At 41.1% G+C, this 57,138-nt stretch carries 54 protein-coding genes, 1 tRNA gene and 1 pseudogene; 32 read left to right on the forward strand and 24 right to left on the reverse strand.

What is annotated here, in order from left to right:
- Positions 1-445, forward strand: a pseudogene (locus Q0X72_RS01680) (phenylalanine 4-monooxygenase); the annotation flags it as partial.
- On the opposite strand, the gene Q0X72_RS01685 reads toward Q0X72_RS01680, so the two are convergent.
- Complete coding sequence (locus Q0X72_RS01685; RefSeq protein ID WP_297761117.1) at positions 442-1,395, reverse strand: GSCFA domain-containing protein; 954 nt, start codon at positions 1,393-1,395, stop codon at positions 442-444. The pseudogene Q0X72_RS01680 and the gene Q0X72_RS01685 sit on opposite strands and share 4 nt — an antisense overlap.
- A 4-nt stretch (positions 1,396-1,399) precedes the next feature.
- Positions 1,400-4,015 carry an alanine--tRNA ligase gene (gene alaS / locus Q0X72_RS01690; RefSeq protein ID WP_297761120.1) on the reverse strand — a complete coding sequence of 872 codons (2,616 nt, stop codon included), beginning with the start codon at positions 4,013-4,015 and terminating at the stop codon, positions 1,400-1,402.
- A gap of 104 nt (positions 4,016-4,119) precedes the next feature.
- Here alaS and Q0X72_RS01695 point away from each other — a divergent pair, with 104 nt between their 5' ends.
- Genes Q0X72_RS01695 through Q0X72_RS01715 form a run of 5 tightly spaced genes read left to right on the forward strand, consistent with a single transcriptional unit; the run spans position 4,120 to position 7,291 of the window.
- Positions 4,120-5,097, forward strand: coding sequence for a M23 family metallopeptidase (locus tag Q0X72_RS01695; protein WP_297761123.1), 978 nt, complete (start codon positions 4,120-4,122; stop codon positions 5,095-5,097).
- Entirely contained in the window at positions 5,097-5,426 is a 330-nt protein-coding gene (locus Q0X72_RS01700; RefSeq protein WP_297761126.1) for a MerR family transcriptional regulator, read from the forward strand. The genes Q0X72_RS01695 and Q0X72_RS01700 overlap by 1 nt, the downstream gene beginning before the upstream one ends.
- A 24-nt stretch (positions 5,427-5,450) precedes the next feature.
- Positions 5,451-6,050 (forward strand): LemA family protein, encoded by a 600-nt coding sequence (locus tag Q0X72_RS01705; RefSeq protein WP_297761129.1) that lies wholly within the window; start codon positions 5,451-5,453, stop codon positions 6,048-6,050.
- 4 nt (positions 6,051-6,054) lie between these two features.
- A complete protein-coding gene (locus Q0X72_RS01710; RefSeq protein ID WP_297761132.1) occupies positions 6,055-6,498 on the forward strand; it encodes a TPM domain-containing protein in 444 nt (147 codons plus the stop codon).
- Positions 6,479-7,291, forward strand: a complete 813-nt coding sequence (locus tag Q0X72_RS01715) for a YgcG family protein (protein ID WP_297761134.1) — start codon at positions 6,479-6,481, stop codon at positions 7,289-7,291. Before Q0X72_RS01710 ends, Q0X72_RS01715 begins: the two co-directional genes overlap by 20 nt.
- 3 nt (positions 7,292-7,294) lie before the next feature.
- Here the strand turns inward: Q0X72_RS01715 and der are convergent, their stop codons facing one another.
- On the reverse strand, positions 7,295-8,596 hold the full coding sequence (der, locus tag Q0X72_RS01720; RefSeq protein WP_297761137.1) for a ribosome biogenesis GTPase Der: 1,302 nt from the start codon (positions 8,594-8,596) through the stop codon (positions 7,295-7,297).
- A gap of 140 nt (positions 8,597-8,736) precedes the next feature.
- On the opposite strand from der, the gene Q0X72_RS01725 reads away from it, so the two are divergent.
- A complete protein-coding gene (locus Q0X72_RS01725) occupies positions 8,737-9,231 on the forward strand; it encodes a GTP-binding protein (protein ID WP_297761140.1) in 495 nt (164 codons plus the stop codon).
- A 3-nt stretch (positions 9,232-9,234) separates the two neighbouring features.
- On the opposite strand, the gene era is transcribed toward Q0X72_RS01725, so the two are convergent.
- Entirely contained in the window at positions 9,235-10,119 is an 885-nt protein-coding gene (gene era, locus Q0X72_RS01730) for a GTPase Era (protein WP_297761143.1), read from the reverse strand.
- Positions 10,106-11,470, reverse strand: a complete 1,365-nt coding sequence (locus Q0X72_RS01735) for a sodium:alanine symporter family protein (RefSeq protein WP_297761146.1) — start codon at positions 11,468-11,470, stop codon at positions 10,106-10,108. Before Q0X72_RS01735 ends, era begins: the two co-directional genes overlap by 14 nt.
- Positions 11,471-11,590: 120 nt before the next feature.
- On the opposite strand from Q0X72_RS01735, the gene Q0X72_RS01740 reads away from it, so the two are divergent.
- The 6 genes from Q0X72_RS01740 to Q0X72_RS01765 all read left to right on the forward strand — a co-directional run bounded on the left by Q0X72_RS01740 (position 11,591) and on the right by Q0X72_RS01765 (position 15,354).
- Positions 11,591-11,663, forward strand: a tRNA-Met gene (locus Q0X72_RS01740).
- Positions 11,664-11,675: 12 nt separating this feature from the next.
- Positions 11,676-11,819 (forward strand): hypothetical protein, encoded by a 144-nt coding sequence (locus tag Q0X72_RS01745; RefSeq protein ID WP_297761149.1) that lies wholly within the window; start codon positions 11,676-11,678, stop codon positions 11,817-11,819.
- A 144-nt stretch (positions 11,820-11,963) separates the two neighbouring features.
- Positions 11,964-13,118: a glycoside hydrolase family 16 protein gene (locus Q0X72_RS01750; protein WP_297761152.1), complete on the forward strand. Its 1,155-nt coding sequence runs from the start codon at positions 11,964-11,966 to the stop codon at positions 13,116-13,118.
- A 103-nt stretch (positions 13,119-13,221) separates the two neighbouring features.
- Positions 13,222-13,776 (forward strand): nuclear transport factor 2 family protein, encoded by a 555-nt coding sequence (locus Q0X72_RS01755; RefSeq protein WP_297761155.1) that lies wholly within the window; start codon positions 13,222-13,224, stop codon positions 13,774-13,776.
- A gap of 132 nt (positions 13,777-13,908) precedes the next feature.
- The gene (locus tag Q0X72_RS01760; protein ID WP_297761158.1) at positions 13,909-14,814 is read left to right on the forward strand and encodes a class I SAM-dependent methyltransferase; all 906 of its coding nucleotides are present in this window, start codon (positions 13,909-13,911) and stop codon (positions 14,812-14,814) included.
- Positions 14,815-14,856: 42 nt separating this feature from the next.
- Positions 14,857-15,354: a ClbS/DfsB family four-helix bundle protein gene (locus Q0X72_RS01765; RefSeq protein ID WP_297761161.1), complete on the forward strand. Its 498-nt coding sequence runs from the start codon at positions 14,857-14,859 to the stop codon at positions 15,352-15,354.
- Between the two features lie 224 nt (positions 15,355-15,578).
- On the opposite strand, the gene katG is transcribed toward Q0X72_RS01765, so the two are convergent.
- On the reverse strand, positions 15,579-17,810 hold the full coding sequence (gene katG, locus Q0X72_RS01770) for a catalase/peroxidase HPI (RefSeq protein WP_297761164.1): 2,232 nt from the start codon (positions 17,808-17,810) through the stop codon (positions 15,579-15,581).
- Between the two features lie 206 nt (positions 17,811-18,016).
- Here katG and Q0X72_RS01775 point away from each other — a divergent pair, with 206 nt between their 5' ends.
- From Q0X72_RS01775 to Q0X72_RS01845, 15 genes are all read left to right on the forward strand, one after another.
- A complete protein-coding gene (locus Q0X72_RS01775) occupies positions 18,017-18,385 on the forward strand; it encodes a glyoxalase/bleomycin resistance/extradiol dioxygenase family protein (RefSeq protein WP_297761166.1) in 369 nt (122 codons plus the stop codon).
- The gene (locus Q0X72_RS01780) at positions 18,382-18,945 is read left to right on the forward strand and encodes a DUF1697 domain-containing protein (RefSeq protein ID WP_297761169.1); all 564 of its coding nucleotides are present in this window, start codon (positions 18,382-18,384) and stop codon (positions 18,943-18,945) included. The genes Q0X72_RS01775 and Q0X72_RS01780 overlap by 4 nt, the downstream gene beginning before the upstream one ends.
- Positions 18,946-19,045: 100 nt before the next feature.
- Positions 19,046-19,699 (forward strand): ankyrin repeat domain-containing protein, encoded by a 654-nt coding sequence (locus Q0X72_RS01785; RefSeq protein WP_297761172.1) that lies wholly within the window; start codon positions 19,046-19,048, stop codon positions 19,697-19,699.
- 7 nt (positions 19,700-19,706) lie between these two features.
- The gene (locus Q0X72_RS01790) at positions 19,707-20,243 is read left to right on the forward strand and encodes a hypothetical protein (protein WP_297761175.1); all 537 of its coding nucleotides are present in this window, start codon (positions 19,707-19,709) and stop codon (positions 20,241-20,243) included.
- A gap of 85 nt (positions 20,244-20,328) precedes the next feature.
- Entirely contained in the window at positions 20,329-20,883 is a 555-nt protein-coding gene (locus tag Q0X72_RS01795) for a VanZ family protein (protein ID WP_297761178.1), read from the forward strand.
- Positions 20,884-20,918: 35 nt separating this feature from the next.
- A complete protein-coding gene (locus tag Q0X72_RS01800) occupies positions 20,919-21,704 on the forward strand; it encodes a class I SAM-dependent methyltransferase (RefSeq protein ID WP_297761181.1) in 786 nt (261 codons plus the stop codon).
- A 77-nt stretch (positions 21,705-21,781) separates the two neighbouring features.
- Positions 21,782-22,432 carry a cation transporter gene (locus Q0X72_RS01805; protein WP_297761183.1) on the forward strand — a complete coding sequence of 217 codons (651 nt, stop codon included), beginning with the start codon at positions 21,782-21,784 and terminating at the stop codon, positions 22,430-22,432.
- A gap of 128 nt (positions 22,433-22,560) precedes the next feature.
- On the forward strand, positions 22,561-22,998 hold the full coding sequence (locus Q0X72_RS01810; protein WP_297761186.1) for a hypothetical protein: 438 nt from the start codon (positions 22,561-22,563) through the stop codon (positions 22,996-22,998).
- 3 nt (positions 22,999-23,001) lie between these two features.
- Positions 23,002-23,487: a DinB family protein gene (locus Q0X72_RS01815; protein WP_297761189.1), complete on the forward strand. Its 486-nt coding sequence runs from the start codon at positions 23,002-23,004 to the stop codon at positions 23,485-23,487.
- A gap of 139 nt (positions 23,488-23,626) precedes the next feature.
- Positions 23,627-24,037, forward strand: coding sequence for a hypothetical protein (locus tag Q0X72_RS01820; protein WP_297761192.1), 411 nt, complete (start codon positions 23,627-23,629; stop codon positions 24,035-24,037).
- 23 nt (positions 24,038-24,060) lie between these two features.
- Entirely contained in the window at positions 24,061-24,630 is a 570-nt protein-coding gene (locus tag Q0X72_RS01825; protein ID WP_297761195.1) for a GNAT family N-acetyltransferase, read from the forward strand.
- Positions 24,631-24,735: 105 nt separating this feature from the next.
- On the forward strand, positions 24,736-24,909 hold the full coding sequence (locus tag Q0X72_RS01830) for a hypothetical protein (RefSeq protein ID WP_297761198.1): 174 nt from the start codon (positions 24,736-24,738) through the stop codon (positions 24,907-24,909).
- A 13-nt stretch (positions 24,910-24,922) separates the two neighbouring features.
- The gene (locus Q0X72_RS01835; protein ID WP_297761200.1) at positions 24,923-26,542 is read left to right on the forward strand and encodes a M81 family metallopeptidase; all 1,620 of its coding nucleotides are present in this window, start codon (positions 24,923-24,925) and stop codon (positions 26,540-26,542) included.
- Positions 26,543-26,563: 21 nt separating this feature from the next.
- Positions 26,564-28,390 (forward strand): glycoside hydrolase family 2 protein, encoded by a 1,827-nt coding sequence (locus Q0X72_RS01840; RefSeq protein WP_297761203.1) that lies wholly within the window; start codon positions 26,564-26,566, stop codon positions 28,388-28,390.
- A gap of 8 nt (positions 28,391-28,398) precedes the next feature.
- On the forward strand, positions 28,399-28,782 hold the full coding sequence (locus Q0X72_RS01845; RefSeq protein WP_297761206.1) for a hypothetical protein: 384 nt from the start codon (positions 28,399-28,401) through the stop codon (positions 28,780-28,782).
- 1 nt (position 28,783) lies between these two features.
- Here the strand turns inward: Q0X72_RS01845 and acs are convergent, their stop codons facing one another.
- From acs to Q0X72_RS01895, 10 genes are all read right to left on the reverse strand, one after another.
- Complete coding sequence (gene acs, locus Q0X72_RS01850) at positions 28,784-30,691, reverse strand: acetate--CoA ligase (protein WP_297761209.1); 1,908 nt, start codon at positions 30,689-30,691, stop codon at positions 28,784-28,786.
- Positions 30,692-30,701: 10 nt separating this feature from the next.
- Positions 30,702-32,393: a sodium:solute symporter family protein gene (locus tag Q0X72_RS01855; protein ID WP_297761212.1), complete on the reverse strand. Its 1,692-nt coding sequence runs from the start codon at positions 32,391-32,393 to the stop codon at positions 30,702-30,704.
- 28 nt (positions 32,394-32,421) lie between these two features.
- Positions 32,422-32,682 (reverse strand): DUF4212 domain-containing protein, encoded by a 261-nt coding sequence (locus Q0X72_RS01860; protein ID WP_297761215.1) that lies wholly within the window; start codon positions 32,680-32,682, stop codon positions 32,422-32,424.
- A 93-nt stretch (positions 32,683-32,775) separates the two neighbouring features.
- The gene (locus Q0X72_RS01865) at positions 32,776-32,958 is read right to left on the reverse strand and encodes a CPXCG motif-containing cysteine-rich protein (protein WP_297761217.1); all 183 of its coding nucleotides are present in this window, start codon (positions 32,956-32,958) and stop codon (positions 32,776-32,778) included.
- 9 nt (positions 32,959-32,967) lie between these two features.
- Entirely contained in the window at positions 32,968-34,317 is a 1,350-nt protein-coding gene (locus tag Q0X72_RS01870; RefSeq protein ID WP_297761220.1) for a TolC family protein, read from the reverse strand.
- Complete coding sequence (locus Q0X72_RS01875) at positions 34,317-37,616, reverse strand: efflux RND transporter permease subunit (protein WP_297761223.1); 3,300 nt, start codon at positions 37,614-37,616, stop codon at positions 34,317-34,319. Before Q0X72_RS01875 ends, Q0X72_RS01870 begins: the two co-directional genes overlap by 1 nt.
- Positions 37,613-38,746, reverse strand: a complete 1,134-nt coding sequence (locus Q0X72_RS01880) for an HlyD family efflux transporter periplasmic adaptor subunit (RefSeq protein WP_297761226.1) — start codon at positions 38,744-38,746, stop codon at positions 37,613-37,615. The genes Q0X72_RS01875 and Q0X72_RS01880 overlap by 4 nt, the downstream gene beginning before the upstream one ends.
- An 11-nt stretch (positions 38,747-38,757) precedes the next feature.
- Positions 38,758-39,222, reverse strand: a complete 465-nt coding sequence (locus Q0X72_RS01885) for a MarR family transcriptional regulator (RefSeq protein ID WP_297761228.1) — start codon at positions 39,220-39,222, stop codon at positions 38,758-38,760.
- A gap of 150 nt (positions 39,223-39,372) precedes the next feature.
- Positions 39,373-40,254 (reverse strand): hypothetical protein, encoded by an 882-nt coding sequence (locus tag Q0X72_RS01890; RefSeq protein ID WP_297761231.1) that lies wholly within the window; start codon positions 40,252-40,254, stop codon positions 39,373-39,375.
- 191 nt (positions 40,255-40,445) lie between these two features.
- Positions 40,446-42,353 carry an ABC-F family ATP-binding cassette domain-containing protein gene (locus Q0X72_RS01895; RefSeq protein WP_297761234.1) on the reverse strand — a complete coding sequence of 636 codons (1,908 nt, stop codon included), beginning with the start codon at positions 42,351-42,353 and terminating at the stop codon, positions 40,446-40,448.
- A 64-nt stretch (positions 42,354-42,417) separates the two neighbouring features.
- Between Q0X72_RS01895 and Q0X72_RS01900 the strand changes: the two genes are divergently transcribed.
- Positions 42,418-42,801, forward strand: a complete 384-nt coding sequence (locus tag Q0X72_RS01900) for a DUF983 domain-containing protein (protein ID WP_297761237.1) — start codon at positions 42,418-42,420, stop codon at positions 42,799-42,801.
- Here Q0X72_RS01900 and Q0X72_RS01905 read toward each other — a convergent pair.
- From Q0X72_RS01905 to Q0X72_RS01940, 8 genes are all read right to left on the reverse strand, one after another.
- Positions 42,798-43,853 carry an FAD-binding oxidoreductase gene (locus Q0X72_RS01905; RefSeq protein ID WP_297761240.1) on the reverse strand — a complete coding sequence of 352 codons (1,056 nt, stop codon included), beginning with the start codon at positions 43,851-43,853 and terminating at the stop codon, positions 42,798-42,800. The genes Q0X72_RS01900 and Q0X72_RS01905 overlap by 4 nt on opposite strands.
- A complete protein-coding gene (gldN, locus tag Q0X72_RS01910) occupies positions 43,850-44,749 on the reverse strand; it encodes a gliding motility protein GldN (RefSeq protein ID WP_297761243.1) in 900 nt (299 codons plus the stop codon). The genes Q0X72_RS01905 and gldN overlap by 4 nt, the downstream gene beginning before the upstream one ends.
- A gap of 24 nt (positions 44,750-44,773) precedes the next feature.
- Positions 44,774-46,342, reverse strand: a complete 1,569-nt coding sequence (gene gldM / locus Q0X72_RS01915) for a gliding motility protein GldM (RefSeq protein ID WP_297761245.1) — start codon at positions 46,340-46,342, stop codon at positions 44,774-44,776.
- Between the two features lie 56 nt (positions 46,343-46,398).
- Complete coding sequence (gene gldL / locus Q0X72_RS01920) at positions 46,399-47,043, reverse strand: gliding motility protein GldL (protein WP_297761248.1); 645 nt, start codon at positions 47,041-47,043, stop codon at positions 46,399-46,401.
- A 67-nt stretch (positions 47,044-47,110) separates the two neighbouring features.
- Positions 47,111-48,466, reverse strand: coding sequence for a gliding motility lipoprotein GldK (gene gldK / locus Q0X72_RS01925; protein WP_297761251.1), 1,356 nt, complete (start codon positions 48,464-48,466; stop codon positions 47,111-47,113).
- 115 nt (positions 48,467-48,581) lie between these two features.
- A complete protein-coding gene (locus tag Q0X72_RS01930) occupies positions 48,582-49,739 on the reverse strand; it encodes a formimidoylglutamase (RefSeq protein ID WP_297761254.1) in 1,158 nt (385 codons plus the stop codon).
- A gap of 20 nt (positions 49,740-49,759) precedes the next feature.
- Positions 49,760-52,228 carry a type I DNA topoisomerase gene (topA, locus tag Q0X72_RS01935; protein WP_297761257.1) on the reverse strand — a complete coding sequence of 823 codons (2,469 nt, stop codon included), beginning with the start codon at positions 52,226-52,228 and terminating at the stop codon, positions 49,760-49,762.
- A 119-nt stretch (positions 52,229-52,347) separates the two neighbouring features.
- On the reverse strand, positions 52,348-53,580 hold the full coding sequence (locus Q0X72_RS01940) for a hypothetical protein (RefSeq protein WP_297761259.1): 1,233 nt from the start codon (positions 53,578-53,580) through the stop codon (positions 52,348-52,350).
- A gap of 157 nt (positions 53,581-53,737) precedes the next feature.
- Between Q0X72_RS01940 and miaB the strand changes: the two genes are divergently transcribed.
- The 3 genes from miaB to lptE are packed head-to-tail and all read left to right on the forward strand — an operon-like array spanning position 53,738 to position 56,972.
- On the forward strand, positions 53,738-55,186 hold the full coding sequence (gene miaB, locus Q0X72_RS01945) for a tRNA (N6-isopentenyl adenosine(37)-C2)-methylthiotransferase MiaB (protein WP_297761262.1): 1,449 nt from the start codon (positions 53,738-53,740) through the stop codon (positions 55,184-55,186).
- Entirely contained in the window at positions 55,186-56,451 is a 1,266-nt protein-coding gene (locus tag Q0X72_RS01950; RefSeq protein ID WP_297761265.1) for a sigma-54-dependent Fis family transcriptional regulator, read from the forward strand. The genes miaB and Q0X72_RS01950 overlap by 1 nt, the downstream gene beginning before the upstream one ends.
- Positions 56,448-56,972, forward strand: a complete 525-nt coding sequence (gene lptE, locus Q0X72_RS01955) for an LptE family protein (RefSeq protein WP_297761268.1) — start codon at positions 56,448-56,450, stop codon at positions 56,970-56,972. The genes Q0X72_RS01950 and lptE overlap by 4 nt, the downstream gene beginning before the upstream one ends.
- Positions 56,973-57,138: the final 166 nt, after the last annotated feature.

The raw sequence follows: 57,138 nt of genomic DNA on the forward strand, positions 1-57,138 counted from the left end.
CAAAAAGGTATTATTTGAACCTTCCAATGGACTTTATAATATGGCCGTAGGTGAAAAGATCGTCGCTGCGTTTAACGGCCCGGCAGACCTATCCAGTTTTGATCTTGTTACCCACAAAATATCGTCAACTACTATTAAACCTATTATATCTCCCGCGCGTAAAAAGTTGCAGTTACTCTACCACCAAATAAGGGAATTCAGGGAAGGAACAAATACTACAATATCCAGAAACAAGGTGTTCAAAGAGGTAAAAGAACACTATCCGAAAGATTGGCTACTCTCGATAGAACTGTATGAGTTGGCAAAAAATAACAACGACACCAGCTTTGCCGAAGATATTCTGGAACACTTAGAAGAAGTGAAACAGCAACATCCTGATCTTGGTCATCTTATTGATGATGGTATTGATCTGGTAGATGCAGTAGGAGCCATACCTAATGGCTAAAAACTGATATGAGGATAGGTTGTTGTTAGGTCGTCTATTTTCTTTTGCAAGGCCTTCTTAAATGCAATATGTTGTTTTGAGGATGGATTAAAGGCCTTATGGGCAAGTCCTTTTTGAATCTCGGCAACACTTTCCATTGTCTTTAGATCGGCTTTTGAAATACAGTTAGATCTAAATTTATCCCAGATATAATCGATCGCCAGAGCATTAGGATGCACCATATCTGCCTCAAAAAAACGGTAGTCTCTTAATTCATCCATCATCAATTCATAGGCAGGAAAATAATAGAGTTTATTATGTGGAGGGGACTTAAGCAGTTGATGTGTTGCCGTTATCAAATGGGCTTTACTGCGTTGATTTTCTGTAAATCCATCCTTTAGATGTCTAACAGGCGATATGGTAAGGTATACAGCTATTTTTGAGTTAACCTGCCGTATATTTTTTATTGCTTCGGTGAGACTTTTTATAATTTCCTCAGGAGGAGTCAAGACCTTGCTAAATTCTTTTTGAGGTACTTTGTGACAGTTGGCAACCCATTTCCCGGTGTCCTTATGTTCATATCCCCAGGCAGTTCCCAGGGTAAGAATAAGGTGAGAAGCAGTAGATAACTTTTCTCTGGTGAGACCCAATTGTTTATTCAGGCTAAGGAGAAGTTCTTCCTTAGAGTTTTTGCTTATATCCGAATGTGCCTCAAAGGAATGCCATTGTTCCTGATGTGAAAAAAGCTCTTCTTCCCTGTAGTCATCTTCATTCAGTGCTCTTACTACAAGATTAGACAAGGCTTTGGGATGGAACAAAATCCCAAAAGGATTCAAGGTTGTACTAAATTTGTGATATCTTAATTTACTGCCTATATGGTTTGCAAAACACGATCCCAATAAAACGATCTCACTGGTATACGAAATAGGGTATGGCGAGGTGTTAATAGGTACTTGTGTTTGAAGTTTCATAGGGTCACAAAATAAAAGAGCGTGCTTTTTCCAGGGCCTCAGCAATACCTGCCGGATTCTTTCCTCCTGCCGTGGCAAAGAAAGGTTGACCACCGCCACCCCCCTGGATATATTGACCCAATTCGCGAACTACTTGTCCGGCGTTCAACCCTTTTTTCTCAACAAGACCTTTGGATATATAGCAGCTTAGAAAGGCTTTCCCATGTTGATTGGAAGCAAAAAGTAAGAAAAGATCATCATGCTCCTGCCCCATCTCAAACGCCAGATCTTTCATAGCAGCAGCATCAAGATCCACTTCTTTAGCCAGGAATTTAACTCCGTTTACTTGCTCTAAAGATTCTTTGAACTCGCTTTTAATAGTGCGGGCTTTTTCTTTCAATAAGGATTCGATCTCCTTTTTCATTTGAATATTCTCTTCCTGCAGACCTTCAATGGCTTTTACAGGATCTCCACTACTTTTTAAGCGCGATTTGATCTGTTCTAATAGTTGATTCTTCTCTTCGTAAAACTCTTTAACGGCATCAGAAGTAATTGCTTCTATCCTGCGAACACCTGCTGCAATGGCCCCTTCTGAAACAATCTTAAAATGCCAGATATCTGCGGTATTCTTTACATGGGTACCCCCACAAAGTTCTATGGATTGTCCAAATCTAATAGTGCGCACCTTGTCCCCATACTTCTCGCCAAAAAGTGCTATGGCCCCTTCCTCCAGGGCCTTTTTTACCGGGATACTTCGTTCTTCCTGTAGCGGCAACTGCTCATCAATCCTTGCATTTACATAGTGTTCTACCTTGCTTAATTCGTCCTCTGTGAGTTTGGCAAAGTGTGAAAAATCGAATCGGAGATGATCAGAATGCACCGCAGATCCTTTTTGCTCTACATGGGTCCCCAGCACCTGCCTCAACGCCTGATGTAACAAATGAGTTGCGGTGTGGTTTCGTTCGGTTCTGGCTCGTTGTGTTGCATCTACCACGGCCATAAGCGATTCATTTAAGTGTTTGGGTAGATTCTTAGCGTAATGAACTATTTCGTTGTTCTCCTTTTTTGTATCAAGGATGTAAACCACATCGCCATTGGGGACTTCCAAATAGCCCTTATCTCCTACCTGACCACCACCTTCCGGATAAAAAGGTGTTTGATTAAAAACCAGCTGAAATTGAGTTCCTTCTTTCTTGGTGGTCACCTTCCTGTATTTAACCAGATCTACCTCAGCCTTTAACTCCTCATACCCAATAAATGCTTTTTGTCCATTTTCCTGGAGCACAACCCAATCATCCTTGGCCACTTCTGAAGCCGATCTTGATCTGGTTTTTTGCTGCTCCATTGCCTTTTCAAACTCCTTCTCATCTAAAGAATAACCCCTCTCGCTCAGAATAAGACTTGTAAGATCAATAGGGAATCCAAAGGTGTCATACAATTCAAAGGCCTTCTTTCCATCTATCTCCTTTCCCTTGGTTTGGGCAATCATATCATCTAGCAAAACCAAGCCCTGATCCAGTGTTTTGAGAAAGGAATTTTCCTCCTCTCGGATTACGTTCTCAATAAGGTTTTGTTGCTTTTTTAACTCAGGAAATGCAGGGCCCATGATATTCACAAGCACATTTACCAATTTATAAAGAAAAGGTTCCTGTGTATTTAGAAAAGTAAACCCATACCGCACAGCCCTTCTTAGGATTCGTCTTATGACATACCCGGCTCCATTATTACTGGGCAACTGACCGTCAGCGATAGAAAAAGCCACCGCGCGGATATGATCCGCAACTACCCTTATGGCTATGTCATTCGCCTTGTCTTTTCCATATGTATGACTTGTAATGACCTCGATCTCTTTGATCAGAGGAGTAAAGATATCAGTATCATAATTAGATTGTACGCCTTGTAATACCATACACAAACGCTCGAAACCCATCCCTGTATCTACATGCTTCTCTGGAAGAGGTTCCAGGGAACCATTGGCCTTGCGATTATACTGCATAAATACGAGGTTCCATATCTCAATGACAAGGGGATGGTCCTTATTCACAAGACTTGCTCCTGGAACCTTTGCCTTCTCTTCTTTGGAACGAATATCTACATGGATCTCAGAACATGGTCCGCATGGTCCCTGGTCACCCATTTCCCAAAAATTGTCATTTTTATTTCCAAAAATGATACGTTCTTCCGGAACAATCGCCTTCCACAATTCAAATGCCTCAGTATCCATCTCCAGGGCATCAGCGTCCTTACTGCCTTCAAATACTGATACATAGAGACTCTCTTTATCAATTTTGTATACTTTGGTAAGTAACTCCCAGGCCCATTGAATGGCCTCCTTTTTAAAATAATCTCCAAAACTCCAGTTACCAAGCATCTCAAACATAGTGTGGTGGTAGGTGTCTTTTCCAACCTCTTCCAGATCATTGTGTTTGCCACTTACACGTAAGCATTTTTGTGTATCCGCAACACGCGGACTTTTGGAGATGCTATTTCCAAGAAAAAACTCTTTGAACTGATTCATCCCTGCATTGGTGAACATCAAAGTTGGATCGTCCTTGATAACCATTGGGGCAGAGGAAACAATGCTGTGGTTTTTGCTCTTGAAAAAAGCCAGGAAGTGTTCGCGTATTTCGCTGGAAGTCATATAAAAAGGTAAGGTTTTACTAATTTTATCGCTTTCTACAAAACAATTTTTATATTTGTTTGTTTAGTTGCATTGGCAGCACAAAAATAGGATAATTTACATTCATGTCTAAAGTTAAGTACTATTACGATCCAGACACGCTCTCCTATCGAAAAATAGAGCTAAAGAAATCTCGACGTTATAGAAATCTCTTTCTATTTTTTCTTGGTTCTGCTCTTTTTGGTTTTCTTGGGTTAATATTACTTCTCAATACAAATATTTTAAATACTCCCAGGGAATTATCCCTAGCCAGAGAAGCGAAGAACTACGAGCTACGTTTTGAATTGCTCAACAAAAAAATGCAGCAAATAGAAGAGGTGCTGGCAAATATAGAAGACCGGGATAACAACATTTACAGATTGTATTTTGAGGCCAATCCTATTCCTGAGGAACAACGCAGGGCCGGTTTTGGAGGGATAAACCGCTATAAGTCGTTGGAAGGATTTAATAATTCCGAGATGATTTCGGCTACCACAAAAAGGCTTGATGTCATTCAAAAACAAATGGTCATTCAATCGCGCTCGCTCGATGAGATCACGAAACTGGCCGAAGACAAGGAAAAATTACTGGCTGCAATTCCAGCAATACAACCGGTGAACAATGAAGATCTAACTAGGATGGCTTCCGGTTTCGGCTGGCGATCCGATCCTTTTACCAAGGCGCGAAAGATGCACTGGGGTATGGATTTCACAGCTGCCAAAGGAGTCCCTATCTATGCAACGGGAGATGGTACCGTAACTAGAGCAGATAACAATGCTTCTGGGTATGGAAAACACATCAGAATAGATCATGGATATGGGTATATGTCTCTTTATGCACACCTGAGTAATTTTAATGTAAAGCGCCGCCAAAAAGTAAAACGAGGAGATCTTATAGGGTTTATTGGGAGTACCGGCAGGTCTGAAGCGCCTCATTTGCATTACGAAGTATGGAAAGATGACCAGCGTATCAACCCAATTAATTTCTATTACGGCAGTTTAACTGCTGAGGAATTTGAAAATATGCTGAAATTTGCAAATCAGGAAAACCAATCATTAGATTAATGCACGTAGAACTTCCGGAAAAAAGATATTACGGTATTGGCGAAGTAGCCAGGGCCTTTGAGGTGAATACCTCTCTCATCCGATTTTGGGAAAAGGAATTTGACGAGTTGCAACCCAAGAAGAATGCCAAAGGTAACCGCAAATTCACTCCGGAGGATATCAAGAATTTGCAGCTCATATATCATTTGGTAAAAGAACGTGGCTTTACCCTGGACGGAGCTAAAACCCATCTCAAAGAGGAACGCCAGAAAACGCTTTCCAATTTCGAGATCATTCAGAAACTGGAACGGGTAAAAGCAGAACTTATCAAGATTAAACAACAATTATAACTACAACTTAAATACTCAATCAAAATGAAAAAATGGTTAATTCCCGTAATTATCCTGGCGGTCGTTGTCTTTGGAATCTACCAATGGGCCGTAGGCTTTAATAACACTGCTGTTGAATTCGAGGCGAATGCGAAAACTGCCTGGGCCGATGTAGAAAGTACATACCAAAGGCGAAACGATCTTATTGGCAATCTTGTGAAGACAGTACAAGGTGCGGCCGACTTTGAACGTGGTACGCTAACGGATGTTATTGAAGCAAGGGCCAAGGCTACTTCCACCAATATCGATATAAACGATCTGACCCCAGAAAAAATGGCAGCCTTTCAGGAGGCACAATCGGGCTTATCATCTGCCCTATCGCGCTTGCTGGTTACCGTGGAACGTTATCCGGATCTAAAGGCGAATCAGAATTTCCTGGACCTGCAATCACAATTAGAAGGCACTGAAAACAGGATCAATGTTGCCAGAGACCGGTATAACGAAGCCGTAAATACTTACGACATACATACCACCAAGTTTCCCAATAAATTACTGGCCGGTTGGTTTGGTTTTGAGGAAATGACACGTTACCAGGCCAGTCCTGGTTCTGAGAATGCTCCTGATGTGAATTTCGAATTTGATTGATCTTATGTCAGAATCCAAGGTAGAAGCTTTTTTATCGCCAGAGGAAGAACAAGAGGTGATCAACGCCATCATCGAAGCAGAAAAAAATACTTCTGGTGAGATCAGGGTTCATATTGAACCTGGCACAACCCTAAATCCATACGAAAGGGCTCAGGAAGTGTTTCTCAGTCTGAAGATGGAAAACACCAAAGATTCTAATGGAGTACTTATTTATATTGCCGTCAATGATCGCACTTTTGTAATTTACGGAGATAAAGGCATTAATGACGTGGTCTCCAAAACATTTTGGAACGACACCAAGGAAGTTATCCAATCCCATTTTAAAAAGGGCCAATTTAAACAAGGTATTGCAGAAGGTATTTTAAAGGCAGGGGAAGAATTGAAGGCGCATTTTCCTTATAAATCTGATGACACCAATGAATTGAGGAATGAAGTATCCAAAGGCTAGCATCTTATTACTTTTCCTGTGTAGCATTTCCATTGCCTGGGGCCAATTCACCATTCCGGAGAAACCACAACTTCAAACTAGTGTTTACGATTATGTATCTCTTTTATCAAAGAACGATAAGGAGGCACTTGAGCAAAAATTAATACGTTATTCAGACAGTACTTCTACACAGATCGTAGTCGTCATTTTTGCCTCTACGGAAGGAGAGAACATCAACTATTTAGGGGCTCAATGGGGCGAAAAATGGGGAATTGGTCAGGCCAGGGAAGACAATGGGGTCCTGATCCTGGTAGCCAATGACGACCGCAAGATCGCCATCAATACTGGTTATGGAGTAGAAGGTTCACTCACGGATGCCATTTGCAAACGCATCATTGAAATGATCATCGTTCCCGAATTCAGAGAAGGCAACTATGCTTCCGGACTTAATAAGGGCGCCGATGCTATCTTTCTAGTACTTAACGGAGAGTTTGAAAATGCTTTGGAAGGCAATGGTACATCTACGAATTATACCGGAAAGGCGGCCTTCGTTTTGATCTTTGTTGGCTTTGTCATTTTCATCATCATCCTAATTATTATTATTGCCAATCGCAAGAACAAAGGTGGAGGCAAAGGTGGCGGCCGGAGCAAAGGACTAGATATTTGGGATGTTATCATCCTCAGCAATATGGGTCGAGGCAGTTATAAAGGCGGTTCGGGCAGCTTTGGCGGAGGCGGCTTTGGCGGCGGCGGTTTCGGTGGCGGTTTCGGAGGAGGCGGCTTTGGAGGCGGAGGTGCTTCAGGCGGCTGGTAAGCCTTATTTCTTCCTCATATAGACAGTGACCGGCACTCCGGTGAAATCAAAATTTTCCCGTAATTTATTTTCTAAAAATCGTTTATAAGGTTCCCGTACATATTGAGGCAAGTTGCAGAAAAAAGCAAACTGCGGATAGGGTGTTGGCAGCTGGGTAATGAACTTGATCTTTACATACTTTCCTTTGTAAGCAGGAGGTGGTGTATGTTCAATAATTGGGAGCATAACGTCATTCACTTTACGAGTAGGGATACGTTTACTTCGATTCTTATAGACTTCAACTGCAGTTTCTATTGCCTTATAGATCCGTTGCTTGGTAAGAGCCGAAATAAAAAGTATAGGCACATCTGTAAAGGGTTCTGTAGCCTCTTTTATTTTCCGTGTATATTCTTTTACAGCATGGGTATCTTTTTCTAACAGATCCCATTTATTGACAAGGATCACTATCCCCTTGTTGTTACGATGCGCCAACCAAAAGATATTCTCTACCTGCCCGTCAAAACCTCTGGTAGCATCCAGAAGAAGTAAACATACATCACAATGTTCTATGGCCCTTACAGAGCGCATCACAGAATAGAATTCGAGATCTTCGCGTACTTTGGCTTTACGTCTGATACCGGCAGTGTCCACTAAATTAAACTCAAAGCCAAAACGATTGTATTTGGTATCGATGCTATCTCTGGTAGTACCTGCGATATCTGTAACTATATAACGTTCTTCTCCAATAAGGGCATTTATAAAAGATGATTTTCCCGCATTGGGTCTTCCAACTACAGCAAACCTGGGCAGGTCACTTTCAGTTTCAGGTTTCTCGGGCAATGCTTTCACAAGTTCATCCAATAACTCCCCACTACCACTTCCATTCATGCTGGAGATAGGAAAGTACTCGCCAAGCCCTAGAGAATAGAATTCTACGGCATCCTGGGCCCGTTTGGCATTGTCTACCTTGTTCACTACCAAAAAAACCGGCTTATCTACACGACGTAGTAATTTGGCCACATCCTCATCCATCCCGGTTACACCAGTTTCTACGTCTACCATAAACATGATGGCATCTGCCTCCCCAATAGCCAGTTCTACCTGCTTATCTATTTCTTTTTCAAAGACATCATCACTCCCCAGCACATAGCCGCCAGTATCTATCACTGTAAACTCTTTACCGTTCCAGTCGCTCTTACCATAATGACGATCTCGTGTTACCCCACTAATAGCATCTACAATGGCCTCTCTGCGCTGAATTAGTCGGTTAAAAAAAGTAGACTTCCCAACGTTGGGCCTCCCAACAATAGCAACAATAGCGCTCATAGCTTAAAACTTGGGCACAAAGGTAGTACTAATCACCCAACATACAAGCGATTACCATTGCTACTTATTGGTTGTAAAACCGTAAAAAAACAAAATATTTAGGCCATTAAATTGTACCTTTTGGTTCGTAAAACCGGTTTATGAAACCCATACCAAACGAAATTGTACTAAGGCCTCGCTTTCAATTAGAGCAGGCAGCGGATAAGGAACAACTACTTAGCAAGTTTGAACAAACAAAACGTCCGCCATACATCATAAAGCGCATGGATGATCATGTCTTTATCAAGTTTAACAAACAAGAAGTACACTTTTGGTCGCCCCAACTTCAGCTAGAGATAATTGAAAAGGAAGAAGGGGGCAGCAGATTGTATGGGTTATTTGGGCCTAACCCAACCCTCTGGACATTCTTTATGTTTCTTCATTTTGGAGTTGGTACTTTCTTTATCATTTTCGGGATATGGGCCTATAGCAGTGCGGCACTTAACAAACCCTACGGATGGTTACTGGGCATTATGGGCTTTATGGTTGTACTCTGGTTTGTACTATATGCCTTTGGACGGGCAGGGAAGAAGAAAGGTAAACCACAGATGGAAGCTCTTTATTCCTTTATGGAAGAGATGCTCGCAAAAGGCTAGAGATCAGGATTGGTAGCCAAAACGTCGTAATTGATTACTATTGCTTCGCCAGTTCTTATTCACTTTTACATAGAGTTCTATGTGCACTTGTTTATCAAAGAATTGTTCAAGATCGCGACGAGCTTCAATCCCCACTCTTTTCAACGCACTTCCTTTATGGCCTATCAGGATGCCCTTTTGGGAATTGCGTTCTACCATGATGACCGCACCTATGCGAATGATCTTCTCATCTTCATGAAAAGCCTCAGTTTCAATCTCTACTGCGTAGGGAATCTCTTTTTTGTAGTGCTTTAATATCTTTTCCCGGATGGTCTCGTTCACAAAGAAGCGTTCCGGGCGATCTGTGAGCTGATCCTTGGGATAATATGGAGGTGCCTCCGGCAAGAGCGAAACAATGCGTTCAAACACTTCTTTGATATTGAAGTTCTGAAGTGCCGAAATAGGATGGATCTCTGCCTTTGGTAATTGTTCCTGCCAGTACTGTACTTGTTCTTCCAGCAGTTCCTGATCTGCCGTATCTATTTTGTTTAAGAGCAATAACACCGGAATCTTACTATTCTTTATCTTCTCAAAAAAGCGTTCATCCTTTAAAGCTTGTTCTCCTATCTCTACCATATATAGCAGAATGTCTGCATCTTCAAAAGCCGACTTCACAAAATCCATCATGGCACTTTGTAATTCGTAAGCCGGTTTTATGATGCCTGGGGTATCGGACAAGATCATTTGAAAATCATCTCCATTTACTATTCCCAGGATACGATGCCTGGTAGTTTGGGCCTTGGAGGTAATAATAGAAAGCTTCTCCCCTACAAAAGCGTTCATAAGGGTTGACTTCCCAACATTGGGATTTCCTATAATATTTACAAAACCGGCTTTATGTTTTTCCATGGGCTAATTGTGCAAGATACTTTTTTGCGGCTACATTTACTTTCGGTGCCAGATAAAGAACAGCGATCATGTTAGGGATCACCATAAGGGCATAAGACAAATCGATCAGATTTTTTACCAAATCCAGAGATGCCACGGCGGCAAAAACTATCATGATCACAAAGTACACATTATACCACTTCCCTATACGGGCATTTGATAAAAAAGATAAGCTTTTAACTCCGTAATATGAATATGTAAATAGTGTTGATAAGGCAAACGCTGTCACAATGATCATCAACAATTCATCTCCGTAACCAAATAAGGTACGCCTAAAAGCAGTTAGGGTCATCACAATGCCACTGCCCTCTTCCAGATAGGCCCCGCTAAGGATGATGACCACCGCGGTAAAGGTACATACCATTATTGTATCTATAAAAGGCCCCAAACTAGCCACCAGCCCTTCTCTAATAGGTTCATCATTTTTGGACTGTCCGTGATACATGGGAGCACTACCTAAACCGGCTTCATTAGAAAACATGGCTCTGCGGATCCCTATGATCACCAAGCCCCAAAAACCTCCGGTAACTATGGTTTTAAAATTCCAGGCTTCTGTCAGTATCATTTTTAAAGCTGGCCAAACCTGATCCGAATTCATGATCATCACAACTATCACAGCTGCGAGATAGACCAGCACCATAAAAGGTACAATGGCCGAGGCAACCTTGGCAATTTTGGACAAACCCCCAAAGATGACTAAGGATGTAATGACGGCCAAAACAATACCAATGGTCAGTTTCCAATTGAATTCACTGGTCTGCCAAAGGGTTTCAGTTGGATTTACAACACTCATAAAGGTCTCCGTAAACTGATTTGCTGTAAAGACCCCTAAAAAGCCGAATAATCCACAAATGCAAAAAAATACAGCCAGCGGTTTGGCCTTTGGACCCATCCCTTGGGTAATATAGAACATTGGACCTCCCTGAAGTTTACCGTCCGAGTCTGTTCCGCGGAACATAATAGACAGGCTACAGGAATAAAACTTAATGCACATCCCGATGAGGGCGGTTACCCAGATCCAGAAAACCACTCCGGGTCCTCCGTCATGAATGGCAATAGCTACCCCTGAAATATTTCCCAAGCCTACGGTTGCAGCCACGGCGGCTGAAAGTGCCTGAAAAGAACTTACATCTCCTTTTGCATTCTTATCATCGTATTTCCCGGAGGTAATGGCAACTGCATGACCAAAATATCGATACGGTAAAAACCGTGAATAAAACACCAAAAAAAGCCCCCCGCCTATCAGTAAAATAAACATGGGCCATTCGGTATAGGGGATCAATCCGGAAAGAAAATCATTAAGTACCTCCATAGTAAACCTGATGCGCCGAAGGTAGGTATTTTTAGTTTTTTAGTAGTTCCAACGGCCCAAATAATTCTCCTTTGAAATCTTGATAATGCTAAAAAACCGTTGTATCTTTGCCGTCCATATCGCGGGGTAGAGCAGCAGGTAGCTCGTCGGGCTCATAACCCGAAGGTCGCTGGTTCGAGTCCAGTCCCCGCTACAAAGAAGCTCCTTGAAAAATCAAGGGGCTTTTCTTTTGGAAGCAATTGAAGTAAACTTCGAATTTGCGAACAAAAGGAAAGATCTTATTGCGCAGCAATATGAGCTTCTTTGTAAAGCCACCATTAAGGCCGCTTCCGATCCACTGAAGTTTTAACGAAGGGGAGAGGAAGCAATCCAGTTCCTGGGTAAATTTCATTCCGATCCCAATTGCTATCGGGACCGTTTCCGAGCCTGTATGTTCTCTTATCACTTCATTCAAAAAATAATCAGTATTATTGGGGTTTCAAATACCCCCTAAATGAGATCACCAAAACACCTAGTTTATAAGAACATTAAAAAATCGAACTTGCTTTACTTTAGCATACTCGCCTCAATTTTTGTGCTCTCGTGCAGTTCTACTGAAGCTGAAACAGACACCATTCCCACTAATTTAACTGTAATCATTACTATTGTTGGCACTTCAGATACTCAGCCCGCCGGGGACGGTTCTGGAGAGGTCAGAGTAAGTGCATATGCTGAGGACGCAGTGAGGTATGCCTACCGTTTTGATAATGGAGAATTACAAGAAACAGCCTCCAGGACTATGAACCATACTTTTAGCCGGGAAGGCACTAATTCCTATTCCATTGAAGTATACGCATATTCCGCCTCCGGAGAATCTATTTCAAAAACCCAAACCATCAATGTTTTCAAATCTTCCGCTGAAGAAACTGCATCCCTGGTCTTTGCCGATGAATTTGAATACAACGGCAGCCCAGATTCCTCAAAATGGCACCACCAGGTGATTGGACCCAACAATGGGAGCTGGTACAACGGGGAAGCACAGCACTATACCGCCAGCCTCGAAAATTCATATGTGAGCAACGGTACTCTTAAAATTAAAGCTATCAAGGAAGAACATACTTCCGGGGGAACAACTAAATCCTATACTTCAGCCCGATTGAATTCAAAATATGCCTTTACCTATGGACGTGTTGAAGTACGTGCCAAACTTCCGGCCCAAGCTGGTACCTGGCCTGCCATCTGGACCCTGGGGGCCAATATCAATGAAACAGGCAATTACTTTGGCCAGCAGTACGGCAGTGTGGGATGGCCGGCATGTGGGGAAATTGACATCATGGAGCAAACGGGATGGGACAAGAACAGTACTATTGCCTACTTCCACTGGGGCAACACCAATACAGGGGTCTACAGTAGCGAGGGCGGGGAAACAGCAGTTCCCACAGCCACCAATGAATTCCATATCTATAGCCTCGAATGGGACGCCAATACCCTTATAATAAAGGTAGATGATACCCTGGTTTACCAACTGGCAAACACCCAGGACAAACCTTATGATAATCCTCATTACCTGCTCTTAAACATTGCCATGGGCGGTAATCTGGGAGGCGAAATCCCAACTAATTTTGCGGATGCTACCCTGGAGATCGACTATGTGAGGGTATATCAATAAGCCTCCGAAATAAACGTATTCATTTGTAATTAGGATGTTAAGCCCTTTTTCATAGTTTTTTTTACGTACCTTAAGTACTAAATAACCAATTAAAAACTAACGAATGAAAAATCTAGTAATTTGCCTTGGAGCAGTAGCTTTGCTCGCTTTCACTTCATGCAAACAAGAGGCTCCCATGGAGCAAACCGAGACACCAGACTACGCTTCCTTCAATGAGAAAGTAGCAGTGATCAAATCATTTTATCAGGCCCATCACGATGAGAACATCGATGCCATCTCAGGACTCCTGGCTGATACCTTAAAGTGGAGTCCACCACAGTACACCGGCAACCAATGGATGGGTAAAGAAGACCTGATAGGGGCGTTAAAGGACTACCATGCTGCTTTTGACAATATCTCCTTTGCCGAAGGAATCGTAATGCCAGATTCAACTGTCAACGGATACTGGTCCGGATCTGTTTTCCCTGAAGGAACAGCCAGTAGTTCCCCAAATAACATTAGGGTCTATGGCACCTGGACTGCCATTCATACAGAAACCGGTAAATCTACAGGCGTAAAATTTTACAGTATTGTAATGGTCAATGCAGATGGCAAGATCGCTCAGGCCTCAGATTATTTTGATGTAAACGGACTAGCAGTGCAAATTGCTGCAGAATAGAAATAAAATAATTATAATACCAAAATAAATTATGGCCCCTTTATGGGGCCATTCTATATATAAATCAACTAGCTTTAAAGAGAAAGAATTCCAGACCTAAATTAAATGGCATTCTAAAACAAATTCAATGAAATGGCAGAACAAAAAGACTTAGACTTTACATACACCACTATTGATGAGATCTTCCGCTTAAGCATGGGCGAAACAGGAGATTACAGTGGTGCAAAATACGATGGGGATTTTTCCATGACATTGGAAGAAGCGCAAAAAGCAAAACACAAATTCATTGCAGATAGCCTGCACATTACCAAAGGAAGTAAGGTCCTGGATATGGCCTGTGGCTGGGCACCATTTACCCGCTACATAACTGATGAAAGAGGGGCAGTCAGTATTGGATTAACCCTTTCACAAGGGCAGGCAGATGCCTGCCAAAAGAACGGTTATAATGTGCTGGTTAAGGATTGTAGAAACGTAACTCCAGAAGATTTTGGCACATTCGATGCCATAACCTGTATAGGAGGCCTGGAACATTTCTGTTCCGTGGAAGAATGGCAGGCAGGCAATCAGGAGAAAACTTACAGTGACTTTTTTAAAACACTCTACGATCTGTTACCTGTTGGAGGTCGATTTTACATGCAGACCATGACCTTTAGCAAGAATATGATACCTTTTGAGGAATTAGACGTAAATGCCGAAAAGGACTCTGCGGCTTATATCATGGCGCTTATGGTAAAGCAATTTCCCGGCTCCTGGCTACCTTATGGCCCGGAAATGGTAATTAAATGCGCAGAACCGGGATTTAAACTTATCTCTAAAAGTAGTGGGAGACTAGATTATATTGAGACCATTGCCCAATGGCGGAAGAAGTTCAGGAAATTCAATCTTAAGAAATATTGGTTGTACCTATCTCTTATTCCAAAATATTTCACGGACAGGGAATTCCGCCACTTAGTGGCTATCTTTAGGATAAGTCCAAACAGAGTGTGTTTTGAAAAAGAGATAATGGATCACTACAGATTGGTTTTTGAAAAAGTGTAGAGATCAATAAAAGCTTTTTGAACAAAAATAAAATTCGGGCATATGTCAAGACCTGCTTCAAAAACAGAATTACTTAATAAGAGTAAGGCAAGCTTTCAAAACCTGAACGGCTTTATTGAACAACTATCTATTGAGCAACAACAAAAAGAATTTCCCATTGGTATCATGAACAGAAATATTCGCGATGTTCTAATGCACCTTCATCATTGGCATCTAATGTTTCTAAAATGGTATAAAGTAGGAATGTCTGGTCAGAAACCTGTGATGCCTGCAAAAGGGTATACCTGGAAGACTACGCCCGACTTAAATCAATGGATCCTGAAGAATTATCAGGATATACCGCTGAAAGACGCAAAGAATCTTTTAAAAGAAAGTCACCGAAACGTTGAAAAAATTATTCAACATCATTCAGATATAGAATTATTTGAAAAAAAAAGATATAAATGGACAGGGACTACTTCGCTGGGCGCCTATCTGGTTTCAACAACATCGAGTCATTACGAATGGGCTTTGAGATTAATTAAAAGAGCCCGGAAATAATCTAACTATTGATATTATTTGCAATTAGAATCGTAAAATGTACGCCCATCATTGTTAGATCCTATTACCCATACCACACAATGCCCTTAATCTTTGCGGTAGGGTCTAAATGATGTTTTATCTAGTCACCTCAGAAATTAATATTAAGCATAAAAAAGGTGACCCTTTGAGAGATCACCTTTTATAGTTCGATGGTATTTTACTAATACCAAATTGAATCTAATTTACTTCAGATCGAACCTGTCCAGGTTCATCACTTTATTCCAGGCCTTTACAAAGTCTTTTACAAACTTGTCTTTGGCATCATTACAGCCATAGACCTCAGCCAGGGCACGTAGCTCAGAATTAGACCCAAAGATTAGGTCTACCCTGGTCCCTGTCCATTTCACTTCGCCTGTTTTGCGGTCCCTGCTTTCGAATACTTCCTCATCGGCATCAACGGCTTTCCACTCATTCCTCATGTCGAGCAGGTTTACAAAGAAGTCGTTTGTCAGTGTTCCCGGTTTCTTGGTAAACACCCCGTGTTTAGAACCGTCATAATTGGCGTTCAGGGCACGCATTCCCCCTACCAATACCGTCATCTCCGGTGCGGTTAGGGTCATTAACTGGGCTTTGTCTACCAGTAATTCTTCCGTTTTTACAGAGGTTTTGGTTTTCAGATAATTTCTGAATCCATCTGCGAATGGTTCAAGGACTTCAAAGGCTTCTGCATCTGTCATTTCCTTGGTTGCATCGGTTCTTCCCGGAGCAAAAGGAACTGTGATCTTATGACCTGCATCACTGGCTGCTTTCTCTACTGCAACACTTCCACCAAGAACAATGAGATCTGCCAAAGAGACTTTCTTGCTCCCTTTTTGAGCGCCGTTGAAATTCTCCTGCACCTGGGTAAGTGCATCTAACACTCTTCCCAATTGCAATGGGTTGTTTACCTCCCAATGGTTCTGAGGGGCTAAACGAACACGGGCACCATTGGCACCACCCCTGTTGTCCGATCCTCTGAAAGTAGAGGCAGAAGCCCAGGCAGCTCCAACCAGTTCTGAAATGGACAGGCCAGTTGCCAGGATTTTATTTTTCAGGGTTTCAACCTCTTTTTCATTGATCAATTCGTGATCTACGGCAGGTACAGGATCTTGCCAAACAAGATCTTCTTTAGGTACTTCCGGACCCAGGAAACGAGATTTTGGTCCCATATCCCTGTGGGTGAGTTTAAACCAGGCTTTTTGGTAAGCTTCCTTGAATTCCTCCGGATTATCAAGGAATTGTTTAGATATTTTCTCATAGGCAGGATCCATCCTTAGTGAAAGGTCTGTAACCAACATAAAAGGAGCGTGTTTCTTAGTAGGATCGTGTGCATCAGGAACTGTCCCGGCCCCGGCTCCATCTTTGGGCTTGTATTGCCAGGCTCCTGCCGGACTTTTGGTTAATTCCCATTCGTAGTTGAAAAGGTTTTCAAGGTACTTATGGCTCCATTTGATAGGCGTGTCTGTCCAGGCGCCTTCCAAACCACTGGTAATAGTATCTGAACCAATTCCCGTTTGGAACCTGCTTTTCCATCCAAGGCCTTGCATTTCAATAGGAGCACCTGCAGGCTCTGCATCCAGGAATTCCGCATCATTGGCGGCCCCATGGGTTTTTCCAAAGGTATGCCCCCCGGCGATCAAGGCAACTGTCTCATAGTCATTCATGGCCATGCGTCCAAAAGTTTCACGAATGTCGTGTGCAGCAGCCAGTGGGTCCGGATTTGCATTCGGTCCCTCAGGATTTACATAGATAAGTCCCATATGGGCGGCGCCCATTTGTTTTTCCAGCTCTCCCTCTTCGTTATAACGCTCTTTATTACCCAACCATTCGGCTTCGGAACCCCAATAAATATCCTCTTCTGGTTGCCAAATATCTTTGCGGCCACCGGCAAATCCGTACATGGGTAATCCCATTGATTCATGGGCAACATTTCCAGCCAGAATCAACAAGTCTGCCCATGATATTTTTTTTCCATACTTCTGTTTGATAGGCCATAAGAGCACTCTGGCTTTATCCAGGTTGGCATTATCTGGCCAACTGTTCAGTGGAGCAAATCGTTGGGCTCCGGTACCACCACCGCCACGCCCGTCAGCAATACGATATGTTCCTGCGGCATGCCAGGCCATCCGAATAAAGAAAGGGCCATAGTGACCATAGTCTGCCGGCCACCAATCCTGGGAATCGGTCATCAAGTCCGTGAGGTCCTTTTTTACCGCCTTGAGATCCAGGCTCTTAAATTCTTTGGCATAGTCGAAATTCTCATCCATTGGGTCAACCAGTTCGGAATGTTGACGAAGGATGCTAAGATTTAGTGAGTTGGGCCACCAGTCTCTGTTTGTGGTTCCGCCGCCAGCTGCTTGCTTCAATTCCCCGTTTAAAAAGGGGCACATGCCTTCAGCGCTGGCTGAACCATTCATTTTCTTTAATTCTTCCATGATGTGTTGTATTTTTACTTTAGGTGATATGCTCAAAGTTACCAAATGTATGTTTATGCAGTATAGATTTCGCATCGATAAAAACTATGGCTCATGCTTAAATCCGATAGGCATTAAATGATAAAATTATATTGTTAAAAAGTTGTTTTATACCCTGGGAAAATCCATATTAACCTTACCCTTTTATCAGCTTTAAAAATAACCTAATGAAACAAGCTTCCTCTGCCTTATATATTGTCCCGGTCTTGCCATCATTGGATATTGAACGAGACATAAAATGGTATGAAAAATATACAGGTTTTACCTATTGCTTTGGTGACAAATGTTATGCCGGTTTGCAGCGAGAAAATCTTGAATTTCATCTACAATTCCACCTTGGCACTGCGGAAGACCCAATTTCCGGAGGGTCGGTAATGAAACTATTTGTTTCAGATATATACCCCTATGTTGAAGAATTTGTAAACAGAGGTACCATATCCAGCGATAAATTGCGTGAGAATACTTCCTGGGGTACTCATGAATTTGGATTCTATGATCTGAACAAGAATGCCATCTTTATTGTTCAAGACGTATGAATGCAGCCAAAGAATTAAAAACATATATTGCATTTCTTCGCGGCATCAATGTGGGCGGGCATCATAAAGTACCCATGGCCGAACTTCAGCAAGAACTTGAAGCGCTGTCATTCCAAAATGTAACCACCCTATTAAATTCTGGTAATGTTATTTTTGAGGTTAAATCTTCAGAAGAAACGGAACTTTCAAATCGTATTGCACAACGTTTAGAAAAGGTTTTTCAATTTCCGGTGCCAACTATTGTCATTAATGCAGACTCCATCCTGGAGTTATTAAATGACGATCCCTTTAAGGGTGAAGTTCTTAGCAGGGAAAGCAGAGGCTATGTTTCCTTCTTACAATATAAACCTAAGACCAGCTTACAATTGCCGTGGATCAGTGAGGATAACTCCCTTAAAATTCTCCGTGCAAATGACAAATTTATTTGCAGTTTTCTGGACCTTTCCAAGGTAAAAACTCCGGTAGCAATGAATGCCCTTGAGAAATTATATGGGAAGCAGATGACCACCAGAAACTGGAATACTATTATGCGAATAGGTGTTAAATTGGAAGCCCAATAATTTATGGTGCAACTAGCACTTTAAAAATAATCCCCGGGATACATACAAAACACTGACTTTCAAGCGTTAATCGTGTAGTAATAACCAATTACAATGACCCTTGAAGATTAGAATACTTGGTACACTTATCATTCTGTTGATTACTTTGTTCGGATGTAAGTCAACGCAAATCAAATCAAACAGCTTTGCGGACTTCCCATTGCATGAGCTAATCCTTGCCAATAGAGCAGCTGAAATAAGGAAGTACTTTGAATCTGGAAATTCAACAACCTATTTTAAGAATGGATGGAGCCCGCTTCTCTTTGCCACGCAACTAGGTCATAGAGAGATCGTTGAAATCCTTTTACGACATGGTGCCAAAGTAAATAACACCTCCTATCCTGATCATATATCTGCCCTGCATTTAGCAGCAGCCAAGGGCTACTACAATATTGTCCAAATTTTATTGAACAATGGTGCAAAAATAGATCACCAGGATAGTAAACTTAGATCTACCTCCCTAATGAGAGCGGCTGTCCATGGGCATAAAAAGGTAGTGCAATTGCTCATAGACCGTGGAGCTTTGCTCAATGTTCGGGGAAACCGGGGTGAATCGGCCTTATTTTTAGCAGTATCTGCAGAAGAAACAGCTATAGCAAAACTCTTAATTGAACGGGGGGCGAATAAAATCAGACCAGACATCTATGGTATAACTCCGCTTCAAAAAGCCATTAAACTAAATAATAAGAAGCTTATAACGCTTCTTGAAAAATAACAACAACATGAAAAAAACAGTTACTTCATTTCTGCTATTTATATTCCTTTCAGTATATATCGGATATGGCCAGGGTCCGGAGATCACTTTTTTACAGGGAGAACAACTTAGTCTTTCCCCATTAGACAATGATCTCTATGAACTCAAAATAAAGCCCGAATCCTTTACGCTTGTTTTTAAGGGTAACGAGTTGCATGTCTGTACAGGACTTAGTGAGGAATTATTTCAATTCACCAAGCCAGAAACGGATATCAACCAGGATTTCAATTCCTATTTTTTTATATTTAAATATATTGCGATGCCCGAGGATGCCAATTATCTTCCGGTTGGGAAGGACGAAGCAGCTTCACTTAATAAAACCCACGGCGCCAAGCTTGCAGGAAAGGATAGTTCTAAGTTCACCGTTGCCTCGCTACAGATTGAGGATGAATTGAAACCTTTGAACGAATTAAAAGAATTTTATTTAGCGCTATGGTTAGATACTAATTTAGATCAGTTCATCGATACTTCAGAATTGCTAAAAGTACACGTGGTCATAGAGTAGGAAGTTCAAAAAATAGTACATTGTAAGGTGGCACATAGATCGTAATTTTATGTGAGAACCAAGTTATTCATGAAATTGAACGCAAATGCCCTATTTTACATCCTTACGGGAAAAACGGTATTGGTTTTGGGCAATCCTCGTATATCTTACGATCCTTTCCACCCTTTTTATAGGACAACCCCTGGCAAATGAGTTACGGGATCAAAACGTTCAGGCAATTTTTTTCCTGCTTGGGATGGTCCTTGTAGCTACGGCTGTTATCATCCATGGATTATTAACAAAACCGAGCAACATAGAATATGCTGTCCTATTCGGGATAATTGCCGTATATATCATGTTCTTCTTTCGTTTAGGTGCTCCCGAAAGAAGCCACCTTATTGAATACAGCGTTTTGGCTATATTGTTACATAAGGCTTTTAAGGAACGATTTAAGCTGGAGAATAAAATATTTGAGCCTGCATTTTTCTCATTAATTGTGGGCATTGCTATGGGTGTTTTGGATGAGAGCATTCAACTTTTAATTCCTCATCGCTTTTTTGATCCCCAAGACATTATCTTTAATTGTTTGGCTGTGACCATGGCCATTGGAACTAGTTTATTGTTACATTGGCTGCACAGGCGCTTAAAAAAGAATCGATAAACAATCTGAATATTTTGAATTGATTAATTAAAAAAATGATCGCCAAATACGATACCATAGGTATAGATTATAACGCTACCAGAAAGGCAGATCCGTATTTGTTCCAACAATTACTTTCCCATTTAAATCCTCAAAAAGAAGGTATTTATTTAGACATAGGATGCGGAACCGGGAATTATACCGATGAATTCCAAAAAATGGGATATTCCTTTATCGGGATCGATCCTTCAAAAGAAATGCTAAAGCAGGCGAGAGTCAGAAATCAGGACATAGTCTGGAAAATGGGTACTGCTGAAAAAACAGGTTTGGATGAAAATAGTGTGGATGGGGTTGTCGCATTCTTAACCCTGCATCATTGGACGAATATTGAAAATAGTTTCTTAGAATTAGCCCGAATTTTAAAACCTAATGGCCAAATAGTAATATTTACCTCCACTCCTGAACAAATGGAAGGCTATTGGCTGGCTCAATATTTTCCAAAAATGCTTATCGCTTCCAAAGTTAAAATGCCTCTCTTACAAAACATTGAGAAGGCCATGAAAAAAGCAGGAATACAACTTGAGAAAACTACGCCCTATTTTGTAGGACGAGATCTGAAGGACCTATTCCTCTATGCGGGGAAACACAATCCCGAACTTTATTTCGACAAAAAGGTTAGACATGGTATTTCCTCTTTCAATTCCCTGGCTAATAAAGAAGAAGTTGCGAATGGGCTATTAGCATTAAAAAAGGATATCTCATCCGGGAAAATTCATGAGATCATTAAGTCCTATGAAAACACCTTAGGAGATTACCTATACGTTACAGGAAGAAAGAAATAAGAGTATTTATAAAATGAGGTGTACTTATATTTATCTTTAGCTATAGTTTACACCAATTACTTCAAAATAATAGGCAGATGGCAGAGAGCACGCTAACTATAAACAAATCAAAAAGGTTTTATAAGATTGCCTTTGCTCTGGCATTATTTACGATCATTTACAATATTGGTGAAGGATTACTTTCTACTTATTTTGGGCTGGAGGATGAAAGTCTGGCTCTCTTTGGTTTTGGTGCAGATAGTTTTATAGAAGTGATCTCCGGCCTGGGGATAGCGCATATGGTCATCCGTATACAAAAATACCCAACTAGTAATAGAGATAATTTTGAACAAACCGCATTGCGTATAACAGGAATTGCCTTTTATATCTTGGCGGTGGCGCTTGTTATTACAAGCTTCTATAATATTTGGACAGGGCATCAACCCATCACCACCATGTTTGGGGTGATCATATCTATTATTTCCATTTTCGTAATGTTGCTTTTGGTGTACTGGAAACGTAAGGTGGGAAAACAATTGAACTCTGATCCCATCCTGGCAGATGCAAATTGCACCATGGTCTGTGTCTATATGTCGATCATACTTCTGGTGAGCAGTGGCATGTATGAATTGACCAGTCTTCCATATATAGACAGTCTGGGAACCCTTGGATTAGCCTATTTTTCATATAAAGAAGGCAAGGAATGCTTCGAGAAGGCCAATAGTGAGAAATACTGCCGATGTGACTAATACCAAAGTTTTCATTTACTAAGATCTATTGATTTAATGTCATAGTGAGCTGATCCGTAAATTCCGAATGTTTTATTACTTTTAATCAATAAGTTCAACTTCTTTGACCTTATTATAACACTGTCCAAATGACTAAAAAACTACTCTTCTTACCCTTTCTTTTCATAATGCTACTTACAAGCAACTTATATGCCCAGCCCTCGGAGAAAGATATTACCAATGAATTTTTTAAACTGTATTCCATAGATCCTATGAAGGCTTTTGATTATGCCTTCGCAACAAATACCTGGATGGAGCGAAACCAGGATGCTGTTGATAATCTAAAAAATCAATACAGCAACTTACTTGCTTTAATAGGCCAGTATCACGGATATGAGCTAATTACGGAGGCGAGTATTGGGGAACGTCTTAAACTTTTAAGCTTTATGGCCAAATATGAAAGACAACCTATCAGGCTTACTTTTATTCTTTACAAACCACACAAAACATGGCAGGTGCAAAATTTAAAATATGATGATAAATTTGATGAAGAATTGGAGGAGGCTGCCAAACAAAATAAAGGCTAACAGATGAATGACATACATAATTCCCAACCTGCCATTATCGCAGATCATATTAAACAAGTCTATTTTGGGGGTAACTGGACGGCCGTTAACCTTAAGGATACCCTAAACGGGATAAGTTGGGAAATGGCATCGCGTAAAGTAGAGTCGTTCCATTCCATTGCAGAACTGGTATATCATATGAATTATTTTGTGACGGTGCTCCTCAAAGTACTACATGGCAAGCCTCTACAAGGCAACGATGCGGTTAGTTTTGATTGCCCGCCCATCAATTCACAAGCCGATTGGGAATCACTACAAAAAAGAGTGTTTGCCGAAGTAGAAGAATTTGCTGACCTGGTAGCGGCATTACCCGAATACCGGTTATGGGAACTGGTAAGTGACAAAAAATACGGGACTTATTACAGAAATATACATGGTATTGTAGAGCATTGCCACTACCATTTGGGCCAGATAGTACTCATAAAGAAATATTTTCTACAAGATCAATAAAATCAATCCTCCTTATATTCTGTCGCAAGCAATTGACCACATTAGAAGTATTTCATTGATTTTCATTACTTTTAAATAGCTCTTATTTCATCTAATTTTCGAATTAGATAAAAGTAACAATAACCTAAAACCAACTAAAATGAATCCAATCCTTAGAAATATCCTGGCCGTTATTGCCGGCCTCGTCATTGGAAGTGCCGTAAACATGTTCTTTATTTCTCTCAATGGTCCTGTAATAGCTCTGCCGGAAGGGGCCGATGTGAGCACCATGGAAGGACTTAAAGAAAGTATGAGTTTGTTTGAACCCAAACACTTTATCTTTCCCTTCCTCGCCCATGCTTTGGGCACATTAGTTGGTGCTTTTATTGCAGCAAAAATTGCAGCTACCCATAAAACCAAATTTGCAATGGCCATTGGAGTACTGTTCCTTATTGGAGGTATCATCAATGTGATCAATCTGCCCGCTCCTACCTGGTTCTCTACCCTCGATCTGGTAGCAGCCTATATTCCCATGGGATGGTTAGGAGGAAAATTAGGTGCGAAAAAATAATAGGAATTTGAGTTATATAAAGCATGCCTCCCAATTCCATAAATGTTGCCGTCTTTGATCAATTTCCTCTATTAAAAAGTGAACGACTGATTTTCAGGGAGTTTAAAGATTCGGATGTCGCCCCTTTTTATGCCCTGCGTACTCATAAGGATGTTTTAAACTTCATGGACACAAATCCTTTGGAAAATCTGCTGGCCTCAGAAAAGATGATCCATGAGAATCACACTATGTTTCAATCACAACAAGGGATTAGTTGGGCCATTACAGATGTACAACATCATTTATTTATGGGGTATTTCCTTCTTTGGAATGTAAATCATAAACACAGCCGGGCAGAAATTGGGTATGCACTGCACCCTGAATACTGGGGTAAGGGCTATATGAAAGAAACCTTTAAAATTATGCTGCCTTTTGCTTTTAAAACCCTGAAACTACACAGGCTGGAAGCCAACATCAATCCAAATAATAAAAGGTCTGAACGACTTTTGATTGAAACTGGATTTGTAAAAGAAGGACATTTTAAAGAACACTATTTGTTCAATGGTAAATTCCTGGATAGTGTTATATACAGCTTACTTGAAAAAAAATCTTGACTAGACCACTCTCTTTACTTCTAACACTTTTTGCTTACCTTTAAAATTAAAGAAAGCGAAGTACTTCTTTTACCAATACCTGAAACCCAACTAACTACTATCCCTATGAAAAAGGTCCTAATTCTCAATGCCCTCATTTGGGGGGCAGTCATCCTGATCACCTCCTCTTTAGTGGGGAATCATGAGAAATCAGAAATAATTATTGGATTATTAGCTGTTGCTTTTGCAGTGCAAAACGGGTTTACCTATGCCTTTTTAAAAGATAAAGGAACACCCTAATCAGCGTTGTAAAATGATCTATAAAATAACAAAAGCTTCTATATCAAGAATAAAATTAGTGTTTATTGGCTTATTTTTGGTCTTCTCTTGGCAAGTTCAAAGCCAGGCAGGAACTGACGTAGATTCGCCTACCAAAGATCAATATTACCAACTTCCCAGAATTGCAATTGCTGGTGTCGCGATAGAATCGAGTACATTTTCCCCTGCCCTAACCCATGAGGATGCTTTTCATGCTAAAACAAGAGAGGCCGTTTTTTCCTATTACCCTTTCCTTGCACCGGATTCGCTCTTGCGAAAACGAGCAAAATGGCTCCCAACTTTAAAAGGTCATGCCCTCCCAGGGGGAACAGTAACCCGGGAAGCTTACGAATCCCTGCTAGGTAAAACACTTAACATGCTATCAAAAACTCTCCCTCTTGACGGACTCTTTTTGGATATCCATGGTGCCATGAGTGTCGTAGGTTTGGATGATCCGGAAGGCGATTTTATTTCCCGGATACGGTCGGTAGTGGGAACCGAAACACTTATTTCCACATCCATGGATCTTCACGGTAATGTTTCTGAGCAGCTGGCCCATCATTCAGACCTGATCACTTGCTATCGGATGGCACCCCATGAAGACGCAATTGAATCGAAAAAAAGAGCAGTAGAAAACCTTATATCGCGGCTGGAAAGTGGCAAGGGGAAACCTGCCTATAAGGCCTGGATACCTGTCCCCATATTATTACCCGGAGAAAAAACAAGTACCCGAATAGAACCAGGGAAAAGCCTCTATGCCCAGATAGACCCCCTAACAAAACAAGAAGGTATAGTAGATGCTGCCATATGGATAGGTTATGCCTGGGCCGATGAGCCCAGAAATCATGCTGTAGTGATGGTAACCGGTGATAATAATAAAAAGGTGGTGGCGGCAGCAGAAAAACTGGCCAACAGTTTTTGGGAAGTACGAAATGAATTTGAATTTGTGGCTCCTACGGCAACACTAAAGGAAAGCCTGGATAAAGCCATAGTTAGCAAGGTACACCCATATATCATAAGCGATATGGGCGATAATCCTACGGCAGGTGGTGCCGGTGATGTTACCTGGACGTTGCGCGAAATTCTTGCGAGGCCCGAATTTAAAACCAAAAAAGGACCCTCACTAATATACGCCTCTATCCCGGGTCCTGAATTTGTAGAAGAAGCTGTTAAAACCGGTATTGGAGGAACCGTAACCAGCTATGCAGGAGCGGCCGTAGATAACCGATATGCCCCTGCTTTAGAACTTTCAGGCACCATAACTGCCATCAAACATGGAGATAAGGATGCAGAAACCGAAGTAGTAGTGAACATAGGAAGTGTTTCAGTGATCGTTACTAAAAAAAGGAAACCCTACCATCATCTAAGTGACTTTACTGATTTGGGCTTGAACCCGGAAGTAGCAGATATTTTGGTAGTAAAGATCGGGTATTTGGTACCCGAGCTATATGATATACGAGCTGACTGGATCATGGCCCTCACCCCCGGCGGAGTAGATCAGGATTTGGAACGCCTCCCTTACAAAAACATTAAAAGACCTATGTTCCCTTTAGATACTACCATGGAGAAGCCAGATCTAAGTGCGCGACTCATACCCCTGTCAGATGAGAATTAACAGTTTAACGAACCTATTACTATGAAATTAAAGCCTCTTTTTTTTCTGGTTATGATTCTTTTTATCGGAGTAGGAGCTGCCCAGGAACCCTTGCTTATAAATGCATACCATAGAACAACACATTCATTAAATGGGAATTGGAAGTATATTGTAGACCCATACGAAAATGGCTTCTATAATTACAGGTTAGAGGCCTTTGAAGATCAAAAGGATCCCGGAAAGAATGCTTTTTTTACCAATTCGAAACCTTCCAATAAATCGGAACTGGTAGAATATGATTTTGATCTGAGCGATAGTATTTTAGTGCCGGGAGACTGGAATACGCAGAAAGAAAAACTATTCTATTACGAAGGCACTGTTTGGTATAAAAAATCTTTCGATTACCGTAAAACTGATGCGACCAACCGGGTTTTTGTCTATTTTGAAGCTTCGAACTACCAGACAGACGTGTACTTTAATGGCACCAAACTTGGCAGACATGTAGGTGGCTTTACGCCTTTTAACTATGAGGTAACCCATCTATTAAAAGACCAGGACAATTTTCTGGTTGTTAAAGTAGATAATAAAAGGATTAAGGAGGGTGTCCCTACCCTAAATACAGACTGGTGGAATTATGGTGGCCTTACGCGCGATGTGAAACTCATTGAAACAGGAGCTACTTTTATCAAGGATTATTTCCTGCACTTGGCTACTGAGAACCCAAAGGAGATCAATGGTTTTGTACAACTCGATGGCGCCGTATCCGGAGAACATCCTATTCGTTTGCGTATCCCCGAATTATCTATCGATACTACATTTATAACGAATAAAACTGGCAAGGCAAACATCACTCTTACATCAGACAAAATTGTTTATTGGTCACTCAAGGATCCTAAACTTTACCAGCTAAGGTTCTCATCCAGGGAGGATACGCTAACAGATCAGATCGGTTTTCGCACCATAAGTACTAAGGACGATGATATACTGCTCAACGGAGAGCCGGTCTTTCTAAAAGGGATCTCCATTCATGAGGAAAGTCCGATTAGGGGAGGCCGGGGAAACTCTGTAGAAGATGCCCGTCAATTACTTAGTTGGGCCAAGGAATTAGGCTGTAATTTTGTAAGACTGGCTCATTACCCTCACAATGAACATATGGTGAGATTGGCTGATGAAATGGGGATACTGGTCTGGAAAGAGAACCCTGTTTATTGGACCATTTCCTGGGATAATCCGGATACCTATCAAAATGCCGCCAACCAGCTTACAGAACTCATTGCCAGGGACAAGAACAGAGCCTCCGTCATCATTTGGTCCATGGCTAATGAAACTCCCACCAGTGAGTCCAGGAATTTATTTCTGAGTAATCTGGCTGAGCTGGCAAGATCCTTAGACCCAACAAGACTTATTAGTGCTGCCCTGGAACAAAGTGCCTACCAGGGTGATCCCAACGTACGCACCATACATGATGATTTTGCAGAGGTAGTAGACGTCCTGAGTTTTAACCAATATATAGGTTGGTACGATGGGCTCCCCGAAAAGGCACAAAATATCAGCTGGGTAATTGAACAGAATAAACCTGTCCTAATCTCTGAATTTGGTGGTGGGGCAAAACAGGGGCTACACGGGGATAAATATACCCGTTGGACAGAGGAATACCAGGAATATCTCTATCAGGAGACATTGAAAATGCTGAGTTCTATTAAGCAACTTCGCGGAATGTCTCCCTGGATCCTGGTAGATTTCAGATCCCCCAGAAGGATGCTGCCGGAAATACAAGATGGCTGGAATCGCAAAGGACTGATCTCTGAAGAAGGGAAAAAGAAGAAAGCTTTCTTTGTGCTGCAGGATTACTACAATTCCAAAGATTAAATTCTATTATGGTGGTCGCCAAATATATAGTCATAGCCTTTGCTGTTTTTATTATTGGCGCAGGCTTTTTAATGTTGCTAAATCCTCAGAAGGCCCGTGAAATTATAAAAAAAGCAGGAAGTACTCCTTTGATCAATTACGGAGAGCTGATACTCCGAATGATCCCGGCCGCCGGATTGATACTCTGTGCAACAGTTTCAAAATTTCCTCAATTCTTTGCCCTACTGGGTTGGTTTATGATGGGAACCTCCGTTTTTCTAATGTTACTTCCCAGAAAATACCATCATGCATATGCCCTTAAATGTGCTGATATCCTTACCCCTGCGCGAATAAGAGCCATTGCCCCACTTTCCTTTATTTTTGGCGGCTTTTTATTGTATGCTATCGTTTGATCTATAAGGCATCTTTGATAATTGCCTTAACTACCTCCGGATTGAGAAGTGTACTGATATCCCCAAGATTGTCCGTTTCCTTGGAGGCGATTTTTCTAAGAATGCGCCGCATGATCTTCCCACTGCGGGTTTTTGGAAGTCCTGGCACAAACTGTATCTTATCGAGTTTGGCAATTGGACCAATATGTTCTGTAATTTGCTGATTGATCTCCTTTCGAAGATTTTCCGGTTTTCTAGACTCCCCTATTTCTTTTAATATCACAAAACCGTATAAAGCGTTCCCTTTGACGTCATGGGGGAATCCAACAATGGCCGATTCCGCTACAGCAGGATGTTCGTTGATAGCATCCTCTATTGGGGCCGTTCCCAGGTTATGACCCGAAACAATGATCACATCATCTACTCTACCCGTTATTCTGTAATAGCCTACAGCATCTCTTTTTGCACCATCTCCTGTAAAATACATGTTTTCAAAAGCAGAGAAGTAAGTGTCGTAATATCGTTTATGGTCGCCCCAAATAGTGCGCGCCATTGAAGGCCAGGGGTATTTTATGCACAACCTGCCTTCTACCTGCTTCCCCATCAATTCTTGTCCGCGTTCATCCATTAAAGCAAGCTGCACACCTATAAAAGGAAGGGTGGCAAAGGTTGGTGTTGTGGGTGTTACAAAAGGAATAGGTGATATCATGATCCCTCCGGTTTCGGTTTGCCACCAGGTGTCTACAATGGGGCTTTTATTCTTTCCAATATTATTATTATACCAATGCCAGGCTTCTTCATTAATGGGTTCACCTACTGTCCCCAATACCTTCAGTGAGGAAAGATCGTATTTATCTACAAAGCTGAGATTTTCCTTTGCCAGGGCCCTAATGGCGGTTGGGGCCGTATAGAACTGGGTTACTTTGTGTTTTTCTACTACCTCCCAAAAGCGACCATGATCTGGGTATGTTGGTATACCTTCGAACATTACCGTGGTTGCACCATTGGCAAGAGGGCCGTAAACGATGTATGAATGACCCGTAATCCAACCGATATCTGCGGTGCACCAATACACGTCATCTTCCTGATAATTGAAAATATTTTTGAAGGTATAAGCTGTAAATACCATATAACCGGCGCTACTGTGTACCATACCCTTCGGCTTACCTGTAGATCCTGACGTATACAGGATAAACAAGGGGTCTTCAGCATCCATTATCTCAGCCTTATTTTTCGAACTGGCCTTATCTAATAAGGGTTGTAGCCATTGGTCTCTACCTTTTTCCATTACAATGGAAGCGCCGGTTCTCTTCACTACTAAAACGGATTTTATCCCGGGACAAGTCTCCAGGCTTTGATCTACAATTCCTTTTAGGTCAATGGTCTTGGTGCCTCTGTATGAACCATCTGATGTAATCACCATTTTACAATCGCAGTCATTAATTCTGGTGGCAAGGGCCAGAGAAGAAAATCCGGCAAACACAACAGAATGTATTGCGCCAATCCGGGCACAAGCTAGCACCGAAATTGCCAGTTCCGGGATCATAGGTAAGTAGATACAAACCCTATCCCCTTTTTCTACACCCTTCTCTTTGAGTACATTGGCCATTTTACAGACCCTTTCATGAAGCTGGTTATAGCTAATATGTTGTGCTTTTTCCGCGGGATCATTAGGTTCAAAAAGGATGGCTGTTTTATCGCCCCTAATATGGAGATGCCTGTCAATACAATTTTCTGTAATATTTAATTTCGCGTTTTCAAACCATGCTACTTCCGGTTTGGAAAAATCCCATCGCATCACATTGGTCCATCGTTTTCTCCAAACGAAATGTTCTTCTGCTATCTCTTCCCAGAAATTTTCTGGTTCGCGTACCGACTTTCGATAGATCTGAAAATATTCTTCTAAATTTTTGATATAGTAATTACTCATCGTACTTTATTTAATGTGACCTGGCCCTGCCGGCACCCTTCGGTAGCCTAATGGTTTCTACTATTTGTTGCACTTCCTCCGGTGGGTCTTTTGTATATGTTGAAATAACAAGGGATACTATAAAATTAAGCAACATTGCTATGGTTCCAAAACCTTCGGGAGAAATTCCAAACCACCAATCTTCCGGACCTCCGCCTCCAAACATATCGAACTTAAATTTCAACATGTAAAAGAGCATTACCAGAATACCCGCCACCATACCTGCGGTAGCCCCTTCCTTATTCATCTTCTTATAGAAAATTCCCAAAATAATGGCGGGAAAAAAGGAAGCCGCAGCCAACCCAAAGGCCAATGCCACAGTAGCTGCTACAAAGTCGGGGGGATTAATGCCAAAATACCCGGCAATACAAACGGCAACCACAGCCGATAATCTGGCATAAACAAGTTCAGCTTTATCCGTAATGTTTGGCTTCCATTGCTTTTTGATCAGATCGTGTGATATAGAAGTGGAGATCACCAATAAAAGGCCAGCGGCTGTTGATAATGCTGCCGCCAGTCCACCGGCGGCTACCAATGCTATTACCCAATTTGGAAGATCAGCGATCTCCGGATTGGCCAATACGGTAATATCCGGATCCACGGTTAATTCATTTTTGTCAGCATCACCTACATACTGAATTAGACCATCATTATTCTTATCATTGAAAACTATTAGTCCGGTTGTTTCCCATTTTTGGAACCAAGGGGGCATATTTTCATAAGGTTGATCACTAACGGTCTCCAGGAGGTTTGTTCTTGCAAAAACAGCAACTGCGGGTGCCGTAGTATATAAAATGGCAATAAAGAGTAAGGCATAACCGGCCGACTTTCTGGCATCGCGTACATTAGGAACCGTAAAAAAACGCACAATTACATGCGGTAAACCGGCTGTTCCTACCATCAAAGCTGCCGTGATACAAAAGACATCGATCATGGCCTTGGAGCCATTTGTATAGGCCGTAAATCCCAGGTCTGTGGAAAGCCCATCTAACTTATCTAATAAGGAGATATTCTCGCCCAATACCTCTGCCCCAATACCCAATTGTGGAATAGGGTTGCCTGTAATTTGGATAGATATAAAAATAGCCGGGACCATAAAGGCAAAGATCAAGACACAATATTGGGCCACCTGGGTATAGGTAATACCTTTCATCCCACCCAAAACAGCGTAAAAGAGCACAATGATCATCCCGATCATAACACCGGTATTAATTGGCACTTCTAAAAAACGAGAAAAGACCAGTCCTACCCCGCGCATTTGTCCTGCCACATAGGTAAAGGATACCAGCAAGGCACAAACCACTGCTACCGTCCTGGTTATATTGGAATAATATCGATCCCCAATAAAGTCGGGCACAGTAAACTTCCCAAACTTTCGAAGATATGGGGCTAAAAGGAGGGCCAGTAGAACATAGCCTCCGGTCCAACCCATAAGATATACAGAACCATCGTAGCCCGTAAAGGACAGAAGGCCTGCCATGCCCAAAAAGGAGGCCGCAGACATCCAATCTGCTGCCGTAGCCAATCCGTTAGCCAATGCGGGTACATGACCCCCAGCGATGTAAAAATCGCTTGTTGAACTCGCCCTGGACCAAATAGCAATGCCTATATAGATGGAAAATGAAATAATGACCAGGAGTAGGGTCCAACTTTGTACATCCATAGTTTAAGCGGTTGGTTTTTTGTAATGACTACTCATCATACCCAAATTTCTTATCGAGTTTATTCATTAGTCGAACATAGACAAAAATCAGGATCACAAAGACATAAATTGCGCCTTGCTGCGCAAACCAGAAACCGAGCCCAAAGCCGCCAATTCTGATCGTATTCAGGGCATCCTTAAAAAGAATCCCTGCACCAAAGGAGACCAGAAACCATATACTTAGCAAGATTATTAAGTAGCGTAGATTTTCTTTCCAATAAGCAGTTGCCTTTTTTTGTTTAGTATCCATTTCTAGCAAATAAAATATGCGTGGAACAAAATACTAAATTATACGGGATTAGCTTCGCAGGGAGTGTACAATCGAAAAAGAATTGCGATAAATCTATTGTTCCAGGCTTACTGCCTGAAATCCTCGAAGTTCCTGATCGTCAAATTGGGCCGATACTTCTATTGGGTTACAGCATACCTCACAGTCTTCCACATAGGTTTGACCAGAAACGGAAGTATCCAGGAGCATTGAAATCTCTTCCCAGCAATACGGACATTGAAAAAAATGTTCAAGCATTTGGAAGCCTTATAATTCAACGTTCAATAATTGTCCGGTGAGTTGCAGTAATTGAAGTTCTGCAAGTTTAGCGTCGTATTTAGCTAAGTTCTTATTGGTTTGTGCATTGAGCAGGTTGATCTGTGCCTGACGAAATTCTATTGAGGTGATCCTTCCCAATTGAAATTGTTCTTTGGATCTTTCAAAATTGTTCTGGTTGGTGATCACATTTTGTTCCTGTATTGCGTAAATATTTAACCGATTTTCATAAATATCCAACGCATTCAGGATGTCGCGATCCACTTCTATTTCTATTTGCTTTTTCAACAATTCCTGGTTCTCATATGCGATCTTCGCATTCCTGATCCGCACAGTTGTACCACCGCCATCGAACAAATTCCATGTTAATCTCGCGCCAAGGCTAAAGTTGTACGTCTCGTTATTGGTTCCAGGGAAAAAGGCAGAAGCGGCACTTTGATTTAAATTCCAGCCATAGGTACCATTAAGACCTATAGTAGGCAGATAACCAGACCTACTTATCTTGATATCATACTCGTTGATCAGGAGGTTCTTTTTGGTTTGCAGCAATGCTACATTATTATCTTTTGCCAGCGAAATATAGTCATCTAGTTGTAATCTGGGGATAAAAACAACTACGGTATCTACCTTAAAAGTATCATTCAGATTTTGATTTAAAACCACATTTAAATCACGTTTGGTATTAGACAATTGTTGATGGGCATTTAATAGATTGATACTGTCATTGGTCACATCTACCTGCGCATTTAAAATATTCAGTTTGGTATTCTGACCATATTCAAAGGCGTATTCTGCCCGGGTTATACGGTCTTTGGAAATTTCCAGTGCCTGTTTAAGTACGTTGACGTTCTCTGATAGTCGGGCCACTTCAAAATATATACTCAGCAATTGAAGTACGGTATTTTCAATAGTTTCCCGGGCCTGCAATTCTGAAAGTTGGTATTGTTCTTTTAGGCTTTTATAGTTGTAAAAACGCCCCAGGCCATCGAATAAAGTATAGTCTAAAGAAAGGCCGGAGTTATAACGTTGGGCCTCAGCCTTGTCGAGCTCTACATCGGGCCTTGGAACTCCATTTTCCTGGAATTGTCCCGGAAATTCAATAGTAGCATCGTCCCTGTTATAGGTAGCTCCGGCACTTCCGGTTAAAGTAGGTAAGAAGCCTGTATTCAGGATGCTTTGGTTGTTTTCGGCAATCTCAACCTGGTTCTTGGCCACCTTAATTCCAAAATTATTATATAGGGCCGTGGAAACGGCATCGTCTTTTAACAATAATTGTTCCTGTGCTCTAGTACTTATCGCTATAAATACCAATAGCATGAAAATCGTATGGTACTTCCTCATTATTTAGTATCCTTCAATTCTTTTTCTAAATCTTTTTTTGGGTCTGAAACAGGAGAACCATTGGTTGGCTCTTTAAGGATTTTGGTTACTATTTGGCCTTGTAAATAGACCTCCTCTTTTTGTTCCTTTATAGCTCGTTCTACCTCTTCTTTTGTAATAACATTCCCTGTCGCCAACCATTTTGTACTCACCTTTACCTTATTACTAAAAGACAAGAAAATAGGTAACATGATTAACGTAAGAACTGTAGCAAAACCAATACCATAGGCTATAGAAATGGCCATTGGAATTAGAAACTGGGCCTGTCTGCTTTGTTCAAATATTAATGGAGCCAGACCAGCGGCCGTGGTTAAGGATGTTAAGAAAATAGCCCTGAACCTCGATCTTCCAGCCTCAAATATGGCATCATCAAAATTCATCCCATTTCGCAGATTACTATTAAACTTCCCTATAAGGACCAAACCATCATTAACCATGATCCCAATTAGTGCAATGATCCCCAGCATGGATAATATATTCATGGGAAAATTATGTATGTAATGACCCCAAGCTACTGCTGTTAAACTAAAGGGAATAAGGAGCAGTAACATCAGAGGCTGACTAAAGCTCCTGAAGGTAAAGGCAATAGTTACATAGATCAGTAATAGTACCGTTAGCCCTACAAACTGAAGCGAGCCAATCAGTTTTCCTGCTTCCCTGTTTTGCCCTTCATAGGAGGCTGATACAGTGGGATATCTGGATTGTATTTCCGGCATGATCTCAGTTCGTATCTCGGTCATAACATCAGTTGCACTTGTAGTTTGTGCATCCTTTAGATCGGCCGAAATTTGAATTTCACGTTGTCCGTCCAAATGATTTATAGCAACCTCGCCTCGTTCAATAGTATAATTTGCGATCTCTTTTAACGGCACCCTGCTTCCATTGGGTGCAACAATGCGCATTTCATCCAGATCGGATATGGAGGATCTGTTTTCTCTATCATAACGTACCCAAACACGAATCTCATCTTGTCCCCGTTGAAAACGTTGTGCCTGTGTCCCGAAAAATCCGGCTCTAACCTGATTCATTACGGTCCTTAGATCTAATCCAAGTAAATAGGCATTTTCCTTAAGCTCTAAGCGTATCTCTTTGATACCTGCAGGATCATTATCTGCAACATCCTTCAATTCTGTATTACTTAAAAGTGCATTTTTTAGTTCTATTTTTGCTCCTTTAAGTTCATCTATATTGTACCCCAGTAATGATACGGAAACAGGATCTCCTCCAAAATTACCTCCTGATCCGTAAATTAGGCTTTCAACTCCTATTACGGGGCCTACCAATTCGCGCAGACGCGTAGTAACCATATCGGAACGTATGGCATCCGGGCGTTCTTCCCCTGGCAACAAATTAATGGTAAGCGTTGCTGAGGATGAACCAGGGCCAACATTCTTAATTACATTTTCGTAAAGTATCTTATCCGTCCCCTTTAGGTATTGCTCCGTCAATTCCTGATTTACGATCTCGGCCTTTTCTTCAATTACGCTAATAATAGAATCTGTAACTTTTTCATTAGTCCCATTTGGCATCTGCAGAGTTACCTGCACCCTGTCACTCGCTATTTGCGGAAAAAAAGCGGTGCGAATAATTCCACCTCCAACAGATCCAAAGGTTAATAACAGTGCAAAAACGAAGAATGAAAATGTGAGCAATTTGTACTTAAGTGCAAAACGCAAGGTTGGGCTGTACATCTTGTCCCGGAGCCATGCCATAGCACGATCTCCTGATTGATTGATTACCCTTAGTTTAGAAAATACTTTGGCGATCCCTTTCTTGGGTTTGTTATCTATGGGTTTCAAAGCCTTAGAATGCGCCAAATGCGCAGGTAAAATGATCAGTGCTTCAATTAGTGATACAGCTAGCGTGAGTATTACAATGACCGATACTTCCCCAAAGAATTCTCCAATTCTACCGTCCAGAAACAGGAATATGGAAAAGGCCAGTACCGTTGTAATAATTGCCGATACAATAGGAGGAAGTACCTCCATAGTGCCGTCTATTGCTGCCTGTACAGGTGTTTTTCCTTTTTCATAATGCTGGTAAATATTCTCAGCTATCACAATTCCGTCATCTACCAAAATACCAATTACGATGATCATACCGAATAGCGATAAGACATTGATGGTCACATCAAAATACCCTGCAAAAATAAACATCCCTAAAAAGGATATTGGCAAGCCAAAAGCCACCCAGAATGCTAATCGTGTGTTTAGAAACAAGGACAGGAAAATAAGGACAAGGGCCATCCCCATTATGGCATTCTCGGTCAGTAATTTGGTACGTTCTGTTAGAGTTACGGACAGGTCGCTAACCACATTTAATTTAACGTTATTGTATTTCTGATTAAACTCCTCGATATAGTTTCTTACTTTTTCAGCCGAAGAAATAAGGTCTTCGGTATTTGTGCTTGTTATGGTTGTACTTACGGAGAGATTCCCATTAAAATAAGATGCGTTGGGAGTTTCGGAAAAACGGTCCCTAACCACTGCCACGTCTTTGAGTCTGATTGTTTGGCCTGAAGCATCGGCCCGAATGATTAAATTGGAAAGTTCAACCCCATAATAGGACCTGTTATTGGCCCTGATAAGGTACTCCTCTGCATCGGTCTTGATGTTTCCCCCGGTAACAAGAATGTTGGCATTTGAAACGGCTTGTGCCACTTCGGTAAAGGACATGCCATACGCCAGAAGACTATTTTCATTTACCGCAATTTCTATCTCTTCCTGCGGATATCCTGACACATTGATTTGGGATATACCATCAATAGACCTTATATCGTTTTCAATTTGACGCCCTATCTGTTTTAAGGTTGCCAAAGGAATGTTATCCCCACTAATTGCAAAGCTAATGGTCTGCCTTACTACTTCTAATTTTGATACTATTAAGGGTTCCATGCCGGTTGGGAACGTTGGCACCCGGTCTACGGCATTCTTAACCTGCAAGAGCATAAAGTCTACATCCCTACCTTTTTCTATTTCTACATTGATACTACCGCTGTTCTCCCTGGAGGTAGAGGTTACTCTATCTACCCCTTCGAGCCCTTTTAAATTATCTTCGATCTTTAAAACTATCCCTTCTTCGATCTCTTGCGGTGAAGCCCCGGGATAGGTTATGTTTATGGAGATGTTCTTTGAATCGGTCAGTGGAAAGAAGGAAGATTTTAAGGATAATGCTCCCACAATTCCAAATATAAAAAAGGCAATGATCACAACATTGACCGCCACATGATATTTTATGAAATAAGCGATGATATTTCTCATTGTTCAATATTTTGAGCGGTCTCTCCCTGATATACTTTAACCAACATCCCGGCGTATGCGCCAACTACTGGTTTAGTTATGATTGTTATGCCATCTGGCACTTCTTTTAAAACTACCTTCTTGTTTGAAAAATACACGGGTTTTACATCGATCAGATCTAAGATCGTATCGCGGACAACAAATATTTTATCATTTTCCATAAGCAAGTTTCTGTCTATTTCAATAGCATTGGTCTCTTGTTTGGCATTTAAATTTGCCTCCAGATACATTCCTTCTTTTAGGTCCCTATCGCTTACTTCAATAAATGCCTTTATGGTTTGAGTTGCCTGATCTACACTACCATTTATCCTCGTAACCTTCCCCTTATAAGTTTTGTTGCGATCTAGCGTCACCAGGTTTACAACTTCCCCTATTTTTAAAAGATCACTGAAGGTTTTGCTTACGGCAACTTCTAATTCATACACATCTGTATTAATAAATTCTCCGAGTTTTTGACCAGACCTTACCAGGGAACCTTCTGTCACTAATGCCTCTGTTAGTATACCGCTAAAGGGCGCTTTTATAGTGTACTTACTTAAGCGTTGTTCAAGATTTTTAACGTTGTAATAGTTGGTTTGAATACCACGGCCAGATATAAAGTACTTCTCGTTTTCCGTTGTCATCACCGGAAGGGCAGGAGTTGTTCTGTCCATATCAAAGTTGGAGAGGTACGCCTGCCATTTTGGATAGACCTCGGGATAATCTAGCCGAAGATCTGGCATAATAGAGGTGATTAAATTGTATAAATTACTCTTCGCAGACTGTACACTCGCATAATACTCAGAGGCATCTATCCGAATAATAGTTTCTCCAGCGCTGTATGGCTGTCCTGCTTTAAAGAGTTTATTCCCTTTTTTGAATACTCCCTGAACCTCAGCAAAAAGCTCTACCCTGCGTTTGGCAGTAAGATTGCCATTGGCCGGCACAATGATAGCTACTGTTCCGTTGGTAACTGTTTGGGTAAAAACGGTCTTAACCACTTTTTCCACCCTTGGTTTTGTGCGGGTTTTACTATCAACTATCTGTTTCGATAAAAAGATTCCCAATATAATTATTAGGACCCCTGCTATTGATAAAACTATTTTTCTCATTGTTTGGGTTCTTATTGTGATGCTATTTCTGACGTAAAATTGTCTTGTATCCTTTTCAGAATTTCGATCATTCGTTGAATCTCTGATTTACTTATATCCTTTTCCATGATATTTATTGCTTTTTGTATGATAGGCCGGGTATTTCGGAATATCTCCCTACCGCTTTCGGTCAGATAAACGAGGTTTACCCGTTTGTCTAATTCGTGCTGTCTCCTGATTATATATCCTTTGCGTTCCATCTTGGCTAATAACCTGGCTAAGGATGATTTATCTCGCCATGTTAGTTGTGCCAATTCATTCTGATTAAGTCCATCCTCATTAAGAAGTTTCTTTAGAACTATCATTTGTTCTTTGCTAACATCCAATCCATGCTGCTGGAACGCTTCATGAAAATAGTAATCTACTATTTTCGCGGTCTTTCCAATCCATGGCCCCAGAGAGTTTTCCAGATCTATGTCCAATTTTAATTCTTGCATCGGGCAAAATTAGGTAAATATCAATTAGTTGCACCTGCAACTATAGTTAAATAAATCTTAATTTTCGTTTAACTTTTTGTATTTACCATAAAACAAAAAAAGGGATGTTTTCACATCCCTTTTTTTATAGCTAACCAACTTAAAAACTGACTAATCCTGATCTGGATCATCGTCAAATTTTGTTTCCGCAACCCGTGTTTTCTTAAAGTCGATCTCCTTGAAGTTTAGTTTAAGATCTCCTTTGTCATAGTCGAAAACCAGGAATTGTCTTGTATTCATAGTCTCCAGGTTCTTTAGAGAATTAAATTTGTTGTTTTGGATCTGCAGGATCTCCAGACTGGCCAATTGGCTAAATTCTGCAGGGATCTCCCCATCTAACTGGTTGTTGGCTAAGATCAGTTCCTTTAACTGAACTAATTTGCCAAATTCTCTAGGGATAGAGCCTTGGAGCGTATTTTCAAAAAGTCCAAGACTTTCGAGCTCGCTTAGTTTTCCCAATGCTTCTGGAATAGCACCTTTTAAATTATTACTGGAAAGGTTTAATACTTTTAATTTTGTAAGCTGACCCATACTTTCAGGTATACTCCCCGAAAAGAAATTATTAAAGGCCGTGAGTTCTTTTAGGTTAGAGAGTTCACCAAAGGACGCCGGTAAAGCACCTTTGAATCTGTTCATCTCAATCTTAAGTACTTCCAGGTTTTCCAAATTGGCAATAGTCTCAGGAAGTTCTCCCGTTAAACCATTAAAAGCCAGATTAAGCACTCTAAGATGAACTAATTTTCCAAAACTAGCCGGCAGGACACCTTTTAAATTGTTTCTGAAAAGATTGATCTCTACTACATGGTCATTCTCAACCTTTACCCCATACCATTGTGTAACCGGGGCATCTAGATCCCAACCTCTGACCCACTCCGTACCGTTCGTGCTCTCATAAAAATCAATGAGTGCCTTCGTTTCAGCCTTACTTACCTTGGCAGAAACAAAAAACGAAGAGCTGAGCAAAACAATGAAAAGGATCAGCGTATTTTTCATAGTGTCAAAATTTGAGCGCAAAGAGAATCTTTTAAACTAAATCTTATAAGATAGCTAAGAATTACCTTACAAATATACCGTAATGTAGGGATTGGATGTCATTTTTTCCGATGAACGGTTCATATTTGTTGTGAAACTATAATAATTTGTGGTGAACAAAATAGTTGGATTACAAAAAATTTATCAACGCCCTAATTTTCAAGCTTTATAGTAAGGTCTTCCCACTGTTTCATCAACGATTCCAATCGTTTTTTCTTTTTTTGATAGCCGTCAAAAAAATTAGGTATTGCTATGGTTTGATCGTAGTTCATCAGCAATTCATGATCAATGTCTGATATCTCTTTTTCCAGGACCCCTATCTCACTTTCCAAATTACTGAGCTTATTTTTTAGGCCTTTTAACTTTTTCTGATCATGATAGGGTTTTTCAGCTTGAGCAGATTGCTTTTTCTGTGCTGCTTTGACCGATTTCTTTTCAATAGCTCTAAAATCTTCCGCCTTGCGCTCTTCCAGAAAGTAATTGATATCCCCTAAATACTCTTTGATCTTCTTGTCTTTAAACTCATAAACCTTATTGGTAAGGCCTTGTAGAAAATCCCTGTCATGCGAAACCACAATTAAGGTTCCTTCAAAGTTAATGAGGGCCTGCTTTAACACATTCTTGGAAGCGATATCCAAATGATTGGTAGGTTCGTCCATTACCAGCACATTAAAGGGCTGCAGTAACATTTTAGCCAATGCCAATCTGTTGCGTTCACCCCCGGACAGTACTTTTACATACTTGTCTACATCTTCCCCGCTAAAGAGAAAGGAACCTAGAATATCCCTTACCTTACTTCGGTTCTTTTCATTGGCCGAATCGATCATAGTATCCAGGACCGTTTTATTCCCATCTAAGTATTCTGCCTGATTTTGTGCAAAATATCCGATCTGAACATTGTGGCCTAATTTTACATGACCATCATAGGGAATTTCCCCTACCAGTATCTTTGCCAGGGTTGTTTTTCCCTGTCCATTCTGGCCAACAAAGGCAGTCTTGCTATCGCGTTCCAGCAAAAGGTCTATGTCCTTCAATACTTCCTTGGAACCGTAATTTTTAGATAAATTGTCTATTTCCGCCACTATCTTGCCAGGCACCACAGAAACAGGGAATTTTACCTTTAGCACACTGTGATCGGATTGATCTACTTCAATGCGATCCATTCTATCTAACTTCTTTATCAGCGATTGGGCCATGGATGCCTTGGAGGCTTTTGCCCTAAATTTTTCAATAAGTCTTTCGGCCTGCTGAATCTCCCGTTCCTGATTCTTAAGGGCATTCATTTGTTGTCCCTTGATCTCTTGTCGAAGTATCAGAAACTGTGAATAAGGCTTGTTATAGTCATATATCCTACCAAGGGAGATCTCAATGGTTCTGTTGGTTACATTGTCCAGAAACATCTTATCATGTGAAACGATCACTATAGCCCCAGTAAAACCTGTTAAGAATTGTTCTAGCCATAAAATGGACTCAATATCGAGGTGGTTCGTAGGCTCATCCAGCAGCAGTACATCATTCTTCTGAAGTAATAATTTGGCCAATTCGATACGCATACGCCAACCCCCGGAAAAAATATCTGTCTTTTTATCAAAATCTTCCCGCTTGAATCCTAAGCCCAGTAAGATCTTTTCTGTATCTCCCTGATAGTTGTATCCGCCATGGATCTCATATTGATGGGTATAATCATTAAGGTCTACCATCAATTGATGATAGCCATCGCTCTCGTAATCTGTTCTTTCCGCAAGCTGTTCGTTAATATGAGCCAGTTTACCCTCCATGACCTGCAATTCTTCAAAGGCCTTATATGCCTCTTCCAAGACCGTATGTCCCTCATCAAAATCAATATCCTGCCTCAGAAAGCCAATACTGATCTCCTTATCAGAAGCAATGGTCCCCGAATCGGGTGCTGCCTCCTTTGACAACAATTTTAACAAGGTAGATTTCCCCGCACCATTTTTTCCAATGAGTCCCACCCTATCACCAGGATTAAGACGAAAGGAGATCTCCTCAAATAAATATTCGCCGGAGAAAGAAACGGAAAGATTGTGAACATTCAGCATTATTGTATCCGTGGTTACATTGAAGGATAAAGCAAAAAAGTATATTTGCCCAAAATTTGTGCAAATGTTAAAAAAAGGAAACAAACTCTACAGCATTTTAACAGGAAGTTGTCCTAAATGCCATTTGGAGAGCATGTATGCCTATCAAAATCCCTATAGGATGGGCTCACTTTTTGAGATGAAGGAACGTTGTTCTCATTGTAATACCAAGTACAAGATAGAACCGTCTTTCTTTTATGGGGCCATGTATGTGAGCTATGCAGTAGGGATTGCCTTTGCGGTGGCCGCTTTTATCATTTCCTTTTTGTTGTTCAACGCTAGTATAAGTGTCACTTTTATAAGTATTGTGATCACTATGGTGGTATTTTTACCTGTTATTATACGTTTATCCAGAAATATTTGGATCAATATCTTTATGAGTTATGATCCTAATGTAGCAAAGCGCTAATCCTTTCCATATCGCTTTCTAAACCTGGATATATCCATTTCAGGGTTCAATGCCTTGTCATTTTCAATTAAATTATACAAGGCCTTAGATGCGTATGGCGCTATCATGACCCCCCTGGATCCAAATCCATTCAGTACAAAAAGAGAATTATGAACAGGATGCTGTCCTACCAGGGGTCTTCTGTCTGCCACTGTAGGTCGAATTCCTGCCACATGGCGTATCACCTCATATTCACATCTGAGGAAGGTCTTTAACTTTGTTTCCAGTTCTTCCTTCGCCTCTGCAGTAGGCTCGTTGGTCTTATCCTGCCATTTATAGGTGGCCCCTATGCGGTAGGTATCTTCTCCAAGGGGAATAATAAACACTGAAGATTTAATAACATTGGTTTCTTTCAGCGCTGGAGCTTTAACGGTTAGCAATTCTCCTTTGGTGCCATTTAAAGGAAGGTAATTGAAATAAGGATTCTCTTGAAGTCCAAAACCGGTAGCAAATACGAGCTGTCTTGCTCGAATGTCTTTGTACACTACTTCATTATCTTTTATCTCCAGCAGATCGTATTTAAAAGATTCCCTGAGCAGAAGGTTTTTCTCCTCCAGATACTTCCCATAGGTAGAATATAACAAGCGAGTATCAATACGTCCGGTTCTCAGGACCTCACCATATCCCAAAGGAGCGTGAATGTTATTATTTGTATTGGCAATTAGTGTTGTTGACATCAATGCATTCAATGCGGCCTTATCTGAAGCTTCGAACCATCCGTTTTGTTCTTCAATACTGGCAAATCTTCTCAAGACGCGAAGTCTATGATCCAGGGTAACCCCAAGTTTCTCTTCTAGTTTTGAATAAAAGGGCCCCACCAATTTTAATTGTTCGTGGGCCTTCCAGGCAAGCGTAAATCGTTTCAGAATGACCGGGTTGTACAACCCACCTGCCACAATGGAGGCTTGTTGGGAATCATCATTGATCACCCGGAAAGATCTCCCTTCTTGTTCAAGGGTCTCACAAAAGGAAATACCGGCCAAACCGAGGCCTACCACAAGGTAATCTATCATGGCACAAAAATAAAAAACGCCGCTCTGATCGCTTCTTTGATACGATTAGACTCCAGTAACTGAAACAAAGCATTATCGGCTACATAATCATCTATAGAACGGTCTCCGTGAACGTTGTCCTCCCTGTAGATGACCGCGTTAAACCTTCTTGCATTCAACAACATATCATATGTAATAGGTTGAGCAGAATTTCGCTGGTTAAACACCTTGGCGTCATGCAGGATCTTCCTTGCACTTGGAAACCATACCCAGAACAACGCTACCTTATTATCGGCAGGATTCATGGATTCGTCATCCACAAAGTTTACATCCGGAGCTACTGGTGCAATCCCCAGGAGGCGATACTTCAATTCTCCCTGGCGCTTGTCAAAATACCAAATACCTTTTATACGATACTCTTCAATATCTGCCGCAGTGATCTCTCTCCTGTTAACATATTCGGGAGAAAGCGCTTCCCCGGCATTTATCTGTTCGTATCCCAGATCTGTAGTATCTACCCTTGTGAGGGTTGCTTTGAGGTCTTCGAATTTCCTTCTTTCTGTGAAATAGGAATCCACATAGACATCTTTCAGTTTTCCGTTCCTGATATTTTTAAGAAAAACATCATAAAGCGATCTTCTATCAGCTCCTATATCGACGGTATCCGTCGGATAGTAAAGGGCAAAATTTACCCGCTCATCAAGATCGATAACTTCCCAGATGGTCTTGGACCAGAGAATATCTCTATCATCCACATACCCATAATCTAAGGGCACATCATCGTCCATAGCCAACTGATTCTGAGTCTTCTTCCCAATCTCATCAGGTTTCTTGGCATTCAGGATATTCGCCTGAGCCAGGATGGACATTGGTAGCAAAGAAACGGCTCCAACAATTAAAACATTCTTCCAATTCATAAAATTCAATTTTACTAACTATTCTTAGTTTGTGATCTCCACAACAATGGGAGATACTTTCTTAAGCTTATAGGTCTTGTTATTTGTAATATAGGCTTCAATATCAAATACTTGTACAGCATCACCTCTTTTAGCTCTTTTTAGGGCCGACTTTGCTCTACTGTCTAACTTGTTTCCTTTTACAACTACTGAAGGCTGACCAGGTACTTTAAACTTAAATCCTTTTACAGCAAGATTCAGGTCAAAGTCAAAGTCTTCCAACAAGGCTCCAATGGTAGCAATTTCCAGGTTACGACTAGGCATCTTGGCACTTCCAGATTCACCTCGTACAGTTCCTGCAGGTCTTGGAATATCCTTGATCCTGAATGTGGCTGGCGTACTAATACGCTTCCCATCTGGCAATACACCAGAGGCATTGATAGTTACTACTCTTCCTTTTCCAGGATTCATGATGTATTTGCTTCCGCTCAACCTTTTAAGTCCTGATGCACTTGCAGATACTTTATTATCCGGAATACCAGGGATAGAAATGGTCATAGGGTTAGCAACCCCACGGTATACCACATTCATCTTATCGGCAGAGATTACGGCTGCATTTGGCATGGAGATAGTAGAAAAGGAGTTCTTTACCGGAACTTCTGTTTCAACACCATCTTGCATATAAAACAATGAACCTGCAATCTCGTGATCACCAGCGGCTCCTGCACCTATCAATAATTCTACTCCTCCTTCTTTCAGTTTGTAGTCTTTCCCATCAGTCATCTTACGTCCATCAAGGGTCAATTCTGCTTTAACCGGTTTGGCCGATCTATCTGTCTTACCAAGCACAATGCTTCCACTGAACTTTTCACCTGAATAAAAGGCTGATTTTTCAGAGAACAATTGGGTTTCGAAATTTGTCAAAGACACCTGACTGGTTAACTCTCCCTGCAACATAGCTTTTAAAGCAGCTTCTTCTGTTGACTTTATATCTGTTTGAAGGGCAGTTAGATTAGCCAAAGAGGCAATTAAAGGGAAACCTTCATAATGATAATTGATCCAGTCTACTTTAACTCCATCTCTACGGGTAACCTTACCGTTCTCATCACCTGTTTTAAAGCGAGCTTCAACCTGCGCTTTTACTTCAGGGTAATCCTCTCCGATGATAGAAATAACCTGTGAACTATAGTCTTTAATTCTCTTCATGAATTCCTTACCTCCCGGAGCAAGATTATCTCCCTGGAAGAACTTCTGATCCAGATAATCGGCCTTGTCCATTACCTGATAATCCTTAGTATCTTCCACATCTACGGTCATAGATTTTTTAAGATCCTCTAGGTACGTAAAGTAATCCTGTGATAATTCCTTGATTTTCTGAGCATCTTTATAGAGCTCTGAATATTTAGCTGCATCTTCCGATGCTTTGGTCTCTAGACTTACCAAGAAAGCCTGATTGCTTTCCGAAGCCTTTGAATTAGAAGCTTCGAACTTTTCGTTCATTAGGCCAAACGCGGCCAAAACTTCTTTACTCATATTGAGCGCCAGCATTGCGATAAAGATCAAATACATTAAGTTGATCATCTTCTGACGCGGTGTTGCTTTTCCTGATGCCATGTTTTTCTAATTAGTTTTGATTAATAACTTGATTTGGGTTTATAATTCGCGACTAATTAGTTCTTGCTCATAGCAGACAACATACCACCATACACACCATTTAAGGATGAAAGGTTAGAGGCCAACGATTCCATTTGATCTTTAAGGGCACCAGCATTTTGAACAACTTCCTCGTTTATTGAGGCTTGTCTGCTAGCACTATCTAACTGAACTTTATAAAGACTATTCAATGACTCCATCTGGGCAGCTGCCTGAGACATTTCATCAGAATACTTTTTAGTAGACTCAATAGCATCTACAGAAGGAGCAATACCTTTGGCAGCACCTTCAAAATTGCGAATACTATCTCCTAAGCTATTCATCAATTCAACATCGATGTTTGCTTCTTTCAATAATTGATCTAATTTTTTAGATAATAATCCTTCCGCTTCTTTAGCATCAGATTTAGATTTACCTGAAGATTCTCCTCCAGCTAATTCCGGATATACCAAAGACCAATCGAATTCATCATCTACCGGTTCAAATGCACTGATAGCGAAAATAAGGGCCTCTGTTATAAGACCTACAGCGAGAAGTAATCCACCTGTTAGTGGACCAAATTCCCAGTGAAGAATTTTAAATAATGCTCCAATGATCACCACTGACGCACCCAGCCCGTAGGCCATGTTAAATAGTTTTTTTGTTGATTTTGACTGTGCCATAATAATAAGATTTAATTAAGTTTAATAATAAGTATTTGGTTTTTGTTTGATCTTTTTTGGTATTCTATTATTGTGTTGAATCTTCTTCTCCCATGTAATCTTGTACGGTCCTAAAGCCGATATAACTACGGGCAGAATCTCTGTATTCATAATCCCTTGTACTTACCTGCAAGAAGTAAGCAACATCTTTCCAGGATCCGCCTCGAATCACTTTCCGGGCATTTTCACCAGAATCCGCATTAGGGTTCATAGTAGATGCATACTCATAAGAACCTGGGAAATAACTACTGTTTGTCCATTCCGAAACGTTTCCTGCCATGTTGTACAGGTTAAAGTCATTGGGCTCATACGACTTGGCTTCTACTGTATAAAGAGCAGCATCTGCAGCGTAATCGCCACGTTGTGGTTTAAAGTTTGCCATAAAGCACCCTGTATCACTAATTACATAAGGACCACCCCAAGGATATGTACCTCCTTCAATACCTCCTCTTGCGGCATACTCCCACTCTGCTTCCGTTGGTAAACGGAACTGATTAACAAACTGATTGCCTCTACTTTTTTGATCGTCATTCTTGAATTTGGTTCTCCAATGACAGAAGGCTTTAGCTTGCTTCCAGGAAATACCTACAACAGGGTAATCACTATAGGCATCGTGCCAGAAGTAATCATTGTGCATAGGTTCATTATAAGAATATTCGAAATCGCGGATCCACACGGTTGTATCCGGATAGATCTCCAATTCTTCAGTCTTAATAAATTGTTTTCTTCGCGTATCTCTGGTTCTGGCCGCAGCCTCTATATCCATCCAGGTATACTTATACTTTAATTTGGAAACGTCTATAATACGCTGTCCATTATAAGACTCCTCTTCAGGAATATATAATGAATCCATAATCTCGGCATAATACTCATCCGGATAATCTGAGGTATCCCAAACTAGATCTTCTTCCGTATTTAGCTTAAAGCCCTCGTATCCTGTCTCACCCATACCCGAATAATTATCGAGCATATATTTTTCATAGACAGACATTCTGGTGGTATCTGCACTTTTAAATGCAAATTCTCCAATTCCTCCATCTTCCTGACTCAACCCTAATTCATCAGCTAATATAGCCAGATTGGTCCTCACGATAGAATCGCGAACCCATTGCACAAACTGGCGATATTCACTGTTGGTTATTTCTGTATCGTCCATATAAAACGATCTAACAGTAACTGTTTTGGTAGGGGCATTGAGAACCTGCGCCATATCTTCCTCGCTTTTACCCATGATAAATGCGCCTCTTGGTATGAGCTCCATTCCATAGGGTTTTTCGGGGTACCATTTTTTACCTTGGACGCCCACTAGTTCTCCTTTTGTTTTTGAACCACAACTCGAGAGTAAAAAAACAAACGCTATAGATAACAACAATAGCTTCTTCATACTTTAGGTTAAATTTCGATTTAGACTTTAAACAGTATTGACAATTATATTCTCTAAAACTACTTTTTGAATAAATTATTGTACGTTACTGGCCTTCCTTATAAAAAAATCACGTTTAGTTTAAACCTTTCTTATAGGCCTTAAACCACCGCTCAGGAATAATCTGGTCGCATGCGTCTAAATAATCCTGCTCAGTGCAAGGTAATAACGCAGGTGAATTTGATTTAGTATGTGAAGAAACAAAAGGTGGTACTTCTACCCACCACCTTTGGGTAAGTTGACTTTTAAAGAATACCAATTCCTCGGTGTCTGTTGGCACTATAAACTTTGTGAAGTCCTTACTGCTGGCACTGGGCCGTTCTTTTATCCTGAAGTTGTAGCCTTCCATGAAGTACCAGATGATCTGGGCTACCAATTGGTAGGATTGCGGTGTATTCTCGCTTTCATAGATGCCAAAAACGGCTACGTTTTCACTGATCCCTGCATATCTAGCGATTGTACAGATCTCTCTTCCGTCAAAGCCATTTGGTGAAAAGTTCGAGGATAGCCCAATTTCACTAGCCTTAATAGCCCTGACATCCAGACTAACAATATGGGCATTTCTCAATACGGGTTCTGCCAGAGAAATATCTGAAGTGATCGCTCCTAAACGATAGGCATCAAAAAAAAGCCTTTCCATAAGATCTATCTCTTCCTGGGCATTGAAATAGCTTTGGTACCCTATATTGGAGAAATTAAAAAGATTGTTGGGCTTATCTGTGATGATCTTACTCATGTAAGAGCTGGAAGAAATAAGCTCCTCGTCTGCGCCAAAATCGAATCGGCTATCCACAGACACCAGGTTGATCATGGTCTTTATTTTATCAAAAGCTCGGTAAGTAGGATAGGTAATGTCCTGGGTGGCACCTATTATTATAGGTATAACATTTTCCTCTAGTAGTTCGGCAACAATTTCCTTTACCACAAAATACGTGTCCTCCACCGTCTCGCCTTCTTCCACATTTCCAAGGTCTACGATATTTACATTCCAGTTCCCCATCATTAGCTTATAGAGCTGTATGCGGATCTCTACAATGGCCAGTTTATCCGGTTTCTTCTCAAAAGCATTTCGGGATTCGTTGACCCCCATTATAGCAAATGATGCATTGGCGAGTACAGGGAGACCATCTCGATTGGTATGCTTAAAAACATTTTTTCCGAGAGACTGCAGTGGCAACAACTCACAGTGAGCGAGGGCCTTGTCTTCTACCGGTACTAAGAAATCGAATGCCATAGGATGACAGAAAAGGAGGGTTACTTACTTTTTTTCTTGGGTTTTTTCTTTTCAAGAAGACCCTGAGCATCTTCCAGACTAAAATTGGTGACATCTACTTCCTTCCCAAGTTCTGCCTTCAATTTACCTTTTATGATCTGGTGCCTGCCCCAACGTGCTTTTTCTATGCGAATGCCTTCTTTGGGCCATTCCTTTACTACGCGTTCTGATTCCTTCTTCTTTTTAGCCTCAATTAATTCGGCTATATCATCTACAGATAGGTTATCAAAATCGTATTTCTTATTAACATTGATAAACATGCCATCCCATTTAATAAACGGTCCAAATCTCCCCGTTCCTTTGGTGACATCTTTTTCTTCGTAGGTAGTGATGGGAGCATCTGCCTTTTGTTTGGCCTTGATCAATTCAATAGCCCTGTCCAAGTCTATATCCATGGCACTTTCTCCACTCTCCAGAGAAACAAATTTCTTTCCGAAGCGAACATAAGGACCATATCTACCTACATTGGCCGCCACTTCTTCTCCTTCAAAAACCCCTAATTTTCTGGGGAGTTTAAAAAGTTCCATGGCATCTTCAAAAGTGACAGTAGCTATAGATTGGTCTGGGAGCAAACTTGCAAATAATGGCTTTTCCTCTTCCTCTACCGTACCTATTTGAACCATAGGGCCAAAGCGACCTAAACGCACAGACACTTGTCTTTTTGTTTTTGGATCTGTTCCCAGGATACGTTCCCCACTTGCGCGTTCGGCATTTTCCTCTACATCGACCACATTGGGGTGAAAGTCCTTGTAAAAATCTTTCATCACCTTTTTCCAATCTTCTTCCCCGGAGGCGATCTCATCAAAATCTTTCTCAACCTTCGCTGTAAAATGGTAATCCAGGATCTTGCCGAAATGAGCCACCAGGAAGTCATTCACAATAAGACCAATATCTGTAGGTACCATTTTACCTTTATCAGAACCTACCGTTTCGGTTAATTGCTTTTCATTGATAGAATCGTTTTCTAAAACTAATTGGGCATACCCTCTTTCAGTACCATCAACAGTCCCTTTCTCAATATAGCCTCTGTTCTGAATTGTAGAGATCGTTGGTGCATAGGTTGAGGGTCTTCCAATTCCCAATTCCTCCAGCTTCTTAACCAAGGTTGCCTCTGTATATCTGTATGGAGGTCTGGTAAATCGTTCTGTGGCGGTTATATGGGTATTGAATAAAGTATCGGCTACTTTCAAAGCTGGGAGCATGCCTTCCTGCTCTTCTGACAGATCTTCCTCGTCTTTCCCCTCCAGATATACTTTTAAAAATCCATCAAACTTAATCACCTCGCCATTGGCAGTAAATTCTTCCTTATGGGTATTGGTCTTGATCTTTACGTTGGTACGTTCTAATTGGGCATCGGCCATTTGAGAGGCCAGAGTTCTCTTCCAGATCAGTTCATACAACTTTGCCTGGTCTCGTTCCACCTTTGGGGATTGAAGGGTCATATCTGTTGGGCGTATGGCCTCATGAGCTTCTTGAGCCCCTTTACTCTTCCCTTTATAATTCCGGACCTTGCTATATTTTTCGCCATAATTAGTAACAATGGCTTGCTTAGCTTCATTAATGGCTTCTTTAGACAGATTTACACTATCTGTTCTCATATAGGTGATCAACCCGGCCTCATATAATCGTTGTGCCACTTGCATGGTCCTGCCTACCGAGAAATATAATTTTCTTGAAGCTTCCTGCTGCAATGTTGAGGTTGTAAAAGGAGCTGCCGGGGATTTTTTGGCGGGTTTCTTGTCCAGAGAGGCGACTGAAAAGTTCGCCTTAAGATTCTGTTTTAAAAAGGACTCTGCTTCCAGTTTCGTTGCAAAGGTCTTTGAAAGCTTTGCACTAAAAACCTCTGCCTTTTCTGTTTTAAATTCCGCATTGATCCTAAAAGATGCCTCTGGACTAAATGCCTCTATAGATCGTTCCCGTTCAACAATAAGTCGGACAGCCACAGATTGCACGCGCCCTGCAGAAAGACCTGGCTTAATCTTTTTCCATAATACAGGAGAAAGTTCATAACCAACCAATCTGTCTAAAACTCTTCTAGCCTGCTGGGCATTTACTAAATCATAATTGATCTCCCTTGGGGTTTCTATAGCTTTCTGTATAGCAGATTTTGTAATGGAATTAAAAACAATCCTTTTGGTCTTGTTCTTATCCAGACCTAAGGTCTCTGCTAAATGCCAGGAGATTGCCTCTCCTTCCCGGTCCTCATCACTAGCTAACCATATCATATCTGCCTTGTTGGCCAGATCCTTTAATTTTTTAACCAGTGACTTTTTATCTTTATCAACGATGTATTTGGGTAGAAAATCATTCTCCACGTCTACCCCCAATTCCTTGGAAGGAAGATCAGCAATATGCCCAAAACTCGATTCTACCTTAAAATCCTTACCCAGAAATTTTTCAATAGTCTTCGCCTTGGCGGGTGATTCCACAATTACTAAATTCTTAGCCATTCATTGATTTTTGAAGTCACAAAAGTATAGCAAAATTTTGATTTGCTTTCTTTTATCCAAAACGAGGCATAAAATAGCTCTTGAATTTCGCAGATGAAATTGCTTTTAGGAGTGCGTAATTAATTAAGGGACATTGAACTAATGAGTTCAAGGCTCATATCAGAATACGAATACTGATATAGGGTTCCCTCACCCACCATCAGAAGATGATCCTGTAAAGGAATTACATCGAAAGTAGTAATGTCCTCAAAATGCTGTAGCGCAATAAGTTCAGGAACATTAGTTGTATCATACACTTTTAGGCCAAAACTCCCGTCGCACACAAAAAGGGTATTGTTCATAATGCCTAACCCGTATGGTTCTTCCATTGGGTAATTGGCCGTAAGTGATGGATTGGAAATATCGGAAATATCTACCAGAAACAAGCCGCTTTCAGTAGCGCCACAGCCATTTCCGCCTCTCAAAGTAATATAGGCATAGTCACCATCTACCACAACAGGATCGCAGGCAGTACCATGCTGAAATTCAGAGATAAAGCTGGGATTGGAAGGTTCCGTGATATCATAAATATACATCCCGCTTCTGCTGCCTAAAAATAATTGATCCCCTCTGTTAAAAATGGTCTCAATATCGAAACCGGCATACACATCTTCCATATCCTGAGGATTCGCAAGATCTGATATTTCAAAAATATTGATGCTGTGGTTGTCCACGGCATATAAATAATCTGCCACGATCTTAAAACGGGCCAAAGAACCACCTTGTCCTACACTGTTCTCAGCTGCATTGGCCATTAAGATGTCGTCAAAGCGCTGTTGTACCTCCTCCACCAATCTGCGTTCGGTGACTACTTCCCAACCTATAAGAATACTATCGGGATTTCCCCAGTCATCGTATTCAAAAATATCGGCTTCCAGCGGCCATACCACATTATCTCGCAAGACATTCTCCAGGCGATTAACAATTTGAATGTTGTTGATATCAGATATATCAAGGACTATCAAGTCTGTTAGACTATCGGCATAGAGGAAATTGTTCTTAATTGAAATATCAACATTTCCTGCAATTTTTATAAAAGACACTTTTCTTGGCGAAGCAGGGTTGCTGTTATCAATGACGTGCACTCCCCTAAACTTATCATTTACAAAAATATAATCCTGATAAGCATATATCTTTCCCGATTCTGCAATGGGTTGAGGGCTTACTATATCTACACCGTTCTTGAATTCTTGAATGGAGATCGTCAAAGGACGAGCCACCAGATAGTCTGCGTATTTTCCGGGATCCTCTTCAGTACAGGAAAGGAATCCGAAAACGATAAAGCAAGAGAATAAGATTTTAAGGGATTTCATAGCCATAAGATTAAAAGGTTAGGTATTTGGATAGATACGTAAAAAGTAGGCACGTTGCGTTCAATTTTAAGAAAATATTTAACTGTCATATTGTCATAAAAAAGGATAATGTGCTACCTTTGCGGTCCTTAAGTGAGTGGCTATCGCAAACTATACAATGGAGAAAGTAATAGATGAAAGTGTTCAGGGCTCAGCTCTTATCACAGACTTAGCGGATCAAAATAATCGGAAGTTATACATAGAGAGTTACGGCTGTCAGATGAACTTTTCTGACAGCGAGATCGTGGCTTCCATACTGGCTACTGAAGGTTTCAATACGACAGATCAATTAGAAGAGGCAGACCTTGTGCTTGTCAATACCTGCTCTATCAGGGAAAAAGCAGAATCCAATGTTCGTAAAAGGCTCGAAAAATTCAATGCGGTTAAAAAGACAAAACCACATATGAGGGTGGGCGTATTGGGCTGCATGGCGGAGCGACTCAAAAGTAAATTGCTGGAAGAAGAGAAAATTGTAGACATGGTAGTGGGTCCGGATGCCTATAAAGATCTTCCCAATCTTATTCGTGAAATAGATGAGGGCAGAAATGCCGTCAATGTTATACTTTCCAAAGATGAAACCTATGGTGATATAGCACCCGTGCGATTAAATTCCAATGGAGTTACAGCATTAGTATCTATTACCAGAGGATGCGATAATATGTGCACCTTCTGTGTAGTGCCTTTTACAAGAGGCAGAGAACGAAGCAGGGATCCTCAATCTATTGCTCAAGAAGTAAACGAATTATGGGAACAGGGATATCGTGAAGTAACACTGCTGGGGCAGAATGTTGACAGCTATCTTTGGTATGGAGGCGGTTTAAAAAAAGACCTCGACAAAGCTTCAGAAATACAGAAAGCCACAGCCGTAGATTTTGCAGGACTTTTAGCGTTGGTGGCTGAGTCACAGCCAAAAATGCGTATCCGATTCTCCACCTCTAATCCGCAAGATATGACGTTGGAAGTGGTGAGGACCATGGCGAAATATCAAAATATTTGCAGCCATATTCACCTGCCAGTACAAAGTGGTAGCAACCGCATCTTAAAAGCCATGAACAGGCTTCATACCCGTGAGGAATATATGACCCTAATAGACAATATTCGCAGCATCATCCCTGATTGCGGTATAAGTCAGGATATAATCGCAGGCTTCCCAACAGAAACTGAGAAAGACCACCGGGATACACTTTCCTTAATGGACTATGTGAAATACGACTTTGGATTTATGTTCTCCTATTCGGAAAGGCCGGGAACCATGGCTGCCAAGAAATTAAAGGATGATGTTCCGGAGACAATTAAGAAAAAAAGGCTGCAGGAGATCATTGACCTGCAAAGAAAACACTGCTTATACAGAACCAAACAATATTTGGGCAAAACAGAAGAGGTGCTTATTGAAGGCTCTTCGAAGAAGTCGGACGCCCACTGGATGGGTCGAACCTCTGCCAATACGGTGGTAGTGTTTCCAAAGAAGCATTACAAGGCTGGGGACTTTGTCAATGTAAAGATCAAGGATTGTACCTCGGCCACTCTTTTTGGAGATGCCGTTGGCCTAACAGAAAATAACGGATAATGGAAAGTGTACAAGCCATAAAACAACGTTTTGGGATCATAGGAAACGATCCTAAATTGAATCGTGCCCTTGAAAAGGCTTTACAAGTGGCTCCCACAGATATTTCTGTGCTAGTCACGGGAGAAAGTGGGGTTGGTAAGGAAGTGGTGCCTAAGATAGTACATGCGCTGTCTCACAGAAAACATTCAAAATATATTGCGGTAAACTGCGGTGCTATTCCTGAAGGCACCATAGACAGTGAATTGTTTGGTCATGAAAAAGGATCGTTTACAGGAGCTACTCAAACCCGCAGCGGGTATTTTGAAGTGGCAGATGGGGGTACAATATTCCTGGATGAGGTAGGTGAACTTCCCCTTACTACCCAGGTACGTTTATTGCGTATCCTGGAGAATGGAGAATTCTTAAAGGTAGGTTCCTCTCAAGTTCAAAAGACCAATGTCAGGATTGTTGCGGCTACCAATATGAATATGATAGACGCAATTAAAAAAGGAAAGTTCAGAGAAGATCTGTACTACCGTTTAAGCACAGTGGAGATCCATATTCCACCATTGCGCGACCGAAAGGAAGACATTCATCTTCTGTTCAGAAAATTTGCCTCAGACTTCGGGCAGAAATATAAAATGCCCACTATACGGTTGGATGATGATGCAGTGCAGCTCCTCGTAAAATATCGCTGGCCGGGAAATATCAGACAATTGCGAAATGTTGCAGAGCAAGTATCTGTATTGGAAGAAAGCAGAGCTATCTCACTCTCAACCTTGAACGGATACCTTCCTCATGCAAATGATTCCAATTTACCTGCTGTAATTGAACGTGAATCAAAAAAAGGTGATTTTAGCAATGAGCGAGAGATCCTCTACAAAGTGTTGTTTGATATGAAGGCAGATCTGAACGATCTCAAAAAATTGACCTTGGAAATGCTCAATTCCGGAGATTCGGATAAAGTTCAAGAAGAAAATGAAACGCTAATACGGAAAATATACGGGTCTAACGGTGAAGAGGTGGAGGAGGAAGAAGCAGCGCCTGTTGAACTATTGCCCCCACATGAGGACAGGGATGAGAAACCGAAGGAAATAGCACAGGAAGATAAGTATCATTTTGCCGAGGAGATCCAAGAAGAAGAAACCTTATCTTTACAAGCAAAGGAGATTGAGCTTATCAAAAAATCTCTGGAACGCAACCGCGGGAAACGAAAGGCGGCTGCTTCGGAATTGGGAATCTCTGAAAGAACCCTGTATCGAAAAATCAAACAGTACGATTTATAGTGAGAAAACGACTTAGCATTCTTTTATTGTCTTTTTTGATTAGCTCCTTTTTTGTTGGCTGTGGTGTTTATAATTTCACAGGTGGAGATGTTGGGACGGCCAAAACATTTACCGTGAACTATTTTCAAAACTATGCTTCTCAAAGTCCGGGGTCTACATTCGATCCTGGCTTAGACAGAGAATTCACCCTCTCCTTGCAGGACCTTATCTTAAATCAAACCAGCCTGGATCTGATATCCTCTAATGGAGACCTGCTTTATGAAGGGGAGATCGTAGAATACAGAGTGTCGCCAATGTCTGCTACCGCCCAACAGAATGCCGCACAAAACAGACTTAGTATTTCGATAAATGTTCGATTTTTCAATAAGACCAAGGAAGGCGCCGAGTTTGAAAAGCGGTTTTCCTTCTTTTATGATTATCCGGCTACGTCACAATTAGCCTCTGTACGAGATGAAGCGCATTTAGTGATCTTTGAGCGTATCAATCAAGATATATTTAATGAATCCCTGGCAGACTGGTAGAACATGAAGGTAACAGATTTTACATATCTATTGCAACATCCGGACAAGGTGGTAGAACCCATCCAAACTCGGCAATTGGAAGAGGTAGTAAATGAATATCCTTACTTTCAGGCTGCTCGTGCCTTACAATTAAAAGGACTGAAAAACCTCAACAGCTTTAAATACA

It is taken from the genome of uncultured Muriicola sp. (assembly GCF_947258935.1).
Classification (GTDB): Bacteria; Bacteroidota; Bacteroidia; order Flavobacteriales; family Flavobacteriaceae; genus Muriicola.

Bases quoted from the DNA above. Each gene is read 5' to 3' on its own strand.
- Q0X72_RS01685 (WP_297761117.1), bottom strand. From the start codon at position 1,395: ATGAAACTTCAAACACAAGTACCTATTAACACCTCGCCATACCCTATT.
- alaS (WP_297761120.1), bottom strand. From the start codon at position 4,015: ATGACTTCCAGCGAAATACGCGAACACTTCCTGGCTTTTTTCAAGAGC.
- Q0X72_RS01695 (WP_297761123.1), top strand. From the start codon at position 4,120: ATGTCTAAAGTTAAGTACTATTACGATCCAGACACGCTCTCCTATCGA.
- Q0X72_RS01700 (WP_297761126.1), top strand. From the start codon at position 5,097: ATGCACGTAGAACTTCCGGAAAAAAGATATTACGGTATTGGCGAAGTA.
- Q0X72_RS01705 (WP_297761129.1), top strand. From the start codon at position 5,451: ATGAAAAAATGGTTAATTCCCGTAATTATCCTGGCGGTCGTTGTCTTT.
- Q0X72_RS01710 (WP_297761132.1), top strand. From the start codon at position 6,055: ATGTCAGAATCCAAGGTAGAAGCTTTTTTATCGCCAGAGGAAGAACAA.
- Q0X72_RS01715 (WP_297761134.1), top strand. From the start codon at position 6,479: ATGAAGTATCCAAAGGCTAGCATCTTATTACTTTTCCTGTGTAGCATT.
- der (WP_297761137.1), bottom strand. From the start codon at position 8,596: ATGAGCGCTATTGTTGCTATTGTTGGGAGGCCCAACGTTGGGAAGTCT.
- Q0X72_RS01725 (WP_297761140.1), top strand. From the start codon at position 8,737: ATGAAACCCATACCAAACGAAATTGTACTAAGGCCTCGCTTTCAATTA.
- era (WP_297761143.1), bottom strand. From the start codon at position 10,119: ATGGAAAAACATAAAGCCGGTTTTGTAAATATTATAGGAAATCCCAAT.
- Q0X72_RS01735 (WP_297761146.1), bottom strand. From the start codon at position 11,470: ATGGAGGTACTTAATGATTTTCTTTCCGGATTGATCCCCTATACCGAA.
- Q0X72_RS01750 (WP_297761152.1), top strand. From the start codon at position 11,964: ATGAGATCACCAAAACACCTAGTTTATAAGAACATTAAAAAATCGAAC.
- Q0X72_RS01755 (WP_297761155.1), top strand. From the start codon at position 13,222: ATGAAAAATCTAGTAATTTGCCTTGGAGCAGTAGCTTTGCTCGCTTTC.
- Q0X72_RS01760 (WP_297761158.1), top strand. From the start codon at position 13,909: ATGGCAGAACAAAAAGACTTAGACTTTACATACACCACTATTGATGAG.
- Q0X72_RS01765 (WP_297761161.1), top strand. From the start codon at position 14,857: ATGTCAAGACCTGCTTCAAAAACAGAATTACTTAATAAGAGTAAGGCA.
- katG (WP_297761164.1), bottom strand. From the start codon at position 17,810: ATGGAAGAATTAAAGAAAATGAATGGTTCAGCCAGCGCTGAAGGCATG.
- Q0X72_RS01775 (WP_297761166.1), top strand. From the start codon at position 18,017: ATGAAACAAGCTTCCTCTGCCTTATATATTGTCCCGGTCTTGCCATCA.
- Q0X72_RS01780 (WP_297761169.1), top strand. From the start codon at position 18,382: ATGAATGCAGCCAAAGAATTAAAAACATATATTGCATTTCTTCGCGGC.
- Q0X72_RS01790 (WP_297761175.1), top strand. From the start codon at position 19,707: ATGAAAAAAACAGTTACTTCATTTCTGCTATTTATATTCCTTTCAGTA.
- Q0X72_RS01795 (WP_297761178.1), top strand. From the start codon at position 20,329: ATGCCCTATTTTACATCCTTACGGGAAAAACGGTATTGGTTTTGGGCA.
- Q0X72_RS01800 (WP_297761181.1), top strand. From the start codon at position 20,919: ATGATCGCCAAATACGATACCATAGGTATAGATTATAACGCTACCAGA.
- Q0X72_RS01805 (WP_297761183.1), top strand. From the start codon at position 21,782: ATGGCAGAGAGCACGCTAACTATAAACAAATCAAAAAGGTTTTATAAG.
- Q0X72_RS01810 (WP_297761186.1), top strand. From the start codon at position 22,561: ATGACTAAAAAACTACTCTTCTTACCCTTTCTTTTCATAATGCTACTT.
- Q0X72_RS01815 (WP_297761189.1), top strand. From the start codon at position 23,002: ATGAATGACATACATAATTCCCAACCTGCCATTATCGCAGATCATATT.
- Q0X72_RS01820 (WP_297761192.1), top strand. From the start codon at position 23,627: ATGAATCCAATCCTTAGAAATATCCTGGCCGTTATTGCCGGCCTCGTC.
- Q0X72_RS01825 (WP_297761195.1), top strand. From the start codon at position 24,061: ATGCCTCCCAATTCCATAAATGTTGCCGTCTTTGATCAATTTCCTCTA.
- Q0X72_RS01830 (WP_297761198.1), top strand. From the start codon at position 24,736: ATGAAAAAGGTCCTAATTCTCAATGCCCTCATTTGGGGGGCAGTCATC.
- Q0X72_RS01835 (WP_297761200.1), top strand. From the start codon at position 24,923: ATGATCTATAAAATAACAAAAGCTTCTATATCAAGAATAAAATTAGTG.
- Q0X72_RS01840 (WP_297761203.1), top strand. From the start codon at position 26,564: ATGAAATTAAAGCCTCTTTTTTTTCTGGTTATGATTCTTTTTATCGGA.
- Q0X72_RS01845 (WP_297761206.1), top strand. From the start codon at position 28,399: ATGGTGGTCGCCAAATATATAGTCATAGCCTTTGCTGTTTTTATTATT.
- acs (WP_297761209.1), bottom strand. From the start codon at position 30,691: ATGAGTAATTACTATATCAAAAATTTAGAAGAATATTTTCAGATCTAT.
- Q0X72_RS01855 (WP_297761212.1), bottom strand. From the start codon at position 32,393: ATGGATGTACAAAGTTGGACCCTACTCCTGGTCATTATTTCATTTTCC.
- Q0X72_RS01860 (WP_297761215.1), bottom strand. From the start codon at position 32,682: ATGGATACTAAACAAAAAAAGGCAACTGCTTATTGGAAAGAAAATCTA.
- Q0X72_RS01865 (WP_297761217.1), bottom strand. From the start codon at position 32,958: ATGCTTGAACATTTTTTTCAATGTCCGTATTGCTGGGAAGAGATTTCA.
- Q0X72_RS01870 (WP_297761220.1), bottom strand. From the start codon at position 34,317: ATGAGGAAGTACCATACGATTTTCATGCTATTGGTATTTATAGCGATA.
- Q0X72_RS01875 (WP_297761223.1), bottom strand. From the start codon at position 37,616: ATGAGAAATATCATCGCTTATTTCATAAAATATCATGTGGCGGTCAAT.
- Q0X72_RS01880 (WP_297761226.1), bottom strand. From the start codon at position 38,746: ATGAGAAAAATAGTTTTATCAATAGCAGGGGTCCTAATAATTATATTG.
- Q0X72_RS01885 (WP_297761228.1), bottom strand. From the start codon at position 39,222: ATGCAAGAATTAAAATTGGACATAGATCTGGAAAACTCTCTGGGGCCA.
- Q0X72_RS01890 (WP_297761231.1), bottom strand. From the start codon at position 40,254: ATGAAAAATACGCTGATCCTTTTCATTGTTTTGCTCAGCTCTTCGTTT.
- Q0X72_RS01895 (WP_297761234.1), bottom strand. From the start codon at position 42,353: ATGCTGAATGTTCACAATCTTTCCGTTTCTTTCTCCGGCGAATATTTA.
- Q0X72_RS01900 (WP_297761237.1), top strand. From the start codon at position 42,418: ATGTTAAAAAAAGGAAACAAACTCTACAGCATTTTAACAGGAAGTTGT.
- Q0X72_RS01905 (WP_297761240.1), bottom strand. From the start codon at position 43,853: ATGATAGATTACCTTGTGGTAGGCCTCGGTTTGGCCGGTATTTCCTTT.
- gldN (WP_297761243.1), bottom strand. From the start codon at position 44,749: ATGAATTGGAAGAATGTTTTAATTGTTGGAGCCGTTTCTTTGCTACCA.
- gldM (WP_297761245.1), bottom strand. From the start codon at position 46,342: ATGGCATCAGGAAAAGCAACACCGCGTCAGAAGATGATCAACTTAATG.
- gldL (WP_297761248.1), bottom strand. From the start codon at position 47,043: ATGGCACAGTCAAAATCAACAAAAAAACTATTTAACATGGCCTACGGG.
- gldK (WP_297761251.1), bottom strand. From the start codon at position 48,466: ATGAAGAAGCTATTGTTGTTATCTATAGCGTTTGTTTTTTTACTCTCG.
- Q0X72_RS01930 (WP_297761254.1), bottom strand. From the start codon at position 49,739: ATGGCATTCGATTTCTTAGTACCGGTAGAAGACAAGGCCCTCGCTCAC.
- topA (WP_297761257.1), bottom strand. From the start codon at position 52,228: ATGGCTAAGAATTTAGTAATTGTGGAATCACCCGCCAAGGCGAAGACT.
- Q0X72_RS01940 (WP_297761259.1), bottom strand. From the start codon at position 53,580: ATGAAATCCCTTAAAATCTTATTCTCTTGCTTTATCGTTTTCGGATTC.
- miaB (WP_297761262.1), top strand. From the start codon at position 53,738: ATGGAGAAAGTAATAGATGAAAGTGTTCAGGGCTCAGCTCTTATCACA.
- Q0X72_RS01950 (WP_297761265.1), top strand. From the start codon at position 55,186: ATGGAAAGTGTACAAGCCATAAAACAACGTTTTGGGATCATAGGAAAC.